Origin of the sequence: Microbacterium sp. MYb62, from assembly GCF_002979475.1 — a bacterium.
Lineage (GTDB): Bacteria > Actinomycetota > Actinomycetes > Actinomycetales > Microbacteriaceae > Microbacterium.
Window position 1 is genome coordinate 1 of record NZ_PCOY01000013.1, and the last position, 57671, is coordinate 57671.

Below are 57671 nucleotides of genomic sequence, written 5' to 3' on the forward strand. Positions count from 1 at the left end.
GGGGGCCGGATCGGGGATGAGCCGGGGATCCGGGTTCCCCGTGCCGATGTCGCGGAGCACGGTGTCGGGGGCGTATCCCTCCTGTGCGACCGCCTCGAGACCTGCGACGACCGTGCCGGCCCGGCCGCGGGAGATCACGAGTCCCGCCTGTGCGAGCTGACGATATGCGGCGACCGCCGTGTTCCGGTTGACTCCGAGCGTCGCCGCGAGCTCTCTGACCGGGGGAAGCAGGCTTCCGGCCCGGAGGATTCCGCGGTCGCGCAGGGCGCGCACGCTGTCGGCGATGTCCGATGCGGTGGTGCCTGTGATCTGGTCGCTCATGGTCCTCCTCAGCGATTCTAGGTCGAATCGGACAGTGCTATGTTCGATCTAGATCAAACCCGACTTCGGTGCATCCGACAGGAGTTCCCCATGGCAGAGCAGACAACCACCGGATCCGCGCGTGTCAAGCGCGGCCTCGCCGAGATGCTCAAGGGCGGCGTCATCATGGACGTCGTCACCGCAGAGCAGGCGAAGATCGCCGAAGACGCCGGCGCCGTCGCGGTCATGGCACTCGAACGAGTGCCGGCCGACATCCGCGCGCAGGGCGGTGTGTCGCGCATGAGCGACCCCGACATGATCGACAGCATCATCGATGCGGTGTCGATCCCCGTGATGGCCAAGGCCCGCATCGGGCACTTCGTCGAGGCGCAGGTGCTGCAGGAGCTCGGCGTCGACTACATCGACGAGTCCGAGGTGCTCTCGCCGGCCGACTACGTGAACCACATCGACAAGTACGGCTTCACTGTGCCGTTCGTGTGCGGCGCGACCAACCTCGGCGAAGCGCTCCGTCGTATCAATGAGGGCGCGGCGATGATCCGCTCGAAGGGCGAGGCCGGTACCGGTGACGTCTCCGAGGCGATGAAGCACATCCGCAGGATCCGCGGCGAGATCGCCGCCCTCACCGCGCTGCCCAAGGACGAGCTGTTCGTCGCGGCCAAGGAGCTGCAGGCGCCGTACGAGCTCGTGTCCGAGATCGCCGAGACCGGCAAGCTCCCGGTCGTGCTGTTCGTGGCCGGTGGCGTCGCCACCCCCGCGGATGCCGCGATGATGATGCAGCTCGGCGCCGACGGGGTGTTCGTGGGCTCCGGGATCTTCAAGTCGGGCAACCCCGCCGAGCGCGCGAAGGCGATCGTCAAGGCGACCACGTTCTTCGATGACGCCAAGGTCATCGCCGAGGTGTCGCGCGGACTCGGTGAGGCGATGGTCGGCATCAACGTGAGCGACCTTCCCGCACCGCACCGTCTCGCCGAGCGTGGCTGGTAGCACCCGCGTCGGAGTCCTCGCGCTGCAGGGCGACGTGCGTGAGCACGCCGCCCTGCTCATGCAGCTGGGAGCCGACGTGGTGCTGGTGCGCCGCCGGGAGGAACTCGCCGCCGTGGATGGCCTCGTGATCCCCGGCGGCGAGTCGAGCGTGATCGACAAACTGTCCCGCATCTTCGACATGCAGGCGCCGATCCGCGACGCGATCGCCGCCGGCATGCCCGTCTACGGGACCTGTGCCGGGCTGATCCTCCTCGCCGACACCGTGCGCGATGGGATCGACGGCCAGGAGTCCTTCGGCGGCATGGACATCGAGGTGCGGCGTAACGCCTTCGGGCGTCAGACCGAGTCGTTCGAGACGGAGATCGATGTCCCCGCCCTGGGCGACCGGCCGGTGCGGGCGACCTTCATCCGGGCTCCGATCGTGGAACGTGCCGGAGCGGATGTCGAGGTGCTCGCTGCGCTGGCCGACGGCGCGATCGTCGCCGTCGAACAGGGGAATCTCCTCGGAACGAGTTTCCATCCCGAGGTCGACGGCGAGACGCGCTTCCATGAGCGCTTCCTCGCGAAAGCCCGCGACTTCGCCGAAGCCCGTACCCGGTAGCGCCCCCGGGTACCTCGTCGCTGCGGATGCGCGGGGTCCGGATCATTCGACGACGAGCGTGCGCGGGATCTCCGTTCGCAGCGCGGCAGCCGTCGGCATCACCGTGGCTGCCAGAAGCAGGACGAGCCCTCCGCCGGCGATGATGCCGAGCGCGGGGAAGGCGACTGAGGGGCCAGGCAGGGCGAGCGCATCGGCGATCACGACACCCCCGATGATCGTGGCGGCGGATCCGAGGACGACCGCGGTGACGGTGTAGGTCATCGCCTCCCAGATCGACGTGAGCACGATCGTCCGCGGCGTGGAGCCGACAGCCTGGATCAACGCGAACTCGCGTTCGCGGGCATGGCCGGACATGAAGACGGTCGCCGCCGAGGCGACGCCGGAAAGCAGGAGGGGGCCGCCCAACAGGATCACGCCCCCTTCGGGCGCAAGGTCGAAGCCGGCATCCATCCCGGTGCGGATGGTCTGGGCCGCCGCTGTCGTCGCGCCGGTCGTGTACAGACCCCCGGTGAGGGCGATGGCGACCATGAGGGGACTGATCGCGGCGCTGGAACGGCTGAGTCGGTAGCGCGCGGAGTTGCGAGCGAGGAACCAGGTCGCCGAGGCTCGCGCAGGGACCAGCGCGGTCCACCCGCGAAGCACCAGGGGGAACACGAACGGTCCTGTCGCAGCGAGGACGGCCGCGATCAGCGGTGTGAGGAGCACGGCCTGACCCGAGAAGGCGGACATCGACGCGGAACCGTCGAGGTTGAGCACGAGGGCGATGACGCCGCTGAGGGCGGCCACTCCGAGCAGCACTCGGAACCAGCCGACCCGCGCCTGCGACGGCTCCGGGTCACGCAGCGCCTCGATCGGCGGTGTGCGACCGGCACGTCGCGCACTGCGGAGTCCTCCGAAGAGCACCGTCAGCGTGATCGCCGCAGTGACGGCGAGCGCGCTCCCGATACCGAGATGCAGACTGATGCCCTGCATCTCCGACCACTCGCGGAACACCCAGGTGAACAGCGGAGGGAAGAGAGGAATCGCGAGGAGCGAGCCGATCAGCCCTCCGAGGACGCCGATGATCCCGAGCTGCGCGAGGACGACCAGGGAGACGAGACCGGGGCGCACCCCGACGAGCTGCCAGAGGGCGTAGCCGCGCACCTGCAGGGAGATCGTGAGGGTCGCGGTGGAACTGAGCACGATGAGCGCGGTGACGGCTGTGAACATGATGACGGCGGAGCTGGTGCTGGAGAGGCCTTCGTTCACGGCGCCGCCGTGGAAAGCGCCCGTCTCGAGGAGACCGGCTGCGATCGCACCGACGAAACCCGTGGCGATCGTGACGGCCGCGACGCCGAGCCAGATGCGCGCGTGGGCGACCAGGTCCGAGACGATGAGGCGGATCACGCGGTGGCCCTCGCGACGGTGATCGCCTCGAGCACCTGCTCCGGCGTCGCTCGCCGCAGTTCGTCGTGGATCGCTCCGTCGCGCAGGACGAGCACCCGATCGGCGAGGGCGGCGGCCTCGAGATCATGCGTGACCATGACCACGGATCTTCCCTCGCCGGTAGACGCGCGCAGGAGGCGGAGGATGTCCGCGCCGGTGGCGGAGTCGAGCGACCCTGTGGGTTCATCCGCGAAGACGATGTCGGGTCGAAGTGCGAGCACCCTGGCGATCGCCACCCGCTGCTGCTGACCCCCCGACAGCTGCCCTGGGCGATGGCGTTCCCGGTCGGAGAGTCCGACTTCGAGCAGGGCGCGGTCGACGTTCTTCCTGTCCACACGCTGCCGTGCGAGACGCGCGGGCAGCGCGATGTTCTCGCGAGCGGTCAGCGACGGGATCAGGTTGAAGGATTGGAAGACGAAGCCGATGTGCCGGCGACGGAGGGATGCGAGGGCTCCCCGCCGAAGCGCCGCGAGCTCGTGCCCTGCGAGGCGGACACTGCCGGAGTCGTACGACTCGAGCCCGGACAGGCAGTAGAGGAGTGTGGACTTGCCGGAGCCGCTCGGCCCGACGATGCTGACCATCTCACCGCGGTGCACCGTGAGGGTTATCCCACGGAGCACGGATACCGGTGGCTCCTTCCGGCCGGTTCCGGGAAAGGTCTTGTGCAGGTTCACGGTCTGGATCAGTGGCTCGCTCACCTCTCCATTCGACGCGATGCACGCGATGTCGGCGAGGGAGGGGAGGCGAGTCTCCTGGTAGAGCTGGGTCTACTCTTCGTCGGAATGCTCGAGGGGGCGAGACGCGGTTCCGTAGGGTGGAGGCATGACAGCGGTGACCGTGTGGCACGCCATGATGCGTGCGCCATGGCGGTTCCTGTTCGGACGGTGGCCATGGCGCGTGCTCGGCTATCTGCTGGTGAGCGCCGTCGTGGGCGTCGTGCTCGCACCGCTCACGATCCTCACCCTGCTGCTCCTGCCCCTGTGGGGGATCGCGATCGGCGCGCTCGAACGCCGACGCACCCGGCTCCTCGGCTTTCCCGCGCAGGAATCCGGACACGTCCCCCTCCGCCCCGAGCAGGGTCACATCTGGCTGGCCGTCCGCATGAACGAGGGGGCGACGTGGCGGGAGACGGCGGCGCTGCTGCTCGACCTGGTCGTCGGGTGGATCGCCGTCGCCGTCCTCTTCTTCGAAGGGCTCGGTCTGATCCTTCTCGTGTACGTCGGAGTCGCGGGCGCACGAGGCCCGACACGCCTCAACCTCTTCGCGGATGTGTGGGTCGTCGTGACGCCGCACACCTGGTGGCCGGTCATCCCGATCGGGTTCATCGCGGTCGGGCTGTTCGCCTATGTCAACGCCGCTCTCGCGGCGGGCCAGGCTTCTCTGCTGCGCGTGCTGTGCGGTCCGCGCCACCGGGAACTCGCTCGCAACGTGCAGAGGCTCATCCAGTCGCGCGTCACTCTCGTCGAGGCGTTCGAGACCGAACGGCGCCGCATCGAACGAGACCTGCACGACGGCGTACAGCAGGAGCTGGTGACTCTCGCGGCACGACTCGGGATGGTGAGTCTCGAACTCGAGGACCTCGCCGCACGGGGTGCGGACACCGCCCCCGCACGCGGCGCGCTCGACGCGGCGCAGACTCAGGCCGAGCACGCGATGGCCACGCTGCGCGACACCGTGCGCGGCATCCACCCCGCGGTCCTGACCGACCATGGACTCCGCGCGGCGCTCGACGAGTTGGCCGACCGGACGCCGGTCGCGCTCCGCCTGGAGGTGGCCGAAGTCGGTAGGCTCCCCGCTTCGGTGGAGACCGCCGCCTACTATCTCGTGACCGAGGCGATCAGCAATGCCGCCAAGCACACGACCGCCACCCGCGTGACGGTCCGCGCGAGCATCGACCGCGAGACGCTCTCGGTGGTGGTCGTCGACGACGGACACGGCGGTGCGGATGTGCGTGCGGGTACCGGTCTGCGGGGACTGCAGGAGCGCGCCGAGAGTCTCGGCGGCAGGTTCACGGTGGTGAGCCCGGTCGGCGGACCCACGGCTCTCCATCTGGCCGTGCCGCTGCGGGAAGGAACCGTGCCACATGCGCCTGCTGCTCGCTGAAGACTCCGCCCTGCTGCGCGAGGCGCTGACCGCACTCCTCGAGCGCCTCGGTCATACCCTCGTCGGCACCGCGCAATCTGCTCCTGAACTCCTCGGCATGTTCCGCCGTCTCCAGGAGGTCGACGACCCGCCCGACCTGGTGATCACGGACGTGCGCATGCCACCCGACAACAGCGACGACGGTCTCCGCGTCGCTCTCGAGATCAGGGCGCTGCGGTCGACCCAACCGGTCATGGTGCTCTCGCAGTACATCGCCGACACCTACGCCCGAGAACTGCTGACGCTGCCCGATGGCGGGGTCGGCTATCTCCTGAAGGATCGTGTCAGCCGCATCCGCGACTTCGCCGCCGCCCTCGAGACGGTCGCGGCCGGTGGCACGGTCATCGACCCCGACGTGGTGCAGCATCTCCTCAACGGGACGCGACCGGGGCCACTGGACACACTCACCGCACGGGAACGTGAAGTGCTCGGCCTCATGGCGGACGGCCAATCGAACTCCGACATCGCCGTTTCCCTCACCCTGACCGATGCGGCCGTGAGCAAACACATCGGCAACATCTTCACCAAGCTCGGCCTCGGCCCCGTGGAGGAGAACCGGAGGGTCAGGGCCGTGCTGACCTACCTGGACGCCGCCCGGTCCTGATCCTGCGACAGCAGCCCCGCGAGCCAACGCAGTGCGGGAATCGCCTGCGCGCGCTGGAAGGCACGCAGTCCGGGCAGCTGCGGGATCTCCGGTTGTCCCTGCCAGTACCAGAGGAACGATGCGAACCCGGAGATCACGGGGAGGAGTTCCGCCTGAGGCGGCGCGTCGTGCTCCTCGAAGACAGCCCAGGCCTCTTCGCAGGACGGCCCGCCGGCCGCCTCGATGCTCGGCAGCAGACAGGGCAGGTCGATCCACGCGGCGCCCCTGCGCGCATGCGGCCAATCCAGCAGATGCGCTCGTCCATCGTCGATGAGGATGTTGTCGGCGCGGACGTCGTCATGCACGAGCACATCCCCGCTGACCGCGTCGCGGAAGTCCCGCTCGATGATCATCAGGTCCGGCATCCGATCCCGCAGCGCTTCCGGCAGCCCGGAGAGCAGACGCTCATCCGTGGAGATCTCCGCCCACCTCGTGAAGCCGGGGACCATGCCGTCCGCAGCGCTGACCAGTCCCGGTGGCGCGGTCGTCGTCGACAGGATCCGGAGGGTCTCCGCGATCGCGTGCAGATCTTCCAGCGACCAGGGATCTCCCGGATGATGCCCGTCTATCGGCTCGAGCAGGAGTGCCGCTCCGGCCGCCTCGTCGACCGCGCTGATCACGGTGGGGGCGAGAGGAGGCGGCAGCATGGCGAGGACCTGCATCTCCGCGCGCAGGAAGTGCAGGGAATCCTCATGCCAATCGCGCGCGCATGCCTTCACGAACGCGGAGCCCTTGGAGGTGGTGACGACACCGGCGTAGGACGCGCTGAATCCGCTCTGCGCAGGTGTGTCTGCGAGGAAGCGTCCTCCGATCGCATCGATGATGCGCCTGCGAAGAAGCAGGGGGAGTGCAGACCAATCGGGCCGAAGGCGATCCGCGCCGGCATTCATCGTGTCGTTCCCTTCACTCGCAGCGTCGCGATAGTCCAGGGGCGTGGGTCCTTCGACGCTAGCAGCAGCCCGCCTCCGAGCCGAAGATCGCCGTCAGTTCGCAGGTGGCACAGCCGTGACGAGCCCGCGGATGGCGCGAACAGTGCGATCCACATCCCCGGGTGTCGTCGCCCACGAGGACATCGAGCAGCGCAGTGCGGCCCGGCCGCGCCATTCCGCGCCCGTCACGACCGCCGTCCCCTCCGCCAGGATCGCCGCACCGAGTGCTCGGGTGTCGTCGTCCGTGCCGAGGCGGAACATGACCTGGGTGTAGTCGACGTCGTTCACCATCTCCACCCCGCCTATCGATGCGAGGCCTTCGGCCATCGACACGGCGTTCGCATGCAGGCGGTCCATCAGGCGTGCGACGCCGGACCGGCCCAGGCTGCGCAGGGCGGCCCAGGCGGGAACACCGCGGGCGCGACGCGAGAGCTCGGGCGTGACATCCCACGGGTCGAGACCCGAATAGATCAGATAGTCGCCCCCGGTGCGGAACGCAGCGATGGAGTCGGCAGGATCCCGCACGATCGCCATGCCGCAGTCGTACGGCACGTTCAGGGTCTTGTGCGCATCGGTCGCCCAGGAGTCCGCCTCATCGATCCCGTCGGTCAGGTGTCTCAGTGCGGGGGAGGCCGCCGCCCACAGGCCGAACGCCCCGTCGACGTGCACCCAGGCGTCGTGACGCCGGGCGATGCGGACCAGTGGACCGAAGTCGTCGAATGCGCCGGTGTGCACCTCTCCGGCTTGCAGGCACACGATGAGGGGCCCCTCCCCGCCGGTGAGGGCGCGTTCGAGCGCATCCGCGCGCATCCGCCCCTGGTCGTCGGAGTCCACGACGGTGAGCTCGATCCTCCCGATGCCGAGGAAGCGCGCCGCTCGGTCGACGGAGCCGTGCCGGTCCGCGCCGACGACGAACCGGAGCGGTGGCGCTCCGCGGACGCCGAGCTCGGCGATGTCCCACCCGACGCGGGCGAGCACCGCGTGACGAGCGGTGGCGAGGCAGGTGAAGTTGGCGAGCTGACCGCCGGTGACGAAGCCGACGCTGGCCGTCGCGGGGAGTCCGAGCAGATCGAGCATCCACTGCCCCGCGACGCGCTCCATGGCAACGGTCGCGGGAGTGAGCAACGACGAGCCCGAGTTCTGGTCCCAGGCCGAGACGAGCCAGTCGGCTGCCAGGGCGGCCGGATGGGTCCCGCCGATGACGAAGCCGAAGAACCGCCCGCCGGGGATCGCGACCAGTCCGGGGTCGGCACGTTCTGCGATCTCCTCGATCACGGTCGCCGGGTCGATACCGTCTTCCGCGAGCGGACCGCCGAACGCGTGCATCATCTCCTGCAGGTCCGCGCGCGGCCACACCGGTCGTTCTTCGAGAGTCTCCAGGAACTCCGTCGCACGGCGGTGAGCGGCGTCGAGAGCCCGCTCTCGATCGTCCATGCGCGAAAGTCTCCCACCGCGACACCGGGCGGACAAGGCGGTTCCCGCTCGGGCCGGTCACGTGTTTCGATAGAATGGACGACGCCCTGGACACGCCTCCGGGGCGGATACGACGAGCGGAGACTTATGTCCGGGCATTCCAAGTGGGCGACCACGAAGCACAAGAAGGCCATCATCGACTCCAGGCGCGCGAAGTCCTGGGCCAAGCTCATCAAGAACATCGAGGTCGCGGCGAAGCTCGGCGGACCCGACCTGGCGGGCAACCCGACCCTCTTCGACGCCGTGCAGAAGGCCAAGAAGACCTCGGTGCCGAAGGACAACATCGACCGTGCGGTGAAGCGCGGTGCGGGTATCGGCGGCGAGGCCGTCGAGTACCTCTCGATCATGTACGAGGGCTACGGACCCAACGGTGTCGCCCTCATGATCGAGTGTCTGACCGACAACAAGAACCGGGCGGCCGCCGAGGTGCGCACGGCTCTGAGCCGCAACGGCGGCACCCTGGCCGATCCGGGCAGCGTGGCGTACAACTTCAGCCGCAAGGGCGTCATCGTCGTCGGTTCCGAGGGGACCACCGAGGATGACGTCATGATGGCGGCGCTCGAGGCCGGCGCCGAGGAGATCGAACCGCACGCCGAGGGCTTCGAGATCATCACAGAGGCGACCGACCTGGTGGCGGTGCGCAGTGCGCTCCAGGAAGCGGGGATCGACTACGAATCGGCCGACGTCGAGTTCGTCCCGAACCTCAAGGTGGAGATCGACGCCGACACCGCGCGCAAGATCTTCCGTCTGATCGATGCCCTGGAAGACAGCGAAGACGTGCAGAACGTGTTCACCAACTTCGACCTGACCCCCGAGGTGCAGGCAGAGTTGGAGAACGACGAGGCGTAGGCGCGCCGGACGGCCCGTGTCGGTTCCGCCACCTAGCCTGGGGGAGTGACCTCCTCTCTGCGCGTGCTCGGCATCGACCCCGGGCTCACCCGCTGCGGTGTCGGTGTCGTCGACGTCGACGGATCGCGCCGCGGATCGCTCGTGCACGTCGGGGTGATCCGATCATCGCCGGATGCGGAGATCGGTGAGCGCCTCGCGATCGTCGCCGCCGGGATCCGCGCCGTGATCGCCGAGCATCGTCCGGATGCGGTGGCCGTCGAGCGGGTGTTCGCGCAGCAGAACACGCACTCCGTCATGGGTACGGCGCAGGCCAGCGGAGTGGCGCTGCTGATCGCGTCGGAGTCCGGACTGCCCGCCGCCACGCACACCCCGAGCGAGGTCAAGGCCGCTGTCACGGGATACGGTGCGGCGGACAAGCGGCAGGTGCAGACGATGATCGCTCGTATCCTGCGCCTGGATGCACTGCCCCAGCCCGCGGATGCGGCCGATGCCCTGGCGATCGCGCTGTGCCACGCCTGGCGCCGCGGTGGGGCATCCTCTCCCGGACAGGGCGCGCTGACCCCCGCGCAGCGGGCGTGGGCCGATGCCGAGAAGCGTGTCGGTCGAACATACCTACGAGCGACGCCGTAGGCTGAGGGGATGATCTCCTCTCTGCACGGTGTCGTCCTGCATGCGACATCCGATCAGGTCGTCATCGACGTGGGCGGGGTCGGATTCGCCGTCGCCGTCCCCGCGGACGTCGCGCACACGGCCACCGTGGGGGAGCGGCTCTTGTTGCACACGAGTCTGATCGTCCGGGAGGACTCGCTGTCGCTGTTCGGCTTCGCCGATCGCGGTGAGTTGGAGATCTTCGGTCTGCTGATCAGCGTGACCGGCGTCGGCCCGAAGTCGGCACTGGGGGTGCTCTCGCATCTCACGGGCGATCAGATCGCCGAAGCCGTCACGGCAGAAGATGATGCCCCGTTCCGGCGGGTCTCCGGCATCGGCCCCAAGACCGCGAAGCTCATCGTGCTGCAGCTCGCCGGCAAGGTCCAGGCATTCGCCGCGCCGTCGAAACCGGCCGCAGCAGGGGGGACCGACATCGTGGCGCAGGTGGCCGCCGCGCTGGTCGGCCTCGGCTGGTCGGAGAAGGTCGCCGCCGAGGCCGCCGCCCAGACCGCAGCGGAGGCCACCGAGGCCGAGAGCGCGTCGGTCGCCTCGCTCCTGCGTCGTACCCTCGCCCTCCTCGGGCCGGCCCAGGGAGGCCAGGCGCGTGTCTGATCCTCTCGACGCCAACGAGCCGTCCGACGAGACCGAGCTCGCGATCGAGGGCGCACTGCGCCCGACCAGTCTGGGGGAGTTCGTCGGACAGCAGAAGGTCCGAGGCCAGCTGCAGCTGCTCCTCGAGGCCGCCCGCATCCAGAGCCGTCCCGCAGACCACATCCTGCTGGCGGGGCCTCCGGGGCTCGGCAAGACGACACTCGCGATGATCGTGGCGCACGAGAGCGAGCGTCCGCTGCGGCTCTCGAGCGGCCCGGCGATCCAGCACGCCGGTGACCTCGCAGCTCTGCTGTCGAGTCTGGTTCCCGGCGAAGTGCTGTTCATCGACGAGATCCACCGCATGGCGCGCTCCGCAGAGGAGATGCTCTACCTCGCGATGGAGGACTACCGCATCGACATCATGGTCGGCAAGGGCGCCGGCGCCACGAGCATCCCGCTCGAACTCTCGCCGTTCACGCTGGTCGGTGCGACGACCCGCTCCGGTCTGCTGCCGAATCCGTTGCGTGATCGCTTCGGCTTCACCGGACACCTGGAGTTCTATGAGGAGTCGGAGCTGGAGCAGGTGATCGCGCGATCGGCAGCGGTCCTCGGTGTCGATCTGCCGACCGACTCGCTCTCCGAGATCGCCCGCCGTTCGCGGGGCACACCGCGTATCGCCAACCGCCTGCTCCGCCGGGTGCGCGACTACGCCCTGGTGCACACCGGGGGAGTGGCGACCATCCGTGAGGTACGTGCGGCGCTGGAGTTGTACGACGTCGATCCGATCGGCCTCGACCGGCTCGACCGTGCCGTCCTCGAAGCCCTCGTCCGTCGCTTCCGCGGGGGTCCGGTCGGGCTCAGCACGCTCGCCGTGGCCGTCGGCGAGGAGGCGGAGACCGTGGAGAGCGTGGTGGAGCCGTACCTCGTGCGCATCGGCTTCCTCGGACGCACTCCCCGTGGTCGTGTGGCGATGCCGGAGGCGTACACGCATCTGGGCGTGGCGCATCCGGACGGGATGCTTAAGTTGGATGACCTATAATCACTGAAGACTTCCCGGTTACCTTCGCGCGCCCAAAGGCTGGAGCGTGCACCTGAGAAAGGCGCTTCCCCCATGCCCATGGAATTCCTGCTCTTCGGCCTTCTTGCCGTCCTCCTCGTCTTCATGATCTTCAACACGCGCAAGCGCACGAAGCAGATGAAGGCAGACCAGGAGGAGAAGGCGACCAAGACCGTTCCCGGTGCGAAGGTGCTCCTGCAGGGTGGCATCTACGGGACGATCGTCGCGTACGACCCGGATGACCTCGACACGCCGGCGCTCGTCGAGATCGCTCCCGGCACCATCATCGACGTCCACAGCCAGGCCATCCTGCGCGTCGTCGAGCCCAAGGACGCCGTCGTCGACGTGCCGGCCGACGAGGTCGTCGAGGAGCAGGTCGCCGACGAGTCGATCGCTCCGGCCGTCGAGACCCCCGAGGAGACCCGCGCCCGTCTCGAGCGCGACGCCGACGACAAGTAAGTCCGAGGCCGACGCGGCCCCTCGGATCTCCGTTCTTCCAGAAAGCTGAACACACGTGGCTTCATCCTCTCCCGTCCGTCACGCCTGGCGGGTCCTTCTCGGCCTGCTCCTCGTGACAGGCGTACTCTTCGGCATCAACGCGCTGGGCGTGTACGTCTTCAAGGACAGCAACGGGGAGGCTGCGAGCTCGTGGTCACCCGAGCTGGCGCTCGACCTGCAGGGCGGTACGCAGATCGTCCTGAGTGCGGAGACCGAGGATGGCGCTGCCCCCTCGTCCGAGCAGCTCGATCAGGCCGCGGCGATCATCCGCCAGCGCGTGGACGCCTCGGGCGTCGCGGAAGCGGACATCACCACGGAGGGCGGCCAGAACATCGTCGTCCAGATCCCCGGTGAGGCGGACGCGCAGACGCGAGAGCGGATCCAGTCGAGCGCTCAGCTCGAGTTCCGTCCCGTGCTGTACACGACGGCCGCGACCAACGAGTTCGTCGGCGAGGACGGGAACTCCACGCCGTTCCCGAGTCCGGACCCGGGCCTGAACTCGACGCCGACGGCGACGCCGACCGACGCGAGCGACCTCTCCTGGGTCACGGACAAGCTCGGCGCGGAGTTCCAGGCATATGACTGTGCGAACCCCGACAACGAAGCGGCGAAGGCTCCGAAGGACCAGCCGCTCATCGCCTGCTCGGCCGACGGGAGCGCGAAGTACATCCTCGGTCCGGCAGAGCTCGACGGCACGGCCATCACGGATGCCTCGGCCGGTCGCGACCCGAAGACGGGCGCCTGGCTCGTGCAGCTCACCATGAACGCCGATGGCGCAGACGCGTTCGGCAAGGTCAGCACGCGTCTGAACCAGAACCGCATCGACGGTCTCTCGCCGCGTGATCAGTTCGCCTTCGTCCTCGACGGCAACGTCATCAGCGCCCCGAAGATGAACGGGCAGATCCTCGACGGCCGCCCGAGCATCTCGGGCAGTTTCACGCAGGAGACCGCGACGACGCTCGCCGATCAGCTGAAGTTCGGTGCACTCCCGCTCAGCTTCACGGTCCAGAGCTCCGACACCATCTCGGCGACCCTCGGCACCCAGCAGCTGCAGATCGGTCTGATCGCCGGACTCATCGGTCTCGCGCTCGTGGCGATCTACTCACTGATCGTCTATCGAGCGCTCGGATCCGTGATCATCGCATCGATCGCGGTGATGGCGATCCTGACCTACATCATCATCTGCATCCTGGCCTGGCGCATCGGTTTCCGCCTCTCGCTCGCCGGTGTCGCGGGTCTGATCGTCTCCATCGGCTTCACCGCCGACTCGTTCATCGTCTACTTCGAACGAATACGAGACGAGCTCCGCGACGGCAAGTCGATCACCGCGGCGGTGGAAGACGGGTGGGGCCGCGCGAAGCGCACGATCTACATCTCGAAGTCGATCAACATCCTGGCCGCGCTGGTGCTCTACATCCTGGCCGACGCCACGGTGAAGGGCTTCGCGTTCACCCTCGGTCTCACGACACTCATCGACGTGTTCATCTTCGTGATCTTCACGCATCCGGTGATGCAGCTGCTCGCACGGACACGGTTCTTCGGCGGCGGTCACAAGCTCTCCGGTCTCGATCCCGAGGCCCTCGGCGCCGTGTATCGCAGCAGGTCGCAGTACCGGGAAGTGGCCACGGCGTCGGCAGGGCGAGGCGCGAAGGTCGCCCGCTCCCGCGGCGAGGCCGATCGTCGACAGACCATCGCCGAACGCAAGCGCGCCGAGGCCCTCGCGGGCGATAAACCCACCAACGCCGGAAGTGAGGGAGACGCCTGATGCCTTCCATGAATGAGTTCGGCAACAACCTCTACTCGGGGAAGACCTCCTTCCCGTTCGTCGGCAAGCGTCGCCTCTGGTTCATCATCGCGATCGCGCTCGTCGTCGGCTCCGCCCTCGTCCCGCTCATCCGTCCGATCCAGTTCTCGATCGAGTTCACGGGTGGGTCGCAGTTCACCGTGCAGGCGCCGGACAGCGTCGAGCAGGACACCGCGACAACGGCCGTGCAGTCCGTCGTCCCCGGAGCTGCGACCAAGGTGGTCGTCGTCAACGGCACGGACATCCGCGTCCAGACCGACCAGATGAGCGCTGCGGAGACCCAGGAGGTCGGCGAGGCGCTCGCGACGGCCTACGGCGTGGAGCCGTCCGCCGTCACCTCGTCGTTCATCGGCCCGGCCTGGGGGGAGAACGTCACGAAGCAGTCGCTGTGGGGTCTGGCGATCTTCCTGGCGCTGACCTTCCTGATCCTGGCGATCTACTTCCGTACGTGGAAGATGTCGGCCGCTGCCATCATCGGTCTGCTCGACGTGCTCGTGATCACGGTCGGCGTCTACGCCCTGGCCGGCTTCGAGATCTCGCCGGCGGCGGTGATCGGCTTCCTGACGATCCTCGCGTACTCGCTGTACGACACCACGGTCGTGTTCGACAAGATCCGTGAGAACACCACGGAGGACGGGGAGAAGTCCGCCCGCTTGTTCGGGGAATCGGTGAATCTCGCCGTGAACCAGACCCTCGTGCGTTCCATCAACACGTCCGTCGTCGCGGCGCTGCCGGTCGGCGCGGTCCTCTTCATCGGCGCCTTCTGGCTCGGTGCGGAGTCGCTCACCGACATCTCGCTGTCGATCTTCGTCGGCATCCTGGTGGCGACCTACTCGACGCTCTTCGTGGCTGCCCCGCTCTACTCGCTGTTCCGCGAGAACGAGCCGCAGCTCAAGGCTCGCGACGCCCGCATCCGCGAGGCTCGCAGCAAGGCGTCCGTCGAGGTCTGATCGGTCTCCTCAGCGGGAGCTGCTCCCGCACAGCACGCGTAGGATGAACTGATCGGGAGGTGAGTTGATGGCGGAACCGCAGACGTCATCGCAGGGCTCGAGTCTGCGACGACTGGTTCCCCGCATCTTCTCCCGCGCCTCCAGGATCAACGACCTCGACAACCTGATCCGGACGGTGCGCGCGAACCACCCCAAGGGTGACTTCTCCGTCATCGAGCGGGCCTACGCGGTCGCCAAGGAGAAGCACGAGGGGCAGAAGCGTCAGAGCGGTGAGCCCTACATCACGCACCCGCTCGCGGTCGCGCAGATCCTCGCCGAGCTCGGGCTCGGGCCGCGCGCGATCGCGGCCGCTCTGCTGCACGACACGGTCGAGGACACCGGCTACGCGCTGACCGACCTCACGGCCGAGTTCGGCGACGAGGTCGCGATGCTGGTCGACGGTGTGACCAAGCTCGACAAGGTCAAGTACGGCGAGAGCGCGCAGGCCGAGACGGTTCGCAAGATGATCGTCGCGATGTCGAAGGACATCCGAGTACTGCTCATCAAACTCGCCGACCGCCTGCACAACGCCCGCACCTGGGGCTTCGTACCTCCGGAGAAAGCTGCCAAGAAGGCCAAGGAGACCCTGGAGATCTATGCGCCGCTGGCGAATCGCCTCGGTATCCAGGCCATCAAGTCGGAGCTCGAAGATCTCTCCTTCGCGGTGCTGCATCCCAAGATCTACAACGAGATCCACAGCCTCATCGCGCAGCGCACCCCGCAGCGTGAGAAGTATCTGAATCAGGTCGTCGAGGAGATCGACGAAGATCTCCGTGATCTCCGCATCCGCGGCAAGGTCGTCGGCCGACCGAAGCAGCTCTACTCGGTGTACCAGAAGATGGTCATCAGGGGTCGCGAGTTCGATGACATCTACGATCTGATCGGCATCCGCGTCCTCGTCGCCTCCGTGCGCGACTGCTATGCCGTCCTCGGTGCGATCCACGCACGGTGGACCCCGCTGCCCGGCCGGTTCAAGGACTACATCGCCACGCCCAAGTTCAACCTCTACCAGTCACTGCACACCACGGTGATCGGCCCCGCGGGCCGGACGGTCGAGATCCAGATCCGCACCCACGAGATGCACCAGCAGGCCGAGTACGGCGTCGCGGCGCACTGGATGTACAAGGAGCGGATGAACGGTGGGGGGAAGACCGAGGTCCGCGCCTCCGACACCGACATGGCGTGGCTCGCGCACATCTCCGATTGGCAGGCCGAGACCGCCGATCCCGGCGAGTTCCTCGAGTCGCTCCGGTTCGAGATCGGCGCGAAGGAGGTCTACGTCTTCACCCCGAAGGGGCGCGTGATCGGACTCCCCTCCGGCGCGACCCCGGTCGACTTCGCCTACGCCGTGCACACCGAGATCGGCCACCGCACGATGGGCGCCAAGGTCAACGGGCGACTGGTGCCGCTGGAGTCGGAGCTCAAGAGCGGTGACGTCGTCGAGGTGTTCACCTCGAAGAACCCCGATGCCGGCCCCAGCCAGGACTGGCTCGGCTTCGTCGCGAGCACGCGCGCCCGCAACAAGATCCGCGGATGGTTCACGAAGGAGCGCCGCGAGGAGGCCATCGAGCAGGGCAAGGAGGCCATCGCCCGTGCGATGCGTCGACAGAACCTGCCGCTGCAGCGTCTGATGAGCCATGACTCGTTCACGGAAGTGGCACGGGGCATGCACTACGAAGACGTCTCCGCGCTCTACGCTGCCGTCGGCGAGGGGCATGTCTCGACGCAGTCGGTGCTGGAGAAGGTCACGGCCCTGGTCGCGGCGAACGATCCGACGACGGGTGCGATCGATCTCCCCGGCAGCGTTCCGAGCCGCGAACCGCGATCCGGAGACTCGGGGGTGCTCGTACGCGGCGCCAACGACATCCTGGTCAAGCTCGCGAAGTGCTGCACGCCTGTCCCCGGAGATCAGATCGTCGGGTTCGTCACCCGAGGCAGCGGTGTCTCCGTCCACCGCGCGGACTGCGTGAACGTGAAGGCGCTGGGTGCCGAGCAGGACCGATTCGTCGAGGTGTCATGGGCGCCGACCACGAAGAGCGTGTTCCGCGTGCAGATCCAGGTCGAGGCGCTCGACCGCTCCGGACTGCTCTCCGACGTCACGCGGGTGCTGAGCGAACACCACGTCAACATCCTCTCGGCCACGGTCACGACGACCGACGAGCGGCTGGCTCTCAGCCGGTTCGTGTTCGAGATGGGCGACGCCGTGCACCTGGATCGCGTGCTCAACGCGGTGCGCAGGATCGATGCGGTCTACGACGTCTACCGGGTCACCTCTTCCTGAGGGCGAGCCGCTCCAGCACGGCCGTTCCGGCACGACTCCCCGGGACACGACTCATGCCGCGCAAGGTTTCTCCCGCGGCCTCCGGGGCGTCGGGGAAGACCTCGGCCAGACGGTCCATCCACGTCAGCACACGCGGATCACGATGCACCGCCGTCGCAAGATCGAGCATCGTCCGCACCGGGGTCGAGACCGGGATCCCACCGATCAGCAGGACGTCGGATGGCGGAACCACCGTGTCGTGGAAGACGAGCCGTGCGCTGGTGACGGCTCTGATGCGTCGCTCGACGCAGCGCTTCAGATGGTGCACGCCGGGTGGAGAATCACCGGCACCATGGATCCAGGCGGCGGTCGGACCCGAAGCCGCGGTGCCCGGCTGCACGAGCGACGCGATCGCACTCGCCCTGACATCCGGGCCCTCGAAGAGGTCCGCGGGAACGTAGGCATCGCCCACTTCGACCACATGTCCGTCGATCCTCGCGGCGCTCAGCTCCGACAGACTCAGCCGTTCACCGGGCACATACAGAAAAGCGGGGTGCATCACGCCAGTCTGGCGCAGCGCACCCCGCGTCTTCCGTGGTCGCGGGTGACCTGTGGAGAACGGATCAGCCGCCGAGCGCGTTCAGCCACGCGCGGCGAGCCTCGAGCGCGTCCGCGGCTTCCTTCGCGGCCTTCTTGTCGCCGGTCTTCTCGGCAGCGGCGACCTCGGCTTCGAGCTTCTCGATGGCCTCGAGAAGCTGCGAGCTCATGTCGTTCGCGCGTGCCTTCGTCTCCGGGTTGTTCTTCTTCCAGTCGACGTCCTCGCGGCCCTTCACACCCTGTTCGATCGCGCGGAGCTTGTCGTCGAGCGCACGCTCCTTCTCGCGGGGGAAGATACGGCCGATCTCGTCCCACTGGCGCTGGATGTGCGTGAGGAGGGCGCGGGCGCGCTTGATGTTGGACTCGTCGGCGACAGCCTTGGCCTCCTCGAGCAGAGCCTGGCGCGCCTCGATCTTCGGGGCGGAGTCCGCTTCCTCGGCGGCCGCCTGCTCGGCGCGGGCGGCATAGAGGGCATCACCGGCGGCCTTGAAGCGCGCCCACAGGGCGTCGTCGGCCTTGCGCCCGGCACGTCCGGAAGCCTTCCACTCGTCGAGCAGGTTGCGGTACGCCGGGATGCCGTCGATGCCGCGCGGAGCGAGAGCCTCGGCGCGCTCGACCAGGCGCGACTTGGCGTCGCGTGCAGCCTTGTGCGCGTCGTCGAGCTCGGAGTAGAAGGCGCGGCGCTGCTTGTCGACGATGGCGCGCGCGTCCCGGAATCGCTTCCAGAGCTGCTGCGAGATCCCCTTCGACAGCCGCGGGCCGTTCTGCTGCTGCGCCTGCCAGGCGTCGAACAGCTCGCCCAGCTCGGCGGTGACCTGCTTCCACTGCACCTTGCTGAGGTCGCGCGCGGCGATGGCCTCGGCGCGTTCGACGAGGGCGGTGCGCTCGGCGATCGCCTGGTCGACGAGCTCCTTGGCCTGCTGCGCTTCTTGCTCGGTCGCCTCGGACAGCGACGATGTCAGTGTGTTCAGCCTGTCGCGCAGACCGGCGAGGTCACCCACGGCGGCGGCATCCGTCGCCTCCTCGATCAGGTGACCGGCCTGCTTGGCGAGGTCGCTCGCAGACGCTCCGCCGGCCTGCTGCCGCTGCTCGAGGGCATGCACCTTGAAGGCGATGTCATCGAACTTGCGGACGAAGTAGGCGAGGGCCTCCTCGGACGTGCCGTCGGGGTACTGGCCGACGACGCGCCAGGCGTCGCCCTCCTTGACCTCGACAGTGCCGTCTTCGGACACGCGACCCCATTCGGCGGATGTCGAAGACGCGGCCGGTACCGGCGCGACAGGTGCAGTGGCGGCGGCCGGCGTCGGCGCCTTTCGCGGCATCGGCACCGCGGGGGGTCCGGGGATGGGGGGAGTCGGCTTCGTGGGCTCGTTGGCAGACACGTGATTCTCCTTGCGCGGTCGGGCCGCGGGAGGCGGAAAGGACGAGGCTCAGCCTAGTACGCCCGAGCACCACGGGTGAGGCCCGGCCTCACCGGTGATCGTTACCTTTTCGTGAGGAGAACTTTCGATGGAGGGAACACTCCTCGTCATCTCCGGGAAACACGATCCTCCTATCGTCGCGAGCACGACAGTCCTTCCGGTCGACAGGAGCAGCATGAACGACACCGCGTCCCCGACGAACGAGATCCTGGTCGTCGGGGCGGGGATGGCGGCACACCGGTTCGTCGAATGTCTGCTCCACGATCCGAGCACGGATGTGCGGGTCACGGTGATCGGCGATGAGGGACACGGTCCCTACGACCGGTCCGCTCTGGTCGAGGTCCTCGCCGGGCGAGATCCCGCCGAGCTCCAGCTCGAACGCGCAGCGTTCGGCGACGATCGCGTGCGGCTCATCCGCGATGATCGGGTGCTGCGCATCGATCCGGCCGCGCGTACCGTCCGGACCCGGGCGCGGCGCACGTACGCCTACGACACGCTCGTGCTGGCGACGGGCTCGTTCGCCGCGCGGGTCGCGGTCGACGGAGCACGTCTTCCCGGCTGTTTCGTCCTCCGGACGATCGAAGACGCCGAATCGGTCCGGGAGTTCGTGCACACCCGTTCCCGCATCCTGGGCCGGCCCCTGCGCGGTGCGGTCATCGGCGGAGGCCCTCCCGGACTCGCCACGGCGGAGGCGCTGCACGACCTCGGCATCGACACGACCTTCGTGCAGCATCCGGAGCATCTCCTGCCTGCAGAGCTGGATCAGACGGCCGCGACGGTGCGGCGGATCGCCCTCGAGGAGAAGGGCATCACCGTGCGAACCCGCGCACGGACGACGCGTCTCGACCCGGACGAGTCGGGTGCGGTCACCGCGCTCGAGTTCCAGGACGGGAGTTTCCAGCGCGCGGACATCGTGATCTTCACCATCGGCGTGCATCCGCGTGACGAGCTCGCGCGCAACGCCGGGCTCGAAGTGCATCCGCGTGGCGGCGTGATCGTCGACGACCGGTGCGGGACCTCGGATGAGAACATCCTGGCGATCGGAGAAGCGGCGTGCTTCGAAGGTCGCCACATCGACGCCGTCGCTCCTGCACGGGTGATGGCGGAGCTCGCCGCCGCACGGCTCCTCGGCAAGGACGTGAGCCATCGCGGGCACGATGGATCCGCGCCCCACGGCATCCCGGTGGTCCTATCGACAGGCGCAGGAGGCGAGATCGCGCCGGGGCAGCTCATGGCCATCGGGCGGATCGCCGAGGTCTTCCGTGTCCGGCCTCGGATCACCGGGGCGGGAGTCGAGTTGCGAGGGGCGAGGCCGGAACAGTCCTCCGCGCTGTGGGAGCAGCTGGTCGCAGCCGGTCTCGTGGACGGCGCCCTCGTCGGTGCCGACGCAGGCGAGGCGCCGCCCGGACAGGTCCCGCGGGATGTCCAGGGACGACGAGCGGATGCGTCCGGGACCGCGCCTCGCCCGAGGGGACAGACCACGCGCGGGCCGGTCGTGCGCGGTTGGGGTGAACGGGCGCGTGCCGGCGAATCACTCCTCGGTTCGTCGGGCCGGGTGGAGAACCCGGCATGAGGATCGCGCGGCCGCGGACGCACCACGCGCTCAGCGGATGCACCATCGCCGTCTCCGGCGTGTGGGGGCAGGCGGATGCCGCTTCGGCAGCCGGCGACGTTGCGGGAACCGGTGAGCTCGGCGATGTCCTCGGGGAGGCAGGCGCGGATGTGGTGCAGATCCGGACACCGGCCGACCTGCGCCGCGCGGTGGAGCGCGCAGGCCTCGGCCGGGTCGATGCCGTGCTCTTCCCCTCGTCGTCCGCGTCCTGGGTCACGACCGCGGAGAGTGCAGGCGTGCTCGACGCGAATCGCCGAAGAGCGGCGACGGGGCGGCTGATCCTGTTCGCGCGGGACGAGGGGGAGGCCGCACGTCTGCACGCGGCACGCCTTCCTGCGCGATCCGCCGAGCAGCCCACCGCGACCGCACTCGTGCGCGGCGTGCTGGCGCACTACGGCAGCGGGGTTGCGTCGCTGCCCACCGACGTCGGGCGCCTCGAGGTGCGCAGCGGCGGCGTCGTCGTCGACGAACGCTTCATTCCTCTCTCGCCGGGCGCCACCGGAATCATCGAGGCGCTGTTCCTCGCCCGAGGCCGTGTCCTCTCGCGAGCGGAACTGGGAAGGTCGCTTCCCGGCCGGCGCAGCGGTCGGGCGGTGGAAGTCGCCGTCGCGCGTCTGCGCGAGGCTCTCGACAGGAGAGAACTCGTTCAGACCGTGGTCAAGCGGGGCTATCGCCTCGCGGTCGCCGAGGAGTGATCGCGGAGCGTCGCCGGTGCGGCGTGCGGCGACTACTCCGCCGGCGCGTCCGAGGGAACGGTATCGGGGGTGACCGGTGGAGTCTCGGTCGGTGCCGTCGAGGGCTCGACCGAGGGTGACGGCGTCGATTCCGGCTCCGGGACGGTGACCTGCGCATGAACGACCTGGCTGCCGATCGCCGCGACGACGATGAGGCTGCCGACGATGGCGGCGATCGTGTTGTCGCGGATCCGACGGCGGATCTGTCCCTCATGCCATCGGGTGCGCGCGGTGTGCAGCCGTGCGCGCTCCGCCGACGTGCGCGCCTGTGCGTTCTTGGAACCGCGTGCGGCCATGCCCTGGATCTCCCGTCCGAACGTCGCTCGACGACGTCGCCTGAGAGCCTACCGGGACGCGGCTGTTCACCGAAGTGTCGGGGCCCGCCGTTAGCCTGGAGCGATGACGTCTCCTGCCGCGCTGCTCTCCGGGCAGACGCCCCTCGCCGTGCGCATGCGTCCGGTGTCCCTCGCCGAGGTCGCGGGGCAGCGTCATCTGTTGCGCGCCGGCTCGCCGATCGTCGCACTCGCCGACCCGGACGCCACGTCGCCGGGGGCCGTGTCGATCATCCTGTGGGGGCCGCCGGGCACCGGGAAGACGACACTCGCGCAGGCGATCGCCCGCTCGTCCGGGCGTCGATTCGTCGAGCTCTCGGCGATCACCGCGGGGGTGAAGGACGTGCGCGAGGTCATGCAGGAGGCGATCACGCAGCGCGACCTCTACGGACAGACGACGATCCTCTTCCTCGACGAGATACACCGCTTCACGAAGGCTCAACAGGATGCGCTCCTGCCCGGCGTCGAGAACGGCTGGGTGATCCTGATCGCCGCGACGACCGAGAACCCGTCCTTCTCCGTCATCTCGCCGCTGCTCTCCCGCTCGCTCCTGCTGACCCTCCAGCCGCTGACCGACGACGACATCGGGCTGCTCGTCGACCGCGCGGTCGACGACGCCCGCGGGCTCAACGGTGCCGTCACCCTCAGCGTCGAGGCACGATCGTCCCTGGTCCGACTGGCGTCGGGCGACGCGCGGCGCGCCCTCACCGGGCTCGAGGCCGGAGCAGCGGTCGCGCTGTCCCACGCCGCGGCGGCGTCTGCCGATGGCGATGAAGCCGCTTCCGGCGACGATTCTGAAGACGCGACTGAAGGCACAGGAGTGCCGGAGGTGTCGGCCGACGACATCGCGCAGGCGGTCGACAAAGCCCTGCTGCGCTACGACCGGCAGGGGGACGAGCACTACGACGTCATCAGCGCCTTCATCAAATCGATCAGGGGCTCGGATCCCGACGCCGCCCTGCACTACCTCGCGCGGATGATCGAGGCGGGGGAGGACCCGCGGTTCATCGCCCGGCGTCTGGTGATCTCCGCATCCGAAGACGTGGGTCTCGCCGACCCGCAGGCCCTCGCCATCGCCGTCGCCGCAGCGGATGCCGTGGCGTTCATCGGCATGCCGGAGGGGCGCATCCCCCTCGCGGAAGCGACGGTGTACCTGGCGACCACCGCCAAATCGAACGCGGCCTATGTGGGCATCGATGCCGCGATCGCCGACATCCGCGCCGGCGGTTTCGGCCGCGTGCCGCTGCATCTGCGGGATGCGCACTATCCGGGTGCCAAACGCCTCGGCCACGGACGCGGCTACATCTACTCGCACGACAGCGAGTTCGGGATCGTGCCTCAGCAGTATCTGCCGGATGAGCTGGACGGACGGCACTACTACGAGCCGAAGAACCTCGGAGCGGAGCGCGACATCGGTGCGCGTCTCGAGCGCATCCGTCGCATCCTCGGCGACCGCTGACCCCGCCGATTCGACGGGGAACCACGATCTGTTAGACTTGAGCGGCTCGAAACCGAGTTTTCGGGCATCTCCTCGTTCACACCACACCTTGATGGCGCCCCGGCGTGCGCTCCCAGGCAGAACGCGGACGATACGTCCGTGAGTCGTGAAAGACGCGACCACGTCATCGGAAGGACAACTTCGTGACCACGAAGTCCCAGGACCGCCGCAAGGTGCGTCTGAGCCGTGCCCTTGGCATCCCGCTCACCCCGAAGGCCGCCCGCTACCTCGAGAAGCGTCCCTACGCTCCGGGCGAGCACGGCCGCACCAAGCGCAAGGCGGACAGCGACTACGCCGTCCGTCTGCGTGAGAAGCAGCGTCTGCGCGAGCAGTACGGCATCCGCGAGAAGCAGATGCGCAACACGTTCAACGAGGCTCGCCGCCAGGACGGCCTGACCGGTGAGAACCTGGTCGAGCTGCTCGAGATGCGTCTCGACGCCCTCGTCGTGCGTTCGGGCTTCGCCCGCACCACCGCGCAGGCTCGCCAGCTCGTCGTGCACCGTCACATCCTCGTCGACGGCCAGCTCGTCGACCGCCCGTCGTTCCGCGTGAAGCCGGGTCAGCTCATCCACGTCAAGGCCAAGAGCGAGGGCACCGAGCCCTTCCAGGTGGCAGCAGCCGGCGGTCACGCCGAGGTCCTGCCCCCCGTCCCTGGCTACCTCGAGGTCGAGCTCGACAAGCTGCAGTCGCGTCTGATCCGTCGTCCGAAGCGCGCCGAGGTCCCCGTGACCTGTGAAGTGCAGCTCGTCGTCGAGTACTACGCGGCTCGCTGATCCAGCGACAGAGCAATCAGGCAGGAGGCGTCGGGATTCCCGACGCCTCCTGTCGTTTCCGCATACGATGGTGACACCGCGCCTTCGCGGGTCAAAGGCAAGGATGGCGACATGAAGAACGTGCTGTGGTTCCTGATCGGTGTGATCGGCGGCTTCGTCGCGGCTCACTTCATGAACAAGGACCCGCGTGGTCACGACATCCTCGCCGAGGTCGACGCCCGGATCAACGGTTTCACCGCGATCCTCGGCGACGCCTACCGCGAGCAGGAGGCACGGCTCACGGAGCCGGGCGACAACTGAACCACCGCAGCAGCGCCTCGGCGCGGCATCTTCACGCAAGGACACCCGGCACTCTATGAAAACTGCGGAGATCGCGCAGCGTTACCTCGACTTCTTCGAGAAGAACGACCACCTCATCGTCCCCTCGGCATCGCTGGTCAGCGACGACCCGTCCCTGCTCTTCACGGTCGCCGGAATGGTGCCGATGATCCCGTACCTCACGGGTGTCGTCCCCGCACCTCACCCGCGCATCGCCGACGTGCAGAAGTGCATCCGCACCAACGACATCGAAGAGGTCGGACGCACAGCCCGCCACGGCACGTTCTTCCAGATGCTGGGCAACTGGTCTTTCGGCGACTACTTCAAGGAAGGCGCGATCCGCTACGCCTGGGAGCTGCTGACGAGCTCCGAGTCCGACGGGGGTCTCGGTTTCGACGAGAAGGACCTGTGGATCACCGTCTATGAGACCGACGACGAGGCCGAGGCGATCTGGCGCGACATCATCGGTGTGAAGCCGGAACGCATCCAGCGGCTCGGACGCGCGGACAACTACTGGAACACCGGTCAGCCCGGCCCCGGTGGACCCGACTCGGAGATCTTCTTCGATCGCGGTCCGGCATACGGCAAGGACGGCGGCCCCGCCGTCGACGACTCGCGGTTCCTGGAGATCTGGAACCTCGTGTTCATGCAGGACTACCTCGAGAACATCCGCAGCAAGACCGAGTTCGACATCGTGGGCGAGCTGCCGATGAAGAACATCGACACCGGCATGGGGCTGGAGCGCGTCGCGTTCCTCAAGCAGGGCGTCGAGAACATGTACGAGTCGGATCAGGTGCGTCCGGTGCTGGACCGCGCCATCGAACTCTCCGGGCGCCGCTACGGCGTGCAGCACGAGGATGATGTGCGCTTCCGCGTCGTCGCCGACCACGTGCGCTCCTCGCTCATGCTCCTCTCCGACGGCGTGCGTCCGTCCAACGAAGGTCGCGGATACATCCTGCGCCGACTGATGCGCCGCACCGTCCGTGCGATGCGTCTGCTCGGTGTCGACGAGCCGGTCTTCCCCGAGCTGTTCGTCGCATCGCGCGACGTGATGAAGACGACCTACCCGGAGCTCGAGAAGGACTGGTCGGTGCTGTCGGCATCCGCCTTCGCCGAGGAGGAGACGTTCCGCCGCACGCTCGTCGCCGGCTCCACGATCCTCGATCTCGCGCTCGACGAGACCAGGAAGGGCGGGGGGAAGACCCTGAGCGGCCCCGAAGCCTTCCTGCTGCACGACACGTACGGCTTCCCGATCGACCTCACGCTCGAAGTCGCCGAAGAGGCAGGGCTCGACGTCGACCGTGCGGCATTCGACACGCTCATGCAGGAGCAGCGTCAACGAGCCAAGGACGACGCGCGCAACCGCAAGCGGCAGCTCGCAGACGTGTCGGTCTACCGTGATCTGCGCGCCCTGGGCGAGACCGGCTTCGACGGCTACACCGCCCTCGAAGTCGAGTCGCGGGTGCTCGGACTCCTCGTCGACGGTGCTCCGGTGCGCAGCGCTGCCGAAGGCCAGATCGCCGAGGTCGTGCTCGCCGAGACGACGCTCTACGCCGAGTCGGGTGGGCAGGTGGCCGACAAGGGCACGATCGTCGGCCCCGGCTACGTGCTCGAAGTGCTCGACGTGCAGAAGCCGGTGCCCGGCCTGATCAGCCACACCGTCGAGGTCACGCGCGGAAGCGTTGCCGTCGACGACATCGCGACCACGGTCGTCGACGCCGCGAACCGCCGTGCAGCGCGCCAGGCGCACTCGGCCACACACCTCGTGCACGCCGCCCTGCGTGACACGCTCGGACCGACCGCGACGCAGGCGGGGTCTTTGAACCGCGCCGGTTACATGCGCTTCGACTTCGCCTGGTCTCAGGCCCTGTCCACGGACACCCGCAGCGAGATCGAGGAGATCACGAACCGTGCGGTGCAGGACGCCCTCGAGGTCACCACGCGCATCGTCTCGCTCGACGAGGCGAAGGAGGCCGGTGCCATGGCGCTCTTCGGCGAGAAGTACGGCGATGTCGTCCGCATGGTCGACATCGGCGGCCCGTGGTCGCGCGAGCTGTGTGCCGGCACCCACGTGAGCACGAGCGCGGAGATCGGCCTGGTCAGCCTCGTCGGCGAGTCCTCCGTCGGCGCGTCCAACCGCCGTATCGAAGCGCTCGTCGGTGCGGACGCGTTCCGCGAGCTCGCGGCCGAGCGCGCGATCGTGTCGCAGCTCACCAGCTCGCTGAAGACGCCCCGCGAGCAGCTGCCCGAGCGGATCGCCGATCTCACGGCGAGCCTGAAGGCGGCGGAGAAGCGCATCGCCCAGTTCGAGGCGAAGGAGCGCGCGGGCCAGGTCCCGGCCATCGTCGAGGCGGCGACCCGTGTCGGTGCGTATCGCCTGGCTGCACAGAACCTCGGCGAGGTCGCATCCGCTGATGATGTGCGCGACCTCGTGAACGGCGTTCGCGACCGGCTCGGCTCCGATGCGGCTGTCGTCGCATTGGGTGCTGTCGTCAGCGGTCGCCCCGTCGTGGTAGTGGCGACCAATGACGCGGCGCGTTCGGCCGGCGCGAAGGCCGGTGCGCTCGCGAAGCGTGCCGCCGGCGTGCTCGGCGGCGGTGGCGGCGGACGAGACGACCTCGCGCAGGGTGGTGGCGCGGATGCTGCGGCCCTCCCGGCGGCGCTCGACGCCATCTCACAGGAGCTGCACGGCGCGTGAGCGGCTTCCGCCGCGGCGTGCGGCTCGGGATCGACGTCGGACGTGCGAGAGTCGGTGTCGCCCGCTGCGACCCGGACGGGATGCTCGCGGTGCCCGTCGAGACGGTCGCTCGTGACGACGCATCGATCGATCGCCTCCTGCAGATCGCGGGCGAGTACGACCCGTTGGAATTCGTCGTCGGACTCCCGGTGAACATGCAGGGTGCGGATACTCCGTCGACCACGGACGCGCGCGAGTTCGCCGCCGCTCTGCGGCTGCGCAGTGGCATCCCGGTGCGGCTGGTGGACGAGCGGCTCAGCACGGTGACGGCTCACGCGGCCTTGCGCAGTTCCGGGAGATCTCAGAAGAAGTCTCGTAGCATTGTGGATCAGGTCGCCGCCGTGGTGCTTCTGCAGCAGGCGATCGACATGGAGAAGAGCACCGGGAACCCGGCCGGTGCCACCATCTCGCCTGACGAGGAGCACGCCTGACGATGTCCGAACGTGACAGCGCTACGCCCCGGCACGACCCCGACGCCCGCCTGGGCGACCTGTTCGAGAACCTGCCCGAACCCACCAGGCAGATCCCGACGGTCGACAACAGCGCGCCCGCCCCCGGATCGCGTCGTGCCGCCCGCGAGGCGGCAGCCGGTGACACACCGGCGCGGGGCACGGCGAGTGCTCCCTCCGAGCCTTCTCCGGTCCCCGTGCGCGCCTCGGCAGACGAAGCCGTCGCCGCCGATGCCACGCCGCCGTCGCCGATCCCGGTCCGCGCCTCGGCCGATGCGGCGGAGACACCCACCCGCGCGATGCCCCAGGTGGCGCCGATCGCGGCAGCCGACGCCACACCGGAGCCGGTCATCGGAGGCGGACTCGACGACCTCTTCGTGCCGCATGACGATCATGTCGATGCGAAACCGAAGAAGAAGAAGCGCCGTAAGGGCTGCCTGATCGCGCTGATCGTCGTCCTGGCGATCCTCGGCGGCATGGCCGCCGTGGGCGTCTGGGTCGCGAACGCCTACGGCGACAAGATCAGTGACGTCATGGGCTGGGGCGAACCGGACGACTTCGAACCGGGACTCGCGACGGGCGAGGTCTTCGTCACGATCAAAGACGGCGACACCGGATCTCCCGTGTCCACGGCCCTCTACGAGGCCGGCGTCACGAAGACCCAGGACGTCTTCTACGACTACCTGGTCGACGAGAACATCGCCGTCATCTTCTATCCGGGTGTGTACCGCCTCCAGGAGAAGATGACCGCCGAGGCCGCCCTCGAAGCTTTGAGGAACAAGGACAACAAGCTCGAGAACACGGTGATGGTCGACGAGGGAGGCACGGTCGTCTCCTCCCTTCCCGAAATGGCAGCCACGCTCGGGCTTCCCCTCGCGGACTTCGAGGCCGCGGTTCAGGATCCGTCGCAGTACGGCGTCGACGCCCCGAGCCTCGAGGGCTGGCTGTTCCCCGCGCGGTACACGTTCGACCCCGAGGTGACGGCGCCGCAGGTCATCCAGCGGATGGTGGACCGCACCCGCGAGTCGCTCGCGGCCGCCGGTGTTCCCGATGCGGACGCCGAGCGCGTGCTGACGATCGCCTCCATCATCCAGAGGGAAGGCCGGCTGGATGACTTCCCCAAGGTCTCCCGCGTCATCCAGAACCGCCTCGACATCGACATGCTGCTGCAGATGGATTCGACGGCCCAGTACGGATACGGTTCCCTGCACGAGGGCGTCGTCTCGAGCTCGAAGGAAGCCCTGGAAAGCGACAACGCCTGGAACACCTACAAGCACACGGGGCTTCCGGTCACGCCGATCGCCAATCCGAGTGACGCGGCCATCAAGGCCGCGATGAGTCCGGCGGACGGCCCGTGGCTGTACTTCGTCACGATCAACCTCGCGACGGGGGATACCCAGTTCTCCGAGACCCTCGCCGAGCACGAGGAGGGCGTCGAGAAGTGGCGCGCATGGTGCCGGGCGAACCCCGAGGGCGGCTGCTGAACGGTGGCACGATCGCGACTGGCGGTCTGGGGCGACCCGATCGCGCACTCCAAGTCACCGGACCTGCACACCGCGGCGTACCGGGTGCTCGGGCTCGACTGGGACTACGGACGCCGCCAGATCTCCGCTGACGAGTTCGCGCCGACCATCGCGGAGCTCGACGACTCCTGGCGCGGTCTCTCGCTGACCATGCCGCTGAAGGAGGAGGCGTTCCGCGCCGCCGTGACGAAGGATCGCCACGCGGAGCTCACGGGCGCCGTGAACACGCTGCTGCTGGGGAACGCACCTGTCGGATTCAACACCGACGTCGGCGGAATCGTCGACGCCCTGGCCGAAGCAGGCATCACCCGTGTCGAGTCCGTGCGCATCCTGGGCGCAGGGGCGACGGCGTCATCCGCGCTGGTCGCCGCGTCCGAGATCGGCGCGACCCATGCGGATGTGCGCGCACGGCGCCCCGAGCGTGCCGCTGGCCTCCTCGCACTCGGCGAGCGGCTGGGTATCGAGGTGGTGGCGCTGCCTCTCGACGCACCGGCCGACGCCGTCGAGCTGACGATCGCGACCCTGCCCAGCGGCACGACGCTCCCGGTCGACGTCGCCGCCACGCTGGCGGCGACCGGGGGTGTGCTCTTCGATGCCGCGTATGCACCGTGGCCCTCGGCTCTGGCCGCGACGTGGAGGCACGGCGCGGCCCTCTCCGGGCTCGGGATGCTCCTGCACCAGGCCGTGCGCCAGATCAGGATCTTCCGTCATGGTGACCCCGCCGTCCCGCTTCCCGATGAGGCGACGATGATCGCGGCGATGCGCGCCGCTCTCTGACTCGACGCGCGGGACGAAACGCGGCGCAGCGAGGGTCCGAACCCGTGGGAGACTGGAGCAATGCTCCGCGTGCTCACGGCCGGCGAATCGCACGGCCCAGAACTCATCGCCGTCATGGAGGGCCTGCCCTCCGGCGTCCCGGTGTCGTCCGAGGCCATCCAGGCCGATCTCGCTCGTCGCAAGCTCGGCTACGGCCGCGGCTCACGCATGAAGTTCGAGCAGGACGAGCTGACCATCTCCGGCGGCGTCCGCCACGGCAAGAGCCTCGGCAGCCCGATCGCGTTGCGCATCGGCAACACCGAGTGGCCGAAGTGGATCGAGGTCATGAACCCCGAACCCGTCGAGCTCACCGACAAGTCCCGCGGGCGCAGTGCTCCTCTGACGCGTCCGCGCCCGGGCCACGCCGACCTGGTCGGCATGCAGAAGTACGACTTCGACGAGGCCCGCCCGATCCTCGAGCGTGCGAGTGCCCGCGAGACCGCCGCCCGCGTCGCGCTCGGAGCGATCGCCCGGTCGTTCCTCGGCGAGCTCGGAATCCGTCTCGTCAGCCACACCCTGTCGATCGGTCCGGTGCGTGTTCCGGACGGGTCCCCGCTGCCGACCCCGGACGATGTGGATGTGCTCGACGCCGATCCGCTCCGCTGCTTCGATCCGGCGACGTCGGCTCTGATGGTCGCGGAGGTCGACGACGCGAAGAAGGACGGCGACACGCTCGGCGGCATCGTCGAGGTGCTCGCCTACGGCCTTCCGCCCGGACTCGGCTCGCACGTGCACTGGGACCGTCGCCTGGACGCACGACTCGCTCAGGCGCTGATGAGCATCCAGGCGATCAAGGGCGTCGAGGTCGGCGACGGATTCGAGACCACGCGGCGCCGCGGATCGGCAGCCCACGACGAGCTCTTCGCGACCGCCGACGGCATCACCCGTGGCTCCGACCGCGCCGGCGGCACCGAGGGCGGCATGTCCACGGGCACCGTGCTGCGCGTCCGCGCCGGGATGAAGCCGATCGCCACGGTCCCTCATGCCCTGCGCACGATCGACATCGCGACCGGCGACGATGCCACGGCTCACCATCAGCGCTCCGACGTGTGCGCCGTGCCGGCCTCCGGTGTGGTCGCCGAGGCCATGGTCGCGGTCGAGCTCGCGAACGCGGTGCTGGAGAAGTTCGGCGGCGACAGCATCCGCGAGACGCGTCGCAATCTCGAGGGGTACCTCGACGGTATTCCTGCCGAGCTGCGTACGACCCCCGCGTCCGAGGCGGCGCTCATCGCGCATGACGAGCGCGGCTGATCCGCTGACGCTGGTGCTGGTCGGTCCGATGGCCGCCGGCAAGACCAGCGTCGGCCGCCGGGTCGCCCGACGACTCGGGGTCGCGTTCATCGACACCGACAGGCGCATCGTCGCCGCACACGGGCCGATCCCCGGCATCTTCGCCGCGCACGGCGAGGCGTACTTCCGGGATCTCGAGCGTGCGGCGGTGGCCGAGGCGCTCGAGGAGGGCGGGGTCGTCTCACTCGGCGGCGGCGCGGTGACGGAGGCCGCCACGCGCGAGCTGCTGAGCGCGCATCCCGTGGTGTTCCTGACGGTGAGCGCGGATGCGGTGGTCGACCGGCTCCGCGGTGGCAACCGCCCCCTGCTGGCAGGGGAGGAGGATCCGGTGGAGCGCTGGAAGAACATCTTCGAGGAGCGTCGGGGGTGGTACGCCGAGGTCGCCTCGACGACCTTCGACACCTCACGTCGTCCGATGCAGAAGATCGCGGACGAGATCGTGGCATGGAGGAGAGAACAGCGATGAGCACGACGACCATCGGCGTCACCGGGAACGACGCCTACGACATCACCCTCGGGCGAGGAATCCTCGACCGGGTCTCGACGGCTCTCGCGCCGGGAGTGCGCAAGATCCTCGTCGTGCACCCGCCGACGCTGGCCGCGCGCGCGGCGGAGCTCCGTGATCGGCTCCTCGCCGACACCGCCGAGGGCCCACGCGAGGTGCTGCTCGCCGAGATCCCGGACGCCGAGCAGGGGAAGCGCATCGAGGTCGCCGCCTTCTGCTGGCAGGTCATGGGGCAGGCGGACTTCACGCGCAGCGACGCCGTCATCGGATACGGCGGTGGTGCTGTCACCGACCTCGCCGGATTCGTCGCGGCGACCTGGCTGCGCGGCGTGCAGCTGATCCAGGTGCCGACCACGGTACTCGGCCTCGTCGACGCCGCCGTCGGCGGCAAGACCGGGGTCAACACCGCCGAGGGGAAGAACCTGGTCGGCGCGTTCTGGGCGCCGACCGCCGTCATCGGCGACCTCGACGAGCTGGCGAGCCTGAGCCCGAACGAGGCCACCGCGGGATTCGCCGAAGTCGTGAAGGCCGGGTTCATCTGGGCTCCGGAGATCCTCGACATCATCGAGGCAGACCCCGCCCGTGCCGTCGACACGACGACGGACGAGTTCCGCCGCGCCGTCGAGCTCGCGATCGACATGAAGGCCAAGGTCGTCGCGGATGACTTCCGTGAGGCCGGGCTCCGCGAGATCCTCAACTACGGGCACACGCTCGGACATGCGATCGAGCACGCCGAACGCTACCGCTGGCGTCACGGCGCGGCGATCTCGGTCGGCATGCTGTACGCCGCAGAGCTGTCGCGTCTCGCCGGACGGCTGTCGGACACCGCGGCCGAGCGCCACCGCACGATCCTCGACTCGCTGGGCCTTCCCACCACGTACCGCGCGGGAGCCTGGCCGCAACTGCTCGCCACGATGCAGCGCGACAAGAAGAGCCGGGGCGGGATGCTGCGCTTCATCCTGCTCGACGACATCGCCAAGCCCACGGTGCTGCAGGCTCCGGATGAGTCGCTGATGTTCGCCGCCTACCAGGAGGTGGGTGCGTGACCCGGCGGATCCTGCTCGTGAACGGGCCGAACCTGAACCTCCTCGGAACGCGCGAGCCGGAGATCTACGGCACCGCGACGCTCACCGACGTGGAGCGGATCACCGCGGACGCCGCCAGCGAGCTCGGGTTCGAGGTGCGCGCGGTCCAGAGCAACCACGAAGGGGTCCTGATCGACGCGATCCACGCCGCCCGCGAGGATTGCGCCGGGATCGTGATCAACCCCGGCGGGCTCACCCACACCTCCGTCGTGCTCCGCGATGCGCTCACCGGAGTGTCCCTGCCGTTCGCCGAAGTGCACATCTCCGATGTCTACGCGCGCGAGGTGTTCCGGCATCATTCCTACCTCGACGACGTCGCGGCGGTCCGCGTGGTCGGGCACGGCGTCGACGGCTACGCGGACGCCGTGCGGCAGCTCGCAGCACTCATCCCTTAGAATCGACTGTCGGCTCCGCCCGACCCCGCAGACTCACGAACGGAACTCGCAGCGCATGGCATCTACCGCAGACATCAAGAACGGCGTCGTCCTCAGCATCGACGGGCAGCTCTGGAGCGTCATCGAGTTCCAGCACGTCAAGCCGGGCAAGGGTGGCGCGTTCGTGCGCACCAAGCTCAAGAACGTCGTGTCGGGCAAGACCGTCGACCGCACGTACAACGCCGGCGCGAAGATCGAGATCGAGAACGTCGACCGCCGCGACTACACGTACCTCTACACTGACGGTGACGGCTACGTCTTCATGGACCAGACCGACTTCGACCAGATCACGGTCGGCGCCGCGACGGTCGGCGATGCGAAGCACTTCCTGCTCGAGAACCAGCAGGTGACGATCGCGATGAACAACGGCAACCCGCTGTACATCGACCTCCCGGCGTCCGTGATCCTCGAGGTCACCTACACCGAGCCCGGCCTGCAGGGCGACCGTTCGTCGGCCGGCACGAAGCCCGCCACGCTCGAGACCGGCTACGAGATCCAGGTGCCGCTCTTCCTCGAGACCGGCACCAAGGTCAAGGTCGACACCCGCACGGGTGACTACCTCGGCCGCGAGAAGTAAGGCGTGAGCGCCCGGACGAAGGCGCGCAAGCGCGCTCTCGACATCCTGTTCTCCGCCGATGTGCGCGGTGACGACCTGGCGGTGACACTCGCCGCCGAGGCGAAGCGCGCTGCGAGCGAGCCCGCACGTGAGGCCTCCTGGCTCTACGCGCGCGAGATCGTCGACGGCATCATCGACTCGCGCGACGAGATCGACGAGCAGATCACGACCCACAGCAGGGACTGGAAGCTCGAGCGGATGCCCGCCGTGGACCGTGCCCTGCTCCGTATCGCCGTGTGGGAGATCCTCTGCAACGACGAGGTGCCCACCGCCGTCGCGATCGACGAGGCCGTGGAGCTCGCGAAGGAGTTCTCGACCGACGACTCCGGCGCGTTCGTGCACGGCGTCCTCGCCAGGGTCGCCCGCGCCGCCTGACCCGTCCGACACGAGGCACTGTCGGCGGCGTCGGAGAGGATGGCAGCATGGCTCTCCCGTCCGATCCGTCCCGCCCCGACGGGGCGTCGTCCGCGGATTGGCGATCGATCCTCGGCCCGGCGCGTGCCGACGCCGCGCCGACGCCGCTGGCACTCGGTGTCGAACTCCGGCTGCGCGACGGTCGAGGGGCGAATCCGTGGGCGTCACGTCCGCAGCGCACCGCCACCGCGCGCGACGTCGCGAAGCGCACCGGCGAGATCCTGCTCGGCATCCGCCCGCTCGAGAGGAGCGCGGCGACCGGCTCCTGGGTGCAGGGAGCGGCGACGTGGGATGCCGTGCGACGTTCACCCACCCAGTACGGACGCGACCGGTCACGATGGTTCGCCGACCTGCTCAGCATCGCTCGTGACACGCTGCTGTCCGGCACGGCCGGTGACTGGCTGGTCGCCGACCTGATCGAGTCCGGGCTGCTCTGGGGACACCTGCGCGCGGGCGTCGACGTCGGCATCCCCCTCGTCGCCACGCAGAAGAGCACGACGGTCCTGTTGGCGGATCGCGCCACGATCGGCGCCACCGTCGGGCGCGACGACGACGGCGGCCTCGTCGTGCACCCCGACATCACGATCGACGGACGCGAGGTGGATCCGTTCGCCGTGCGCACGATCGGGCACAGTGGCGTGTACGAAGTCGCGCAGCGGGGTACCAGGATCCGCGTGACGCTCGCCGAGGTGCCCGTCAGCGAACCCGTCCATGCTCTTCTCGGAGCCGGGGAGGGGATCGCGGTGCCGGCACGCGAGGAGTCGGCCTTCTTCCGGGATGCCTATCCGCTGCTCGCGCGACGCATCGAGGTGCGCGCCGTCGGTCGCGTCGAGCTGCCGGATCTACCGGCGCCCCGGCCGGTGCTGGATCTCTCGTTCCACCGCGGCGACACGGTCACGTACGCGTTCGAATGGGACTACCGCGGATTCGGGCGCCTGCCGTTTCCCCCCGGAGGGGATGCCGTGCGCGACACCGCAGCCGAGGATGTCCTCCGCGACGCACTCCAGGCCGTGTGGACGGAGCATCTCGGCGAGGAGCTCACCGCAACGGGCTCGTTCCACGACGTCGCCGCTGCCGAGTTCGCCACCCGCGTGGTGCCGGCGCTCGAGGCCGAAGGCGTCACGGTCACCGTCTCGGGCCGTCGAAAGAGCTATCACGAGCTCACGGGCGAGCCGGAGATCACCGTCTCCACCGTCGAGAGCAGCGACCCCGACTGGTTCGACCTCGGTGTGCTGGTCAAGATCGACGGGCGCACCATCCCGTTCGAGCCGCTGTTCACGGCGCTCAGCAAGGGCCGGAAGAAGCTCCTCCTGGTGGATGGCAACTACTTCTCGTTGAACCATCGCGCACTCGATCGCCTGCGGGAGCTGATCGACGAGTCAGGCGAGCTCGACGAGTGGGAGACCGGCCCTCGGATCAATCGCCACCAGACCGACCTCTGGGAGGAGTTCGAAGACCTCGCGGACGAGGCGGTTCCCGCCGTCGCCTGGCGCGCGACCGCCGACGGTCTCCGCACCGCCACCTCGGTGCCCGCCGTGTCGGTGCCGTCGGGGATCACCGCCGAGCTGCGGCCGTACCAGAAGGAGGGCCTCGACTGGCTCGCCTTCCTGTGGAGCCATCGCCTGGGCGGGATCCTCGCCGACGACATGGGACTCGGTAAGACGCTGCAGCTCCTCGCGCTCATCGTGCATGCACGGGCGTCGGGGGAGCGGCGTCCCTTCCTCGTGATCGTGCCGACGTCGGTGCTCACGACCTGGCGCACGGAAGCCACCCGCTTCGCACCGGCGCTGCGGGTTCTGCTCCGGGAGAGCACGCAGGGCCCGCCGCTGACCGGCCTGCTTGCCGAGATCGACCTGGTGATCACAACGTATGCGGTCGCGCGTCTCGACGAGGCCGCGTACGCCGATGTGGCATGGGCCGGTCTCATCCTCGACGAAGCCCAGTTCGTGAAGAATCCCGCGACCAAGCTGCACCGTGCCGTCGCCTCGTTCCATGCCGAGGTGACGTTCGCGGTCACAGGCACACCGATGGAGAACAGTCTCAGCGAGCTGTGGGCGCTGCTCACGCTCACCGCGCCCGGCCTCTTCGCCTCCGCGCGGAAGTTCCGCGAGCAGTACATCCAACCGATCGAGCAGGGGAAGGTGCCGGAGAACGAGGAGGGCGGCGCCTACCGTCAGCGTCGCCTCGACCAGCTGCGTCGCCGTATCCGTCCCCTGCTGCTGCGACGCACCAAGGAGCTCGTGGCACCCGACCTCCCGGCCAAGCAGGAGCAGATCCTCCAGGTCGAGCTCGGATCCTCGCATCGCGCCCTCTATGAGACGGTCCTGCAGCGAGAGCGGCAGAAGGTGCTGGGGCTGCTGGAAGACCTCGACCGCAACCGCTTCATCGTGTTCCGTTCGCTCACGCTGATGCGAATGCTCAGTCTCGCCCCGGGGCTGATCGACCCCGCGGACGCGAAGCTCGGCTCGCGCAAGCTCGATGTGCTGCTCGAGCGCGTGATCGAGTTGCAGGCCGAGGGACATCGGGCGCTCGTGTTCAGCCAGTTCACGTCGTTCCTCGATCTGGCGGCGGCGCGTCTCGATGCCGCGGGCATCCCGTACGCGCATCTCGACGGGTCGACGCGCCACCGGCAGAAGGTCGTCGAGGGGTTCACCTCGGGGGAGCAGCCGGTCTTCCTGATCAGCCTGAAGGCCGGCGGATTCGGACTCACTCTGACGGAAGCCGACTACGTGTTCCTGCTCGACCCGTGGTGGAACCCGGCAGCCGAAGCGCAGGCGGTCGACCGCACGCATCGCATCGGGCAGCGCAGTCAGGTCTTCGTCTATCGGATGATCGCCACCGGCACGATCGAGGAGAAGGTGCTCGACCTGCAGCGCCGCAAGGCGAGGCTGTTCACCGCCGTGCTCGACGACGAGGCGCTGTTCGCGCAGTCGCTCTCCGCCGACGACATCCGAGGCCTGTTCGAGAGCTGACCGGAATACTCACGGCCGGGTCGACCGGGCGCACAGGGAGCCCTCGGTACAATCGTACGGTTCACTTTCGGGAGGAATGCAATGCGGATCACGGGACTCGGCCACGCCGGGATGTTCATCGAGACGGTCGGCGGGAACATCATCTGCGACCCGGTCCTCGGACCCTCGTTCTACGGATCCTGGTTCCCGTTCCCGGACAACCGGGGCCTCGACTGGGAACGCTTCGGACGCGACGCCGACTTCCTCTGGATCTCGCACCGCCACCGCGACCACTTCGATCCGCGCCTCCTCGAGCGATACATCCGCAAGGACATCGAGGTGCTGCTCCCGGAGTATCCGACCGATGACCTCGAGAAGGACATCCGGGCCCTCGGCTACACGAACATCACCTACGCGCCGGCCGGTCAGGTGATCCAGCGCGGCGAGCTCAAGATGATGATCACGCCGCTGCGCGCTCCGAGCGACGGGCCCATCGGAGACTCCTCGCTGAGCGTCGACGACGGCACCGGATCGATGCTGAACCAGAACGACTCCCACCCGCTCGACCTCGAGAAGCTGCTCGATTTCGGAAAGCCCGACGCGTACTTCACCCAGGTGTCCGGCGCCATCTGGTGGCCCATGGTCTACGACCTGCCGCTCGACGCCAAGCAGAACTTCGCCCGCCTCAAGCGCGAGGCGCAGAACAAGCGCGCGATGTACTACATCGAGAAGGTCGACGCGCCGCACGTCTTCCCGATGGCGGGCCCGCCCATGTTCCTGCGCGACGACCTGTTCGACTTCAACGGCCTCGGCAAGAACGGCGAGTCGATCTTCACGGATCAGAAGCAGTTCCTCGCGCACATGAGGGAGCTCGCGCCGCAGTACGACGGGCAGCTCTTCATCCCCGGCACCGTGGTCACGGTCGAGGGCGGAGCCGTCACGAGCGAGCAGACGCTCTACACCGACGCCGAGATCGCGCACATCTTCGATGAGAAGTGGGACTACCTCGAGGAGCAGCGGGCGAGCCGTCAGCAGGAGATCCGCGACGAGGAGGCGTCTCGCGCCGAGATCATCCCGCCCGCCGAGATGCTCGAAGCGATCAAGAGCTGGTGGGAGCCGCTGCTGAAGAAGTCCCGCACGATCCGGCTCGGCGTCGGCGGGTGCGTGCGCTTCCGCATCGGCGACCTCGACATGGTCGTGGACTTCCCGCGTGCGAAGGTCCGCGAGTACGCGGGCGAGGAGTGCGTGTACTGGTACACGATCCCCGCCGACCTCGTCTCGACCAACATCGTCGACCACGAGATCGACTGGTCGAACTCGATCTTCCTGTCGATGCAGTTCTCGGTGGGCCGCAGCGGCAAGTTCAACGAGTTCCTCACCACGTTCCTCAAGTGCCTCTCGGTCGACCGCATCGAGTACGTCGAGAACTGGTACCAGGAGCAGACCGACCAGACCGAGGACGCCGAGATCGGCGACTGGGTCGTGCAGCGTCGCTGCCCGCACCTCCGTGCCGACCTCACTCGGACGGGCACGGTCGACGAGGACGGCATCCTCACGTGCAGCATGCATGACTGGAAGTGGGACCTGAAGACCGGTCGATGCCTGTCGACCGCCGGGCATGCGATCCGCTCCTCCAAGATCGACGACGTCACCGACCCCGTGCTCCAGGAGGCCAGCTGACCTGTACCACCTCGGCGACGCGGTGGTACTCTAACGGCATGCCCACAGCCTTGACGCGGATTCAGGTCACCCAGACCGCGCAGCTCCGCGGTGCACTCGAGCTCGCGGAGCAGGAGTGGCCCGGACTGCCGAAGTCCGAACTCGTCGCGAGGCTGGCGGCGCTGGGCGCCGAGACGCTCGCCGACAGGCGTTCGGTGAAGCGGGCGGCGCGACGAGCCGCACTGGAGGCGACCCGAGGAACGATCGCGTACCCTCCCGGCTACCTCGAAGACCTTCGGAAGGACTGGCCGGAGTGATCGTCCTGGACGCCGGTGTGCTCATCGCACATCTTTCGGTGGATGATGCCCATCAGGACGCAGCGTTCGCGATCCTCGACACCGAGGAGGAGCTCCTGATCCATCCGCTGTCACTGGCGGAAGCTCTGATTCATCCTGCTCGCATGGGCACGGAGCGGGTCGACCTCGCGAAGATCGACTCCCTCGGGTTGCAGAGGCGCGAAGAGACCGTGGACGAAGCGGTGCGCATCGCGCGCCTGCGGGCAGCATCGTCGCTCAAGCTTCCGGATTGCGCCGTCCTGGTGACGGCGGAAGCCTTCGGCGCCACACTCGCCACTTTCGATCGTCGCCTCGCCGACGTCGCCCGCGAACGCGGCGTCACTGTCGTCGGTGTCTGATCGCTCCGATAGACTGAGATGACAAGCAACCTTTAACACCGTCCTGTGAGGCGGAGAAGGGAGCGGCCGATGAGCATGCGCACCGTGCTGCACGAAGCCGACATCTCACGAGCGCTGACTCGAATCGCGCACGAGATCCTCGAATCCAATCGAGGAGCCGAGAACCTCGTCCTGCTGGGCATTCCGACCCGCGGCGTCACGCTCGCCCACCGCCTCGGCCTGCTGATCAGCGAGATCGCGCAGCAGTCCGTCCCGGTCGGCGCGCTCGATGTCACGCTGTTCCGCGACGACCTCGCCAAGCATCCGACCCGCTCACCGCAGCCCACCGAGATCCCGGTCGGCGGCATCGACGGCAAGACGGTCGTGCTCGTCGACGACGTGCTCTTCTCCGGCCGCAGCATCCGCGCCGCTCTCGACGCGATCCAGTCGATCGGCCGCCCCGCCGTGGTGCGCCTGGCGATCCTGGTCGATCGCGGGCACCGCGAGCTCCCGATCCGGCCGGACTTCATCGGCAAGAACATCCCCTCCGCCCGCACCGAGCGCGTCAACGTTCGCCTCCGCGAGAACGATGGCGCCGAGGAGGTGACGATCGGCGAATGAGACACCTCCTCGACACCCGTACGCTCGACAGGGCGACCGCCCTTCGCATCCTCGACGTCGCCGAAGACATGTCCGACACGCAATCGCGTGAGGTCAAGAAGCTCCCGACACTGCGCGGCAAGACGGTCGTGAACCTCTTCTTCGAGGACTCGACCCGCACGCGCATCTCCTTCGAGGCCGCAGCCAAGCGTCTGTCCGCCGACGTCATCAACTTCGCGGCGAAGGGCTCCAGCGTCTCGAAGGGAGAGAGCCTGAAGGACACCGCGCAGACGCTCGAGGCGATCGGCGCCGATGCTGTCGTCGTCCGCCATCCCGGCTCCGGTGCTCCGCAGACCCTCGCCACCAGCGGCTGGATCTCGGCCGGGGTGGTCAACGCCGGCGACGGCACCCACGAGCACCCGACGCAGGCCTTGCTCGATGCCTTCACCATCCGCAAGCGCCGCTTCGGCGCCGAGAGCCGCGGTCGCGACCTCAGCGGTCTGCGCGTCGTGATCGTGGGCGATGTGCTGCACTCGCGGGTCGCCCGCTCCAACGTCTGGTTGCTCACCACGCTCGGTGCCGAGGTCACTCTGGTCGCACCGCCCACCCTGGTTCCGCAGAACGTCTCGCTCTGGCCGGTGCGGGTCGTGTATGACCTCGACCAGGCGTTGGCAGAAGACCCGGACGCGGTGATGATGCTGCGCATCCAGCTGGAACGGATGAACGCCGCATATTTCCCTACTGAGCGGGAGTATTCCCGTCGCTGGGGTCTGGACGCACGGCGTGTGGCAGGTCTTCCGGCAGGTAGCATTGTGATGCACCCCGGACCCATGAACCGGGGACTGGAGATCTCCTCGGAAGCAGCCGATTCCCCCCGCTCGACGGTGCTGGAACAGGTCACGAACGGGGTATCCGTCCGCATGGCGGTGCTGTACCTGCTGCTGGCGGGAGAACGAGACGACGAACGAGGGGGAGACCTGTGAACGAGACCCTCGTCATCACCGGTGCGCAGCTTCTCGGTGCCGAGAGCGCCGACATCATCATCGAGGACGGCCGGATCGCCGAGATCGGTACCGGCCTGAGCCGCTCCGGCGCTCGCGTCGTGGACGCGGCGGGACTCGTCGCGCTACCGGGCCTGGTCGACCTGCACACGCATCTGCGGGAGCCGGGGTACGAGGCATCCGAGACGATCCTCACGGGAACGAGGGCGGCGGCCGCCGGTGGTTTCACCGCCGTCTTCGCGATGCCCAACACCTCGCCGGTCGCCGACACCGCGGGTGTCGTCGAGCAGGAGCTCGCGCTCGGAGAAGCGGCCGGCTACGCCACGGTGCAGCCCATCGGCGCCGTCACCGTCGGCCAGAAGGGCGAGCGGCTCGCTGAACTGGGCGCGATGGCAACCTCGCGCGCGCAGGTCCGCGTCTTCAGCGACGACGGCTTCTGCGTGTTCGATCCGCTCATCATGCGCCGCGCACTGGAGTACGTGAAGTCGTTCGACGGCGTCATCGCCCAGCACGCGCAGGACCCCCGCCTCACCGAGGGCGCGCAGATGAACGAGGGCATCGTGTCTGCGGAGCTGGGCCTCGCCGGCTGGCCCGCGGTCGCCGAGGAGTCGATCATCGCCCGCGACGTGTTGCTGGCCGAGCACGTCGGCTCGCGACTGCACGTCTGCCACCTCTCGACCGCCGGTTCCGTCGACATCATCCGGTGGGCGAAGAAGCGCGGCATCAATGTCACGGCCGAGGTCACCCCGCACCACCTGCTGCTGACCGATGAGCTCGTGCGCGGCTACGATGCGCGCTACAAGGTCAACCCGCCGCTGCGCCGGGAAGAGGATGTGCTCGCCGTGCGCGAGGGCCTCGCCGACGGCACGATCGACATCGTCGCCACCGACCACGCGCCGCATCCGAGTGAGCACAAGGCGTGCGAATGGCAGGCGGCGGCGAACGGCATGGTCGGGCTGGAGAGTGCGCTCCGCGTCGTGCACCAGTCGATGGTGCAGACCGGCCTGCTCGAGTGGGCGGACATCGCGCGGGTGATGAGCGCGGCCCCCGCGCAGATCGGGCGCCTCGCCGGACACGGCACGCCGCTCGAAGTCGGGCAGCCGGCCCAGATCACTCTGTACGACGCCTCGGTCGACGGTGTCTTCACGGAAGCCGATCTCCACGGTCGCAGCGTGAACTCGCCGTATCTCGGACGCGCTCTGCCCGGACGGGTGGAGTACACGATCCACGGCGGCGTCCTCACGGTCGACGGCGGCAGCGTCGTCGAGGAGCTCCGCGCATGAGCGCTCGGGACCTCGCCGTCGCGATCACGATCGCGGTCGCGCTCCTGGTGCTGCTGGTCATGCTCCTCGCCTGGCGACGACGAATCCGCCGCGATTCCGTGTTCGCCGCCCCGCTGGGTGTGCCTGAGCACGCGGAGGTCTCCCGCCGCGACGAGGTGCTGTACGTGTCGACCACACGGCACGAGCAGCCGCTCGAGCGCCTCGCGGTGTCGCCTCTCGCGTATCGGGCCCGTGGCGAGCTCGCGCTCACGGATCGCGGTATCGCCCTCTGCCTCGACGGCACGCCGACGGTCTTCCTCGCGAACGACCGGCTCGTCGCCGTCGACCGCGCGACGGTCACGATCGACCGCGTCGTGGAGCCCGGTGGCCTCGTGCGCATCGCCTGGAACATCGACGACGACACGATCGTCGACAGCTACCTGCGCCTCGCCACCGGCGACCCCCAGAACCTCATCTCCGACCTGCAGCGGCTCGTCCCCGCCGCCCCCGACACAGGAGCAACGTCATGACACTCTCGACAACCTCCGGGCAGGCCCCCGCGGCCCAGCTCCCCGACCCCGCCGTCCTCGTGCTGGAAGACGGCACCCGGCACACGGGCCGCGCCTACGGAGCCCGCGGACGCACCCTGGGCGAGGTCGTCTTCGCCACCGGCATGTCCGGCTACCAGGAGACGATCACCGATCCCTCGTATGCGGGACAGATCGTGCTGCAGACGGCGCCGCACATCGGCAACACCGGCATGAACGACGAGGACGCCGAATCGCGCCGCATCTGGGTCGCCGGCTACATCGTTCGCGACCCCTCCCGCGTCGTCTCGAACTGGCGTGCGAACGCCTCTCTCGACGATGTGCTCGTCGAGGACGGCGTCGTGGGGATCAGCGGCATCGACACCCGCTCGATCACCCGCCACATCCGCTCCGCCGGTTCGATGCGCGGCGGGATCTTCTCCGGTGCGGATGCCGCGCTCGACCCGGAGGAGCAGGTGCGCATCGTCCGCGAGGCACCCGAGATGGCAGGACGCAACCTGTCCGCCGAGGTTTCGGTCGACGTCGCGACCGTGACGACGGCGATGGGGGAGCGGATCGGCAACCTCGCCGTGCTCGACCTCGGCGTGAAGCAGGCGACGATCGACAACCTCGCCGCCCGCGGGTTCGAGGTGCACGTGCTCCCGCAGAATGTGACGATCGACGAGATCCGCGCGATCGACCCGGTCGCCGTCTTCTATTCGAACGGTCCCGGTGATCCCGCAGCCTCCGGCGACCACGTCGACCTGCTCCGCTCGGTGCTCGACGACGGGCTCCCGTTCTTCGGGATCTGCTTCGGCAACCAGCTGCTCGGTCGTGCGCTGGGCCTCGGCACCTACAAGCTGCCCTTCGGGCACCGCGGCATCAACCAGCCGGTGCTGGACAAGCAGACGGGCAAGGTGGAGATCACCGCGCACAATCACGGCTTCGCGGTGGAGGCTCCGCTCGAGGGCACCTTCGACAGCCCGAACGGCTACGGCAAGGTCGAGGTCAGCCACGTCGGCCTCAACGACAACGTCGTCGAGGGACTCCGCGCCCTCGACATCCCCGCCTTCTCGGTGCAGTACCACCCTGAGGCGGCAGCGGGCCCGCACGACGCCAACTACCTCTTCGACAGGTTCCGCGACCTGGTCATCGCAAGCCAGAAGGACTCCAAGTAATGCCCAAGCGCGACGACATCAACTCCGTCCTCGTCATCGGCTCCGGCCCGATCGTCATCGGTCAGGCCTGCGAGTTCGACTACTCCGGCACCCAGGCATGCCGCGTGCTGCGTGAGGAGGGCGTCCGGGTCATCCTGGTCAACTCCAACCCGGCCACGATCATGACCGACCCTGACTTCGCCGATGCCACGTACATCGAGCCGATCACGTGGCAGGTCATCGAGACGATCATCGCGAAGGAGCGTCCTGACGCGATCCTCCCGACGCTCGGCGGCCAGACCGCGCTGAACGCCGCGATCGAGCTGCACAACCACGGCATCCTCGAGAAGTACGACGTCGAGCTCATCGGTGCCAACTTCGAGGCGATCAACAAGGGCGAGGATCGCCAGATCTTCAAGCAGCTGGTCCTCGACGCCGGCGCCGACGTCGCGGACTCCCGCATCGCCCACACGATGGACGAGGTGCTGGCGGCCGCAGGAGAACTCGGCTACCCGCTGGTGGTCCGTCCGAGCTTCACGATGGGCGGACTGGGTTCCGGCTTCGCGTACGACGAGGCCGACCTGCGTCGCATCGCCGGCGCCGGCCTGCGTGACTCGCCCACCACCGAGGTGCTCCTGGAGGAGTCCATCCTCGGCTGGAAGGAGTACGAACTCGAGCTGATGCGCGACACGGCCGACAACACGGTCGTCGTGTGCTCGATCGAGAACGTCGACCCGGTCGGCGTGCACACGGGCGACTCGATCACGGTCGCCCCGGCGCTGACGCTCACCGACCGCGAGTACCAGAAGATGCGCGACATCGGCATCGACATCATCCGCGCCGTCGGCGTCGACACCGGCGGCTGCAACATCCAGTTCGCCGTCGACCCGTCGAACGGCCGCATCATCGTCATCGAGATGAACCCGCGCGTCTCGCGGTCCAGCGCGCTGGCATCGAAGGCCACCGGCTTCCCGATCGCGAAGCTCGCAGCCAAGCTGGCCCTGGGCTACCGTCTCGACGAGATCCCGAACGACATCACGGGCGTGACGCCGGCGAGCTTCGAGCCGACGCTCGACTACGTGGTCGTCAAGGTGCCGCGCTTCGCGTTCGAGAAGTTCCCGGCAGCCGACGCCACGCTGACCACGACCATGAAGTCCGTGGGCGAGGCCATGGCGATCGGTCGCAACTACGCGACCGCGCTGCAGAAGGCGCTCCGCTCGCTGGAGAAGCGCGGATCGAGCTTCCACTGGGGCGCCGAAGACCGCTCCGTGGAGGAGCTGCTCGAGATCTCGAAGATCCCGACCGACGGTCGCATCGTCACGCTGCAGCAGGCGCTGCGCAAGGGCGCGACCGTCGAGCAGGCCTTCGACGCGACGGCGATCGACCCGTGGTTCCTCGACCAGATGGTCCTGATCAACGAGGTCGCCGAGATCGTACGCACGGCACCGGAGCTGGATGCCGCGACGCTGCGCTACGCCAAGGAGCACGGCTTCTCGGACGCGCAGCTCGCAGAGCTCCGCGGCATCTCCGAGGCAGAGGTCCGGGGTGTGCGTCACGGCCTCGGCATCCGTCCGGTCTACAAGACGGTCGACACCTGTGCCGGGGAGTTCCCTGCTCTCACGCCCTACCACTACTCGAGCTACGACTTCGAGACCGAGGTCGCACCGTCCGACCGCACCAAGGTCGTCATCATCGGCTCCGGCCCGAACCGCATCGGGCAGGGCGTCGAGTTCGACTACTCCTGCGTGCACGCCTCGTTCGCACTGTCGGATGCCGGTTTCGAGACTGTCATGGTCAACTGCAACCCGGAGACGGTCTCGACCGACTACGACACCTCCGACCGACTGTATTTCGAGCCGCTGACCCTCGAAGACGTGCTGGAGGTGCTCGACGCGGAGGCCGCGAGCGGCACCATCCTCGGCGTCGTCTGCCAGCTGGGCGGGCAGACGCCGCTCGGGCTCGCCAAGGGCATCGAGGCCGCCGGCTACACGGTTCTCGGCACCAGTCCCGAGGCGATCGACCTGGCGGAGGAGCGCGAGCTCTTCTCCCGTCTGCTCGACGAGGCCGGCCTCGTCGCACCGCGCAACGGCACCGCGATCGACGTCGAAGGCGCCGTGCGCATCGCCGAGGAGATCGGCTACCCGGTGCTGGTGCGGCCGAGCTTCGTGCTCGGAGGACGCGGCATGGAGATCGTCTACGACACCTCATCGCTGCGCGACTACTTCGTGCGCACCGCGGGCGAAGTCATCATCGAGGAGGGCAAGCCGCTCCTCGTCGACCGTTTCCTCGACGACGCGATCGAGCTCGACGTGGACGCGCTGTACGACGGCACCGACCTGTACATCGGCGGTGTCATGGAGCACCTGGAGGAGGCCGGTATCCACTCCGGCGACTCCAGCTGCACGCTGCCGCCGGTCTCGCTCGGCCGCACCGACGTCGACCGCGTCCGCGAGGCCACGCTGGCCATTGCAAAGGGCGTCGGGGTGCGCGGACTGCTGAACGTGCAGTTCGCCATCAGCGCCGGTGTCCTCTACGTGATCGAGGCGAACCCGCGTGCCAGCCGCACGGTCCCGTTCGTGTCGAAGGCGCTCGGCATCCCGATGGCCAAGGCCGCGAGCCGCATCATGACGGGCTCGACCGTCGCCGAGCTGCGCGCCGAGGGCATGCTTCCCGAGCAGGACGGCTCCCGGGTTCCCCTCGACGCCCCGGTCTCGGTCAAGGAGGCCGTGCTCCCGTTCAAGCGCTTCCGCACCGCGGACGGCAAGACGGTCGATTCCGTGCTCGGACCGGAGATGCGCTCCACCGGCGAGGTCATGGGCATCGACCGTGACTTCCCGACGGCGTTCGCGAAGAGCCAGGCAGCGGCCTACGGCGGCATGCCCACCTCGGGGACCGTGTTCATCTCGGTCGCCGACTCGGACAAGCGCGCCGTCATCCTTCCCGCGCACCGGCTGCAGCAGCTCGGCTTCACGATCGTCGCGACCGAGGGCACGGCCGAGATCCTCTCCCGCAACGGCATCGCCGTCACCGTCGTGGAGAAGTACAGCGAGACGCAGGAATCCGGCGCGAAGAACATCGTCGACCTCATCAACGAGGGCGCGATCGACATCGTCGTCAACACCCCGTCCGGTGGCGCCGCCCGCGCCGACGGCTACGAGATCCGCGCCGCGGCGGTGGCCGCCGACAAGGCGCTGTTCACCACCATGGCCGTGCTCGGTGCGGCCGTGAGCGGAATGGATGCCGCCCACGAGGGCTTCCAGGTGAAGAGCCTCCAGGAATACGCGCTGGACCGGAAGGCGGCACTGTGAGCCAACGGTTCGGCGAGCGGGTCCGAACCGCGCTCCGCACGCGGGGCCCGCTCTGCGTCGGCATCGACCCCCACGCCGCGCTGCTCGCGGCGTGGGGGCTGACCGACGACGCACAGGGCGTCCGCGAGTTCGGCCTGCGCACCGTCGAGGCGGCGTCCGGCGCAGTCGGTGTCGTCAAGCCCCAGGTCTCGTTCTTCGAGCGCTTCGGATCGCAGGGCATCGCGGCACTCGAAGACGTGCTCGCCGCCGCCCGCGCGGCCGGGCTGATCGTCATCGCCGATGCCAAGCGCGGTGACATCGGCTCGACGATGGATGACTACGCCCGCGCCTGGCTCACCCCCGGAACCCCGCTGGAAGCCGATGCGCTCACCGTGAATCCGTTTCTCGGCGTCGGCGCGCTCGACGGGGCATTCGCCCTCGCGGAGCAGCACGGCAAGGGACTGTTCGTGCTCGCCGCGACCAGCAACCCCGAGGCCGAGGGCCTGCAGCGCTCCACCGGCGCGACCGGATCGACGGTGTCGGCGTCGATCATCTCCGAAGTCTCTGCGCGCAATGAGGCCTCTGCGCGAAATGCCGCGTCGTCCACGGCGGGGGAGTGGGGGAGCTTCGGCTTCGTCATCGGCGCGACCGTCGACTGGGCCGCGGCGGGTATCGCACCCTTCGCGCCCGCAGCCCCCATCCTCGCTCCCGGCTTCGGCGCCCAGGGCGCGGAACCGGCCGACCTTCGGCCGCGCTTCGGCGAGATGGCCGACGCGGTGATCGCGAGCGAGAGCCGCAGCATCCTCTCCGCCGGTCCCGCCGACCTGGCGGAGGCCATCTCGACCCGCTCCGCCGAGTACCTCGAGGTGGCCGGTGTCTAAGACGCAGCGAACGGTTCCCGATGTCGACAGGGCCGCTGCCGCGCGCCGCGCCGTGGAGCGCCGCCGGGCCAGAGCCTCGGTCAAGCGCGACCTCGCGATGCGGGTGGTGACGCCGCAGGCCGTCCTGCACCGCGCCACGGAGGATGCCGATTCCGTCGAGGGGTCGATGCGGATCACCGATTTCCTGGTCGCTCTCCCGGCGATCGGCGCCGGTAAGCGCGACCGCGTCCTGGAGGAACTCCAGATCTCCCCGGTCAAGCGGCTCGGCGGGCTCGGCGCCCGACAGCGCCGGGTCTTGGAGGCCTGGCTCGACTCGCGCTTCCCGGTACCCGCTCCTCGAGGGGCACGGAGTCGTCTGCTCGTGCTCGCCGGTCCCACGGCCGTGGGCAAGGGCACGGTCGCCGCGCACATCCGCGAGAACAACCCGGAGATCCACCTGTCGGTGTCGGCGACCACACGTCCGCCGCGTCCCGGAGAGATCGACGGCGTGCACTACTACTTCGTCGACGACGCCGAGTTCGACCGGCTGATCGCCGACGACGAGCTTCTCGAGTACGCGGTGGTGCACAACCGCTCGCGCTACGGGACGCCCCGCGCCCCGATCGACGCTGCATTGGCCGAAGGCAAGACCGTCCTTCTGGAGATCGACCTGCAGGGCGCACGCCAGGTGCGCCGGGCCGAACCCGCCGCGACGCTCATCTTCCTGCTGCCGCCGAGCTGGGACGAACTCGTGCATCGACTGGTCGGTCGCGGCACGGAAGAGGCAGAGGAACGGGCAAGGCGACTGCGCACCGCGAAGGTGGAACTCGCCGCCCAGAACGAGTTCGATCACCTCATCGTGAACGAGGACGTCGCCACTGCGGCCCGCGAGGTCGTAGAATTGTCTTCAAGCTCTGCGCGCTGAGCGTCTTCGCGCGCCTTTCGCACCGTCTTCGCGACGATCCCGTCGCCTGATCAGGAGGTCTCACCATGGCCGGACACAACAACGGCATCATCGATCCCCCCATCGACAACCTGCTCGACCGCGTCGACTCGAAGTACGAGCTCGTCATCTACGCCGCCAAGCGTGCGCGTCAGATCAACGACTACTACTCCGACCTGCACGAGGGAAACCTCTTCGACAACGTCGGCCCGCTCGTTGACTCCTCCGTCGAGGACAAGCCGCTGACCATCGCGCTGCACGAGATCAACGAGGACAAGCTCCGCCTGCGTCACGCAGAGTGATATTCGAGACCGCGCCTCCCACCTTGTCGGAGGCGCGGTCCAGAATGGGTGCAATGCCCCTCCTTCCGCCCGTCCCCGTTCTGGAGAATCGATGAGCGCCCTCCGGCTGTTCACGTCCGAGTCCGTCACCGAAGGGCACCCGGACAAGATCTGCGACCAGATCTCGGACAGCATCCTCGACGGACTCATCGCCAAGGACACCGGCTCTCGCGTCGCGGTCGAGACGCTCGTCACGACAGGTCTCGTGCACGTGGCCGGTGAGATCCGCACCGATGCCTACGTCGACATCCCCACGATCGTGCGACAGGTCGTGAACGGCATCGGCTACACCTCGAGTGACACCGGCTTCGACGGTTCCTCCTGCGGCGTCAGCGTCTCGGTGGGGGAGCAGTCGACCGACATCGCTCACGGCGTCGACAGTGCCCAGGAGCATCGCGACGGCTCGTCGGTCGACCCGCTCGATGCCCTCGGCGCCGGTGACCAGGGCATCATGTTCGGCTTCGCGACCAACGAGACCCCGCAGCTCATGCCGATGGCCGCATGGACCGCCCACCGCCTCGCGGAGCGTCTCACCGAGGTGCGCCGCACCGGCGAGCTGCCGTTCCTGCGCCCCGACGGCAAGACCCAGGTGACGCTCGGCTACGACGGATTCACGCCGAAGACCGTCGACGCGGTCGTGGTCTCCACCCAGCACCACCCCGACATCTCGCAGGATGAACTCCAGGCCCAGGTCCGCGCGCACGTGATCGACCCGGTGCTCGAGACGACCGGCCTCGACCTCGACGACGTCACCTTCTACATCAACCCCGCGGGGCCCTTCGTCACGGGCGGGCCCAAGGGCGACGCCGGTCTCACCGGGCGCAAGATCATCATCGACACGTACGGGGGAGCGGCACGACACGGTGGCGGCGCGTTCAGCGGCAAGGATCCGTCCAAAGTCGACCGCTCGGGCGCCTACGCGACGCGCTGGGTGGCGAAGAATGCGGTCGCCGCCGGCCTCGCGGACCGGCTCGAGGTGCAGGTCGCCTACGCGATCGGCGTCGCCCGTCCGGTCGGTCTGTATGTCGAGTCGTTCGGCACGGGCAAGGTCTCGGACGAGGTCATCACGCGGGCCATCACCGAGGTGTTCGACCTGCGCCCCCAGGCGATCATCGAGCACCTCGACCTGCTGCGCCCGATCTACGCCCAGACGGCCGCGTACGGGCACTTCGGCCGCGAGCTCCCCGATTTCACCTGGGAGCGCACCGACCGCGCCGAAGAGCTGCGCCGCGCCGCCGGGCTCTGATGGGACCGCGGTCCTGATGCCCCCGGAGAGCCGGCGCATCGCCCGCGTGCTCCTCGACTCGCCCCTGCCACAGCTCGACCGGCTCTTCGACTACGCCCTCCCGGCAGAACTGGGGGAGGTCCCGCTCGGGGTCCGCGTCCGCGTCCCACTGCGCACAGCAGGGCGCGTGATCGACGGCTACATCGTCGAGATCGACACGGAGGACGATGCCGACCGACCGCTCTCCGAGGTCGAGAGCGTCGTCTCCGCGGCCGCGGTGCTGCCGGAACGTCTGCACACCCTCGCCCGGCGCGTCGCCGATCGGGCCGCGGGGTCGGCATCCGACGTGCTGCGTCTCGTGATCCCCAAGCGACAGGTCCGCGTCGAGAAGGCCTGGACCGCCGACACGCCGGCCGCGACGCCGGATGCGGACGCGCTGGCCGTGGCGGACGAGACCATCGCTCGGTATGACGGACTCGGCACCGTGCTCGACGAAGGGGGACGGGCGGCGGTGGAGGCGATACCGCAGCTCGTCGACGGCGTCCAGGGCTGGGCGCGACTGCTGGCGGCCTCCGCCGCGCGGATGCTCGCCGCGGGGAGGTCATCGATCATCGTCGTCCCCGACAGCCGAGACCTCGATCGACTCCTCGTGGCGCTCGAGGCCCTCGTGCCGGCGGAAGCCGTCGTGCGTCACGACTCCCGACAGTCGAACCCCGATCGCTACCGCGGCTTCCTCCGTACGCTCGAGGACGCCCCCTGCATCGTGGTCGGAAACCGGTCCGCGGTGTACGCGCCGGTCGTCGCAGGACTCGTCGCGATCTGGGACGACGGGGACCCGCTGCTGGGTGAGCCGCTGGCTCCCTACGTCAACGCCCGTGATGCGGCGCTCCTGCGCCAGGAGCTCGAAGGCTCAGCCCTCGTCTTCGCCGGCCACACCCGCACCACCGACGTGGAGCGACTCGTCGTTCTGGGCTGGCTGCAGGACGTCACGGCCGTACGCCGTGTGCTGCCGCGTGTGGTCCTCAGCACACCGCAGGAGATGGAGCAGCCCGCAGCGCAGCGGATGCCGTCGTCGGCGTTCCTCGCCGCGCGCACGGCCGCGGCGGAGGGACCGGTGCTGATCCAGGTCTCGCGCCCTGGCTTCTCCCCGTCCCTCGTGTGCGCGGAGTGCCGAGCGCCGGCGCGATGTCCGCACTGCGGCGGTCCGCTCGGCGCTCGGCATCGAGGAGCGGTGCCGGTGTGCGGCTGGTGCGGACGAGGAGCGAGCGCGTGGACCTGCCCCGCCTGCTCCTCCACCAAGCTCCGACTCGCCTCCTCCGGGAGCGAACGTACGGCTGAGGAACTCGGCCGCGCGTTCCCCGGCGTCCGCGTGATCGTGGCGGACAGCGCCCATCCGGTCGAACGCGTCACCGACAGGCCTGCGCTGGTGGTCGCGACACGCGGCGCGGAGCCGATCGCGGACGGGGGCTATCGTGCCGTGGTGCTGCTGGACGGCCCGCGGATGCTCCAGGCACCCGATCTGCGCATCGCCGAGTCGTGTCTGCGCTGGTGGTCGAACGCGACGGCGCTGGCGGCCCCCGGCGCGCCCATCCACCTCGTCGGCGTGAACGGTGCCGCGGCGAAAGCGCTGGCGACCTGGAGCCAGGCCGGTCACGCGCGGTACGAACTCGAGAGCAGGGCGCCGCTGCACATGCCCCCGACCACGCGCGTCGCCCTGGTGCAGGGTTCGGTGCCCGCCGTCGGTCGCGCCCTTGCCGCCCTCACTGAACTCGCGCTGCCCGCGGACGCGGTGCTCGGTCCCGTTCCCGTCGAATCCGACGATGTCCCGCCGCGCGTGCGGGCCCTCGTCCGGTTCGACTACGGTGCGGGCGCCCGTGTGGCGACGGCGTTGCGCGCCGCGGTGGTCGCCGAGGCCGTGAGCGGCCGCGGCAGAAAGGGGCGTGCCACCAAGAGCACGCTCTCCGTTCGTCTCGATATCCTCGAACCAGAGCTCTGACCCTTCCGGAGAACCTTCATGCGCCTCGTCTTCGCCGGCACACCCGCTGCTGCCGTGCCCACCCTTCGTCGTCTCGCGGCCTCGCACGACATCGCCGCGGTCGTCACGCGACCAGATGCTCCGCTCGGGCGCCGTCGTGTCCTGACTCCTTCTCCCGTTGCGCAGGCAGCCGCGGAGCTCGGCCTCCCCGTGATCAGGGCCGCTCGCCTCGACGAGACGGCGACCGCGGAGATCTCCGCCCTTCAGGTCGACCTCGGCGTGATCGTGGCTTACGGGGGACTGGTGCGCGAGCCGCTGCTCTCCACACCGACGGCAGGCTGGATCAACCTGCACTTCTCGCTGCTCCCTGCCTGGCGCGGAGCAGCGCCCGTGCAGCGCGCCCTGATCGAGGGAGACCGTGTGCTCGGGGCGAGCGTGTTCCAGCTGGTTCCGGAGCTCGATGCGGGCGATGTCTTCGCGATGCGCGAGATCGACGTCCCCGCGACCGCGACGGCCGGTGAGGCGCTCGCGACACTCGCTTCCGAAGGAGCTGATCTCGCGGCCGATGTGGTCACCGCGATCGCGGACGGATCGGCGCGCGCGGTCCCACAGCAGGGCGATCCGACCTTCGCCGCCAAGCTCACGCTCGCGGACGGCCTGATCGACTGGGACCAGCCGCTCGAGGTCGTGTTCGCGCGCTTCCGTGGCGTGACTCCGGAGCCCGGAGCCCACACGAGCGTGGGCGGGCAGCCCCTGAAGATCCTCGAGGCGGCTCCCGCGCCGGATGCCGAATCGCTGGCGCCAGGGCGTCTGCGCGGCACGAAGAGCGCACTCCACGTCGGCACAGCGACCGGACCGCTGGCGGTCACCAGGGTGCAGCCTGCCGGCAAAGGCGCGATGAACGCGGTCGACTGGTGGCGTGGACTGCGCGGGGGCGACGATCTGGTGGCCGGATCATGAGCGACGAAGGGCGGAACCGTCGATCCGCGCAGCCGCACGGACGACAGCGTGGCGCGCAGCGTCCCGCCGACGAGCGCCACGGCGGACAGCGCGGCCCCTCTCGCACCGTGCAGCCTGCGAGGCGCGTGGCCTACGACGTGCTGCGTGCGGTGTCGGAGACCGACGCCTACGCGAACCTCGTGCTCCCGTCGACGATCGCCGAGGCACGACTCTCTCCGCAGGATGCGGCTCTCGCGACAGAGCTGACGTACGGCACGCTGCGACGACTCGGCACGTATGACGCGATCATCGCGTCCGCCGCCGATCGTGCGGCCGACAGCATCGACCCAGCCGTCCTCGACGCGCTGCGCCTCGCCGTCCACCAGCTGCTCGCCACCCGGGTCGCATCGCACGCAGCGGTGAACGAGGCGGTGAACCTCGTGGCCACGACGTCGGGCCGCGGGGCCTCGAGCTTCGCGAACGCGGTCCTCCGTCGCATCACCCGCAACACGGAGGAGGAGTGGCAGGAGCGCATCGAGGACCAGGCACGTTCCGACGACGAGCGCCTGGCCCTGCGTTCCGCGCACCCGGTCTGGGTGATTCGCGCCCTGCGCCGTGCTCTGGCCGCTGAGGGGCGCGGTGACGAGCTGGAGGCCCTTCTCGAAGCCGACAACGCCTCGCCCGAGGTCACGCTCGTCGCCCTTCCGGGCCTGGCAGAGCCGGGGGAGCCCCGCCTTCCCTATGCCCCGACCGCATTCGCTTCCCCCGGCGGCGACCCGCGTCGCCCGGTCGAGGCGTCGGGTGGGACCGTCCGCGTGCAGGACGAAGGCTCGCAGCTCGTGGCGCTCGCGCTGGCCGGCGCCGTCCCCATCACCGCGGGGGAGCGCTGGCTCGACCTGTGTGCCGGCCCGGGCGGGAAGACCGCTCTCCTGGCCGCGATCGCACGTCAGCACGACGTCACCGTGGAGGCGAACGAGGTCGTCCCGGTCCGCGCTCGTCTGGTGCGCAAGGCACTGCGTGCGGTTCCCGGCGAGATCGTCGTGCACGAACAGGATGGACGCGATCTCGCGGCAGCGCATCCCGGGGAGTTCGATCGCATCCTCGTCGACGCCCCCTGCACGGGCCTCGGTGCGCTGCGCCGTCGCCCGGAAGCGCGGTGGCGGAAGACGCCCGCCGATGTCGCAGGACTCGTCCCGCTGCAGGTCGAGCTGCTGTCGGCGGCGATCGACGCACTCGCCCCCGGCGGCATCGTCGCCTACGTCACCTGCTCCCCGCATCTCGCCGAGACCACGGGAGTGGTGAAGGAGGTGCTGCGCGACCGCACCGACCTCGTCGAGCTCGACGCGCGCGCGGTGATCGCCGATGTCGCGCTGTCGCCGATCGACCTCGCAGAAGAGGGCAGGGCGGGTTCTGGCAGCGCACAGCTGTGGCCGCACCGTCACGGCACCGACGCCATGTTCCTCGCGCTCCTGCAGCGCTCCGGATCCGTGAACAGCCCAGAGAAGGAAGACTAGGACCGTGGAACTGCCTCGCGCCCCGCGCATCAACCCCAGCATCCTCGCCGCCGACTTCGTCAACATGCAGGCGGATCTCGCCCGCATCGCCTCCGCGGATTTCGCGCACGTCGACGTCATGGACAACCACTTCGTGCCGAACCTGACCTTCGGCCCGCAGATGGTCGAACGGATCCAGGCGACCAGCCCGATCCCGCTCGACGTGCACCTGATGATCACCGACCCGGAGCGCTGGGCTCCCGAGTATGCGGAGATCGGCGCCGCCAGCGTCACGTTCCACCTGGAGGCGTCCGCCGATCCCATCGCTCTCGCACGTCGACTGCGTGACATCGGGACCCGCGCGGGCGTCGCGGTCAAGCCGGCCACCCCGGTGGACTCGCTGTACGACGTGCTCGACGAGTTCGATCAGATCCTCGTGATGACGGTCGAGCCCGGTTTCGGCGGCCAGAGCTTCATGCCCGAGACGATGCCGAAGCTCCGGGCGCTCGCGGATGAGGCGCGTCGGCGCGGCTCTCAGATCTGGCTCCAGGTCGACGGCGGCATCTCCGACCGCACGATCGAGATCGCAGCCGCGGCCGGGGCAGACACATTCGTCGCCGGGTCGGCCGTCTACGGGGCCGACGACGTCGAGGCCGCCGTCACCCGGCTCAGAGACCTCGCCCGAGCCGCTAGCCTGGAACCGTGAAGACTTTCGACGAGCTGTTCGCCGAGCTCAGCGTCAAGGCCGAGACCCGTCCTGAGGGATCCGGCACCGTCGCGGAGCTCGACGGCGGTGTGCACACGATCGGCAAGAAGATCGTCGAAGAGGCCGCCGAGGTGTGGATGGCGTCGGAGTACGAGTCCGACGAAGCCGCCGCCGAGGAGATCTCGCAGCTGCTGTACCACGTGCAGGTGATGATGCTTGCGAAGGGTCTGAGCCTGCAGGACGTCTACCGACATCTGTGATGCGCCCCGTTCCGATCTCCTCGAACTGAAAGCCATCCATGCTGCGCATCGCTGTTCCCAACAAGGGCTCGCTCTCCGAGACCGCCGCCGACATGCTCGCGGAGGCCGGCTACGCCGGTCGACGCGACCCCAAGACCCTTCATGTCATCGACGCCGAGAACGACGTCGAGTTCTTCTTCCTGCGTCCGAAGGACATCGCGACCTATGTGGGCTCCGGTGCCATCGATGTGGGCATCACCGGTCGTGACCTCCTGCTCGACGCACGGATGCCCGGTGCGCGCGAGATCGAGGCTCTCGGCTTCGCCGGGTCCACGTTCCGATTCGCGGCGCCGACGGGCCGCTACTCCGATGTGGCCGAGCTCGACGGACTGCGCATCGCCACGTCGTACCCCGGGCTGGTGGATGCGTTCCTCGACGAGCGCGACATCGCGGTCGACCTCGTGCCGCTCGACGGCGCCGTGGAATCCGCGGTCCGCCTCGGGGTCGCCGATGCGGTCGCCGATGTCGTGGAGACGGGCACGACCCTGCGTCAGGCGGGACTCGAGGTGTTCGGTCCGGTCATCCTGGAGTCCGAGGCGGTGCTGATCGCCGGGCCGGCGGATGCCGAGGGCTCGGACACCCTGCTGCGACGCCTGCGCGGCGTCATGGTGGCGCGTCGATTCGTGATGATCGACTACGACCTCCCCGTCGCGCTCCTCGACGACGCGGTGCAGATCGCCGGCGGCGTGGAGTCGCCGACCGTCTCGCCGCTGCGCGACCCCGAGTGGGTCGCCGTGCGGGTCATGGTGGCTCGTACGCGCGTCAATCCGGTGATGGATGCGCTCTACGCCCTCGGCGCACGCGCCATCCTGGTCACCGCGATCCACAACGCGAGGCTCTGATGACGCTCGCCAGCCGTGTCATCCCGTGTCTGGACGTGGCCGACGGCCGCGTGGTCAAAGGCGTGAACTTCGAGAACCTGCGCGACATGGGCGATCCCGTCGAACTGGCCAGGCACTATGCCGCCCAGGGGGCGGACGAGATCACCTTCCTCGACGTCACGGCGACGGTCGATGCGCGCGCGACGACCTACGACGTCGTGCAGCGGACGGCGGAGCAGGTCTTCGTGCCGCTGACCGTCGGCGGGGGAGTGCGCAGTGTCGACGACGTCGCGCGCCTGCTCTCGGTCGGGGCCGACAAGGTCGGCGTCAATTCCGCCGCGATCGCGCGACCCGAGCTCATCGGCGAGATCGCCGACCGCTTCGGCGCGCAGGTGCTGGTGCTGTCGCTCGATGTGAAGCGGGCCTCGACGACGCACTCCGGCTTCGTCGTCACCACTCATGGCGGCCGCACGCAGACGACTCTCGACGCCCTCGACTGGGCCCGCGAGGCCACCGAGCGCGGTGCGGGCGAACTGCTCGTGAACTCGATCGATGCGGACGGCACCCGTGACGGCTTCGACCTC

General features: G+C 68.9%; 56 protein-coding genes (1 of these 56 running past the window's edge). 48 read left to right on the forward strand and 8 right to left on the reverse strand.

Translation table 11 applies throughout. From position 1 onward, the window contains the following. The coding region (locus tag CQ042_RS13210) for a GntR family transcriptional regulator (RefSeq protein ID WP_146115397.1) at positions 1-321 on the reverse strand (321 nt) is incomplete at its 3' end. Positions 322-411: 90 nt separating this feature from the next. Between CQ042_RS13210 and pdxS the strand changes: the two genes are divergently transcribed. Both pdxS and pdxT read left to right on the forward strand, forming a co-directional pair. Next, a complete protein-coding gene (pdxS, locus tag CQ042_RS13215; RefSeq protein ID WP_105670922.1) occupies positions 412-1305 on the forward strand; it encodes a pyridoxal 5'-phosphate synthase lyase subunit PdxS in 894 nt (297 codons plus the stop codon). Next, entirely contained in the window at positions 1295-1906 is a 612-nt protein-coding gene (gene pdxT / locus CQ042_RS13220; protein ID WP_105670923.1) for a pyridoxal 5'-phosphate synthase glutaminase subunit PdxT, read from the forward strand. Before pdxS ends, pdxT begins: the two co-directional genes overlap by 11 nt. Positions 1907-1948: 42 nt before the next feature. Here the strand turns inward: pdxT and CQ042_RS13225 are convergent, their stop codons facing one another. Both CQ042_RS13225 and CQ042_RS13230 read right to left on the reverse strand, forming a co-directional pair. Further along, positions 1949-3292: an FtsX-like permease family protein gene (locus CQ042_RS13225; protein ID WP_105670924.1), complete on the reverse strand. Its 1344-nt coding sequence runs from the start codon at positions 3290-3292 to the stop codon at positions 1949-1951. Beyond that, positions 3289-4029 carry an ABC transporter ATP-binding protein gene (locus tag CQ042_RS13230; protein ID WP_105670925.1) on the reverse strand — a complete coding sequence of 247 codons (741 nt, stop codon included), beginning with the start codon at positions 4027-4029 and terminating at the stop codon, positions 3289-3291. The genes CQ042_RS13225 and CQ042_RS13230 overlap by 4 nt, the downstream gene beginning before the upstream one ends. Before the next feature lie 124 nt (positions 4030-4153). On the opposite strand from CQ042_RS13230, the gene CQ042_RS13235 reads away from it, so the two are divergent. Then, positions 4154-5434, forward strand: a complete 1281-nt coding sequence (locus tag CQ042_RS13235) for a histidine kinase (RefSeq protein WP_105670926.1) — start codon at positions 4154-4156, stop codon at positions 5432-5434. Continuing rightward, positions 5415-6077 carry a response regulator transcription factor gene (locus CQ042_RS13240; protein WP_105670927.1) on the forward strand — a complete coding sequence of 221 codons (663 nt, stop codon included), beginning with the start codon at positions 5415-5417 and terminating at the stop codon, positions 6075-6077. The genes CQ042_RS13235 and CQ042_RS13240 overlap by 20 nt, the downstream gene beginning before the upstream one ends. Here the strand turns inward: CQ042_RS13240 and CQ042_RS13245 are convergent. Together CQ042_RS13245 and CQ042_RS13250 are read right to left on the reverse strand one after the other, a co-directional pair. Then, positions 6053-7006, reverse strand: coding sequence for an aminoglycoside phosphotransferase family protein (locus CQ042_RS13245; protein WP_105670928.1), 954 nt, complete (start codon positions 7004-7006; stop codon positions 6053-6055). The genes CQ042_RS13240 and CQ042_RS13245 overlap by 25 nt on opposite strands. Positions 7007-7099: 93 nt before the next feature. Beyond that, positions 7100-8479: an aminotransferase class V-fold PLP-dependent enzyme gene (locus CQ042_RS13250; RefSeq protein ID WP_105670929.1), complete on the reverse strand. Its 1380-nt coding sequence runs from the start codon at positions 8477-8479 to the stop codon at positions 7100-7102. A 126-nt stretch (positions 8480-8605) separates the two neighbouring features. On the opposite strand from CQ042_RS13250, the gene CQ042_RS13255 reads away from it, so the two are divergent. The 8 genes from CQ042_RS13255 (at position 8606) to CQ042_RS13290 (ending at position 17235) form a co-directional block, all read left to right on the forward strand. Next, a complete protein-coding gene (locus CQ042_RS13255; protein WP_105670930.1) occupies positions 8606-9367 on the forward strand; it encodes a YebC/PmpR family DNA-binding transcriptional regulator in 762 nt (253 codons plus the stop codon). A gap of 45 nt (positions 9368-9412) precedes the next feature. Next, entirely contained in the window at positions 9413-9997 is a 585-nt protein-coding gene (gene ruvC, locus CQ042_RS13260) for a crossover junction endodeoxyribonuclease RuvC (RefSeq protein WP_105670931.1), read from the forward strand. Between the two features lie 9 nt (positions 9998-10006). Then, complete coding sequence (gene ruvA / locus CQ042_RS13265) at positions 10007-10627, forward strand: Holliday junction branch migration protein RuvA (RefSeq protein ID WP_105670932.1); 621 nt, start codon at positions 10007-10009, stop codon at positions 10625-10627. Next, entirely contained in the window at positions 10620-11645 is a 1026-nt protein-coding gene (ruvB, locus tag CQ042_RS13270) for a Holliday junction branch migration DNA helicase RuvB (RefSeq protein ID WP_105670933.1), read from the forward strand. The genes ruvA and ruvB overlap by 8 nt, the downstream gene beginning before the upstream one ends. A 72-nt stretch (positions 11646-11717) precedes the next feature. Next, on the forward strand, positions 11718-12122 hold the full coding sequence (gene yajC, locus CQ042_RS13275) for a preprotein translocase subunit YajC (RefSeq protein WP_374954471.1): 405 nt from the start codon (positions 11718-11720) through the stop codon (positions 12120-12122). Positions 12123-12177: 55 nt separating this feature from the next. After that, on the forward strand, positions 12178-13926 hold the full coding sequence (secD, locus tag CQ042_RS13280) for a protein translocase subunit SecD (protein WP_105670935.1): 1749 nt from the start codon (positions 12178-12180) through the stop codon (positions 13924-13926). Beyond that, positions 13926-14915, forward strand: a complete 990-nt coding sequence (gene secF / locus CQ042_RS13285) for a protein translocase subunit SecF (RefSeq protein WP_105670936.1) — start codon at positions 13926-13928, stop codon at positions 14913-14915. Before secD ends, secF begins: the two co-directional genes overlap by 1 nt. A gap of 67 nt (positions 14916-14982) precedes the next feature. Further along, positions 14983-17235 carry a bifunctional (p)ppGpp synthetase/guanosine-3',5'-bis(diphosphate) 3'-pyrophosphohydrolase gene (locus CQ042_RS13290; RefSeq protein WP_105670937.1) on the forward strand — a complete coding sequence of 751 codons (2253 nt, stop codon included), beginning with the start codon at positions 14983-14985 and terminating at the stop codon, positions 17233-17235. Here CQ042_RS13290 and CQ042_RS13295 read toward each other — a convergent pair. Together CQ042_RS13295 and CQ042_RS13300 are read right to left on the reverse strand one after the other, a co-directional pair. After that, positions 17222-17773 (reverse strand): type IV toxin-antitoxin system AbiEi family antitoxin, encoded by a 552-nt coding sequence (locus tag CQ042_RS13295; RefSeq protein ID WP_105670938.1) that lies wholly within the window; start codon positions 17771-17773, stop codon positions 17222-17224. The two genes, CQ042_RS13290 and CQ042_RS13295, sit on opposite strands and share 14 nt — an antisense overlap. A 64-nt stretch (positions 17774-17837) precedes the next feature. Next, the gene (locus tag CQ042_RS13300; RefSeq protein ID WP_181157564.1) at positions 17838-19193 is read right to left on the reverse strand and encodes a DUF349 domain-containing protein; all 1356 of its coding nucleotides are present in this window, start codon (positions 19191-19193) and stop codon (positions 17838-17840) included. A gap of 214 nt (positions 19194-19407) precedes the next feature. Between CQ042_RS13300 and CQ042_RS13305 the strand changes: the two genes are divergently transcribed. Both CQ042_RS13305 and CQ042_RS13310 read left to right on the forward strand, forming a co-directional pair. Next, positions 19408-20805 carry an NAD(P)/FAD-dependent oxidoreductase gene (locus tag CQ042_RS13305; protein ID WP_181157565.1) on the forward strand — a complete coding sequence of 466 codons (1398 nt, stop codon included), beginning with the start codon at positions 19408-19410 and terminating at the stop codon, positions 20803-20805. Continuing rightward, positions 20802-21539, forward strand: a complete 738-nt coding sequence (locus CQ042_RS13310; RefSeq protein ID WP_105670940.1) for a winged helix-turn-helix domain-containing protein — start codon at positions 20802-20804, stop codon at positions 21537-21539. The genes CQ042_RS13305 and CQ042_RS13310 overlap by 4 nt, the downstream gene beginning before the upstream one ends. Positions 21540-21571: 32 nt before the next feature. On the opposite strand, the gene CQ042_RS13315 is transcribed toward CQ042_RS13310, so the two are convergent. After that, complete coding sequence (locus CQ042_RS13315) at positions 21572-21874, reverse strand: hypothetical protein (protein WP_105670941.1); 303 nt, start codon at positions 21872-21874, stop codon at positions 21572-21574. Between the two features lie 103 nt (positions 21875-21977). On the opposite strand from CQ042_RS13315, the gene CQ042_RS13320 reads away from it, so the two are divergent. From CQ042_RS13320 to hisF, 34 genes are all read left to right on the forward strand, one after another. Then, complete coding sequence (locus CQ042_RS13320) at positions 21978-23369, forward strand: replication-associated recombination protein A (protein ID WP_105670942.1); 1392 nt, start codon at positions 21978-21980, stop codon at positions 23367-23369. Between the two features lie 182 nt (positions 23370-23551). Next, positions 23552-24181 (forward strand): 30S ribosomal protein S4, encoded by a 630-nt coding sequence (gene rpsD, locus CQ042_RS13325; RefSeq protein ID WP_105670943.1) that lies wholly within the window; start codon positions 23552-23554, stop codon positions 24179-24181. Positions 24182-24292: 111 nt separating this feature from the next. Next, the gene (locus CQ042_RS13330) at positions 24293-24481 is read left to right on the forward strand and encodes a hypothetical protein (protein ID WP_017202147.1); all 189 of its coding nucleotides are present in this window, start codon (positions 24293-24295) and stop codon (positions 24479-24481) included. 55 nt (positions 24482-24536) lie between these two features. Beyond that, entirely contained in the window at positions 24537-27197 is a 2661-nt protein-coding gene (alaS, locus tag CQ042_RS13335) for an alanine--tRNA ligase (RefSeq protein WP_105670944.1), read from the forward strand. Beyond that, positions 27194-27667, forward strand: coding sequence for a Holliday junction resolvase RuvX (gene ruvX / locus CQ042_RS13340; RefSeq protein WP_105670945.1), 474 nt, complete (start codon positions 27194-27196; stop codon positions 27665-27667). The genes alaS and ruvX overlap by 4 nt, the downstream gene beginning before the upstream one ends. Before the next feature lie 2 nt (positions 27668-27669). After that, positions 27670-29169 (forward strand): endolytic transglycosylase MltG, encoded by a 1500-nt coding sequence (gene mltG, locus CQ042_RS13345; RefSeq protein ID WP_105670946.1) that lies wholly within the window; start codon positions 27670-27672, stop codon positions 29167-29169. A 3-nt stretch (positions 29170-29172) separates the two neighbouring features. Continuing rightward, the gene (locus tag CQ042_RS13350) at positions 29173-29985 is read left to right on the forward strand and encodes a shikimate dehydrogenase (protein ID WP_105670947.1); all 813 of its coding nucleotides are present in this window, start codon (positions 29173-29175) and stop codon (positions 29983-29985) included. A gap of 60 nt (positions 29986-30045) precedes the next feature. Next, positions 30046-31275 carry a chorismate synthase gene (gene aroC, locus CQ042_RS13355; RefSeq protein WP_105670948.1) on the forward strand — a complete coding sequence of 410 codons (1230 nt, stop codon included), beginning with the start codon at positions 30046-30048 and terminating at the stop codon, positions 31273-31275. After that, positions 31259-31780, forward strand: a complete 522-nt coding sequence (locus CQ042_RS13360; protein ID WP_105670949.1) for a shikimate kinase — start codon at positions 31259-31261, stop codon at positions 31778-31780. The genes aroC and CQ042_RS13360 overlap by 17 nt, the downstream gene beginning before the upstream one ends. After that, positions 31777-32865 carry a 3-dehydroquinate synthase gene (gene aroB / locus CQ042_RS13365; RefSeq protein ID WP_105670950.1) on the forward strand — a complete coding sequence of 363 codons (1089 nt, stop codon included), beginning with the start codon at positions 31777-31779 and terminating at the stop codon, positions 32863-32865. Before CQ042_RS13360 ends, aroB begins: the two co-directional genes overlap by 4 nt. Then, the gene (gene aroQ, locus CQ042_RS13370) at positions 32862-33299 is read left to right on the forward strand and encodes a type II 3-dehydroquinate dehydratase (protein ID WP_105670951.1); all 438 of its coding nucleotides are present in this window, start codon (positions 32862-32864) and stop codon (positions 33297-33299) included. Before aroB ends, aroQ begins: the two co-directional genes overlap by 4 nt. 55 nt (positions 33300-33354) lie before the next feature. Next, positions 33355-33915 carry an elongation factor P gene (efp, locus tag CQ042_RS13375; protein ID WP_017830556.1) on the forward strand — a complete coding sequence of 187 codons (561 nt, stop codon included), beginning with the start codon at positions 33355-33357 and terminating at the stop codon, positions 33913-33915. A gap of 3 nt (positions 33916-33918) precedes the next feature. Further along, positions 33919-34329, forward strand: a complete 411-nt coding sequence (gene nusB, locus CQ042_RS13380; RefSeq protein WP_105670952.1) for a transcription antitermination factor NusB — start codon at positions 33919-33921, stop codon at positions 34327-34329. A gap of 47 nt (positions 34330-34376) precedes the next feature. Then, the gene (locus tag CQ042_RS13385; RefSeq protein ID WP_105670953.1) at positions 34377-37340 is read left to right on the forward strand and encodes a DEAD/DEAH box helicase; all 2964 of its coding nucleotides are present in this window, start codon (positions 34377-34379) and stop codon (positions 37338-37340) included. Between the two features lie 81 nt (positions 37341-37421). Next, positions 37422-38999 carry a Rieske 2Fe-2S domain-containing protein gene (locus CQ042_RS13390; protein ID WP_105670954.1) on the forward strand — a complete coding sequence of 526 codons (1578 nt, stop codon included), beginning with the start codon at positions 37422-37424 and terminating at the stop codon, positions 38997-38999. A gap of 38 nt (positions 39000-39037) precedes the next feature. Continuing rightward, positions 39038-39295 (forward strand): hypothetical protein, encoded by a 258-nt coding sequence (locus CQ042_RS20495; protein WP_181157566.1) that lies wholly within the window; start codon positions 39038-39040, stop codon positions 39293-39295. Next, on the forward strand, positions 39292-39672 hold the full coding sequence (locus tag CQ042_RS13395; protein ID WP_181157567.1) for a PIN domain-containing protein: 381 nt from the start codon (positions 39292-39294) through the stop codon (positions 39670-39672). The genes CQ042_RS20495 and CQ042_RS13395 overlap by 4 nt, the downstream gene beginning before the upstream one ends. A gap of 69 nt (positions 39673-39741) precedes the next feature. Next, on the forward strand, positions 39742-40272 hold the full coding sequence (gene pyrR / locus CQ042_RS13400) for a bifunctional pyr operon transcriptional regulator/uracil phosphoribosyltransferase PyrR (protein ID WP_105670956.1): 531 nt from the start codon (positions 39742-39744) through the stop codon (positions 40270-40272). Further along, on the forward strand, positions 40269-41234 hold the full coding sequence (locus CQ042_RS13405; RefSeq protein WP_028501831.1) for an aspartate carbamoyltransferase catalytic subunit: 966 nt from the start codon (positions 40269-40271) through the stop codon (positions 41232-41234). The genes pyrR and CQ042_RS13405 overlap by 4 nt, the downstream gene beginning before the upstream one ends. Further along, complete coding sequence (locus tag CQ042_RS13410) at positions 41231-42535, forward strand: dihydroorotase (protein ID WP_105670957.1); 1305 nt, start codon at positions 41231-41233, stop codon at positions 42533-42535. The genes CQ042_RS13405 and CQ042_RS13410 overlap by 4 nt, the downstream gene beginning before the upstream one ends. Beyond that, on the forward strand, positions 42532-43044 hold the full coding sequence (locus CQ042_RS13415; protein WP_105670958.1) for a hypothetical protein: 513 nt from the start codon (positions 42532-42534) through the stop codon (positions 43042-43044). Before CQ042_RS13410 ends, CQ042_RS13415 begins: the two co-directional genes overlap by 4 nt. Then, positions 43041-44219, forward strand: a complete 1179-nt coding sequence (carA, locus tag CQ042_RS13420; RefSeq protein WP_105670959.1) for a glutamine-hydrolyzing carbamoyl-phosphate synthase small subunit — start codon at positions 43041-43043, stop codon at positions 44217-44219. Before CQ042_RS13415 ends, carA begins: the two co-directional genes overlap by 4 nt. Beyond that, the gene (carB, locus tag CQ042_RS13425) at positions 44219-47506 is read left to right on the forward strand and encodes a carbamoyl-phosphate synthase large subunit (protein ID WP_105670960.1); all 3288 of its coding nucleotides are present in this window, start codon (positions 44219-44221) and stop codon (positions 47504-47506) included. The genes carA and carB overlap by 1 nt, the downstream gene beginning before the upstream one ends. Then, on the forward strand, positions 47503-48366 hold the full coding sequence (gene pyrF, locus CQ042_RS13430) for an orotidine-5'-phosphate decarboxylase (protein WP_105670961.1): 864 nt from the start codon (positions 47503-47505) through the stop codon (positions 48364-48366). The genes carB and pyrF overlap by 4 nt, the downstream gene beginning before the upstream one ends. Beyond that, positions 48359-49270, forward strand: coding sequence for a guanylate kinase (gmk, locus tag CQ042_RS13435; RefSeq protein ID WP_105670962.1), 912 nt, complete (start codon positions 48359-48361; stop codon positions 49268-49270). Before pyrF ends, gmk begins: the two co-directional genes overlap by 8 nt. A gap of 65 nt (positions 49271-49335) precedes the next feature. After that, positions 49336-49590: a DNA-directed RNA polymerase subunit omega gene (rpoZ, locus tag CQ042_RS13440; RefSeq protein ID WP_017204385.1), complete on the forward strand. Its 255-nt coding sequence runs from the start codon at positions 49336-49338 to the stop codon at positions 49588-49590. A gap of 91 nt (positions 49591-49681) precedes the next feature. After that, positions 49682-50875, forward strand: a complete 1194-nt coding sequence (gene metK / locus CQ042_RS13445) for a methionine adenosyltransferase (RefSeq protein ID WP_105670963.1) — start codon at positions 49682-49684, stop codon at positions 50873-50875. 16 nt (positions 50876-50891) lie between these two features. Next, entirely contained in the window at positions 50892-52850 is a 1959-nt protein-coding gene (locus CQ042_RS13450) for a hypothetical protein (RefSeq protein ID WP_105670964.1), read from the forward strand. Between the two features lie 18 nt (positions 52851-52868). Beyond that, positions 52869-53789, forward strand: coding sequence for a methionyl-tRNA formyltransferase (gene fmt, locus CQ042_RS13455; protein ID WP_105670965.1), 921 nt, complete (start codon positions 52869-52871; stop codon positions 53787-53789). Next, positions 53786-55282 (forward strand): RsmB/NOP family class I SAM-dependent RNA methyltransferase, encoded by a 1497-nt coding sequence (locus tag CQ042_RS13460; protein WP_258132249.1) that lies wholly within the window; start codon positions 53786-53788, stop codon positions 55280-55282. Before fmt ends, CQ042_RS13460 begins: the two co-directional genes overlap by 4 nt. A 4-nt stretch (positions 55283-55286) precedes the next feature. Then, positions 55287-55967, forward strand: coding sequence for a ribulose-phosphate 3-epimerase (gene rpe, locus CQ042_RS13465; RefSeq protein WP_105670966.1), 681 nt, complete (start codon positions 55287-55289; stop codon positions 55965-55967). Further along, positions 55964-56227, forward strand: a complete 264-nt coding sequence (locus CQ042_RS13470; RefSeq protein WP_017202142.1) for a phosphoribosyl-ATP diphosphatase — start codon at positions 55964-55966, stop codon at positions 56225-56227. The genes rpe and CQ042_RS13470 overlap by 4 nt, the downstream gene beginning before the upstream one ends. A gap of 38 nt (positions 56228-56265) precedes the next feature. Next, the gene (hisG, locus tag CQ042_RS13475) at positions 56266-57108 is read left to right on the forward strand and encodes an ATP phosphoribosyltransferase (protein ID WP_105670967.1); all 843 of its coding nucleotides are present in this window, start codon (positions 56266-56268) and stop codon (positions 57106-57108) included. After that, on the forward strand, positions 57108-57671 hold the 5' portion of the coding sequence (gene hisF / locus CQ042_RS13480) for an imidazole glycerol phosphate synthase subunit HisF (RefSeq protein WP_105670968.1). It continues 198 nt past the right edge of the window; 564 of the gene's 762 nt are visible here — the first part of the coding sequence; its start codon is at positions 57108-57110; its stop codon lies off the right edge, out of view. Before hisG ends, hisF begins: the two co-directional genes overlap by 1 nt.

What these genes read in the sequence shown, in the direction of transcription:
- pdxS (WP_105670922.1), top strand. Translation starts at nt 412, where the DNA reads ATGGCAGAGCAGACAACCACCGGATCCGCGCGTGTCAAGCGCGGCCTC.
- CQ042_RS13235 (WP_105670926.1), top strand. Translation starts at nt 4,154, where the DNA reads ATGACAGCGGTGACCGTGTGGCACGCCATGATGCGTGCGCCATGGCGG.
- CQ042_RS13240 (WP_105670927.1), top strand. Translation starts at nt 5,415, where the DNA reads ATGCGCCTGCTGCTCGCTGAAGACTCCGCCCTGCTGCGCGAGGCGCTG.
- CQ042_RS13245 (WP_105670928.1), bottom strand. Translation starts at nt 7,006, where the DNA reads ATGAATGCCGGCGCGGATCGCCTTCGGCCCGATTGGTCTGCACTCCCC.
- CQ042_RS13250 (WP_105670929.1), bottom strand. Translation starts at nt 8,479, where the DNA reads ATGGACGATCGAGAGCGGGCTCTCGACGCCGCTCACCGCCGTGCGACG.
- CQ042_RS13255 (WP_105670930.1), top strand. Translation starts at nt 8,606, where the DNA reads ATGTCCGGGCATTCCAAGTGGGCGACCACGAAGCACAAGAAGGCCATC.
- ruvA (WP_105670932.1), top strand. Translation starts at nt 10,007, where the DNA reads ATGATCTCCTCTCTGCACGGTGTCGTCCTGCATGCGACATCCGATCAG.
- yajC (WP_374954471.1), top strand. Translation starts at nt 11,718, where the DNA reads ATGCCCATGGAATTCCTGCTCTTCGGCCTTCTTGCCGTCCTCCTCGTC.
- secF (WP_105670936.1), top strand. Translation starts at nt 13,926, where the DNA reads ATGCCTTCCATGAATGAGTTCGGCAACAACCTCTACTCGGGGAAGACC.
- CQ042_RS13290 (WP_105670937.1), top strand. Translation starts at nt 14,983, where the DNA reads ATGGCGGAACCGCAGACGTCATCGCAGGGCTCGAGTCTGCGACGACTG.
- CQ042_RS13295 (WP_105670938.1), bottom strand. Translation starts at nt 17,773, where the DNA reads ATGCACCCCGCTTTTCTGTATGTGCCCGGTGAACGGCTGAGTCTGTCG.
- CQ042_RS13305 (WP_181157565.1), top strand. Translation starts at nt 19,408, where the DNA reads ATGAACGACACCGCGTCCCCGACGAACGAGATCCTGGTCGTCGGGGCG.
- CQ042_RS13310 (WP_105670940.1), top strand. Translation starts at nt 20,802, where the DNA reads ATGAGGATCGCGCGGCCGCGGACGCACCACGCGCTCAGCGGATGCACC.
- CQ042_RS13315 (WP_105670941.1), bottom strand. Translation starts at nt 21,874, where the DNA reads ATGGCCGCACGCGGTTCCAAGAACGCACAGGCGCGCACGTCGGCGGAG.
- CQ042_RS13320 (WP_105670942.1), top strand. Translation starts at nt 21,978, where the DNA reads ATGACGTCTCCTGCCGCGCTGCTCTCCGGGCAGACGCCCCTCGCCGTG.
- CQ042_RS13330 (WP_017202147.1), top strand. Translation starts at nt 24,293, where the DNA reads ATGAAGAACGTGCTGTGGTTCCTGATCGGTGTGATCGGCGGCTTCGTC.
- alaS (WP_105670944.1), top strand. Translation starts at nt 24,537, where the DNA reads ATGAAAACTGCGGAGATCGCGCAGCGTTACCTCGACTTCTTCGAGAAG.
- mltG (WP_105670946.1), top strand. Translation starts at nt 27,670, where the DNA reads ATGTCCGAACGTGACAGCGCTACGCCCCGGCACGACCCCGACGCCCGC.
- aroC (WP_105670948.1), top strand. Translation starts at nt 30,046, where the DNA reads ATGCTCCGCGTGCTCACGGCCGGCGAATCGCACGGCCCAGAACTCATC.
- CQ042_RS13360 (WP_105670949.1), top strand. Translation starts at nt 31,259, where the DNA reads ATGACGAGCGCGGCTGATCCGCTGACGCTGGTGCTGGTCGGTCCGATG.
- aroB (WP_105670950.1), top strand. Translation starts at nt 31,777, where the DNA reads ATGAGCACGACGACCATCGGCGTCACCGGGAACGACGCCTACGACATC.
- efp (WP_017830556.1), top strand. Translation starts at nt 33,355, where the DNA reads ATGGCATCTACCGCAGACATCAAGAACGGCGTCGTCCTCAGCATCGAC.
- CQ042_RS13385 (WP_105670953.1), top strand. Translation starts at nt 34,377, where the DNA reads ATGGCTCTCCCGTCCGATCCGTCCCGCCCCGACGGGGCGTCGTCCGCG.
- CQ042_RS13390 (WP_105670954.1), top strand. Translation starts at nt 37,422, where the DNA reads ATGCGGATCACGGGACTCGGCCACGCCGGGATGTTCATCGAGACGGTC.
- CQ042_RS20495 (WP_181157566.1), top strand. Translation starts at nt 39,038, where the DNA reads ATGCCCACAGCCTTGACGCGGATTCAGGTCACCCAGACCGCGCAGCTC.
- pyrR (WP_105670956.1), top strand. Translation starts at nt 39,742, where the DNA reads ATGAGCATGCGCACCGTGCTGCACGAAGCCGACATCTCACGAGCGCTG.
- CQ042_RS13405 (WP_028501831.1), top strand. Translation starts at nt 40,269, where the DNA reads ATGAGACACCTCCTCGACACCCGTACGCTCGACAGGGCGACCGCCCTT.
- CQ042_RS13415 (WP_105670958.1), top strand. Translation starts at nt 42,532, where the DNA reads ATGAGCGCTCGGGACCTCGCCGTCGCGATCACGATCGCGGTCGCGCTC.
- carA (WP_105670959.1), top strand. Translation starts at nt 43,041, where the DNA reads ATGACACTCTCGACAACCTCCGGGCAGGCCCCCGCGGCCCAGCTCCCC.
- carB (WP_105670960.1), top strand. Translation starts at nt 44,219, where the DNA reads ATGCCCAAGCGCGACGACATCAACTCCGTCCTCGTCATCGGCTCCGGC.
- rpoZ (WP_017204385.1), top strand. Translation starts at nt 49,336, where the DNA reads ATGGCCGGACACAACAACGGCATCATCGATCCCCCCATCGACAACCTG.
- metK (WP_105670963.1), top strand. Translation starts at nt 49,682, where the DNA reads ATGAGCGCCCTCCGGCTGTTCACGTCCGAGTCCGTCACCGAAGGGCAC.
- CQ042_RS13450 (WP_105670964.1), top strand. Translation starts at nt 50,892, where the DNA reads ATGCCCCCGGAGAGCCGGCGCATCGCCCGCGTGCTCCTCGACTCGCCC.
- fmt (WP_105670965.1), top strand. Translation starts at nt 52,869, where the DNA reads ATGCGCCTCGTCTTCGCCGGCACACCCGCTGCTGCCGTGCCCACCCTT.
- CQ042_RS13460 (WP_258132249.1), top strand. Translation starts at nt 53,786, where the DNA reads ATGAGCGACGAAGGGCGGAACCGTCGATCCGCGCAGCCGCACGGACGA.
- hisG (WP_105670967.1), top strand. Translation starts at nt 56,266, where the DNA reads ATGCTGCGCATCGCTGTTCCCAACAAGGGCTCGCTCTCCGAGACCGCC.